This is a genomic window from Pseudomonas sp. GW822-FHT01E03, assembly GCF_058802985.1.
The window spans coordinates 1-54,289 of record NZ_JBXAOQ010000018.1; the positions used below are offsets into that span (position 1 = coordinate 1).

Here is a 54,289-nt window from a genome sequence, read left to right on the forward strand (position 1 = left end):
CCCCCCCCCCCCCCCCCCCCCCCCCCCCCCCCCCCCCCCCCCCCCCCCCCCCCCCCCCCCCCCCCCCCCCCCCCTCCTGGCGAATGATTCAGGTAGGCGCTACTTCCCATCACCGTTGGCGCCATTAGCGAGGGAGTCCATAGAAACTCTTGGTTTTTATTCTCGTCTTTAACGTTTTTCAGGCGCCAAATATTTGAACTTTTGAAGTTGTTCGAAAAGCGATTGGTCTTAGCGCGATTTATTCATACGCCCCATTACAATCTCAGCCATAAGTAAGAAAGCGTCAAACTGGAACAAGCGGCGAGGAGTACTGCAACCCAATAAAAGACAAAATATTGACAACAAAAAACAGTCACATTCTCCCTATTAAGTCGGTGATATATCATGATCAAGATCATGGCCTGCTTTTTAATAGGAGCTGTAACTGCAGGATGCAACGGCATCGTAAAACCCGACTTTTCGGGATCTGCGAATGATTCATATTTTTTAGTCTACTCGGGCTTTCCCGCACCGTATCTATACATGGCCTCGGCCGTGCAATGGAACGAGGACTACGCCGTAACCACTCGCCACACTCCGTTCATCCCCAACGTGAAGTACAGCTGCAGCACAGGTTGTGATCTCGTCTTCATCCTGCACAAGGCCAACGGCCGCTACCCGTCATGGCGCGCACCGCGTGTGGGCGAGAGCATAACTGCCGTTGGGGCGAGTCCTTACTTCATGACCACTACCGGGAAGGGCAAGGTGTATCAAACGCCTTTCGTCAATGCCGCTGAACACAGCGGTGATCTCTATGCCATTCACGATGCCCCACTGATCAAGGGCATGTCGGGCGGGCCGGTCCTCGCAAGTGACGGCCATATTGTCGGCATCAATATTGGTTTCTATTCGACCACCCTGAACGATGTGAGCAATCACTCCGGCGTAAAGGGGGCTGAGAGGCTCAGCATCTTTATTCCTTACTCGATCATTCAGCGCGAGTGGGGGATATTGCAGGCAAAACTTGACGACCCGCACGGCGCGAAGTATGTCGCGAAATAACTTTTAGCTTTCAACCAATTGGCCATCGCGCGTACCCGGAAAAGTCCGCTCTGGCGGGCGGCCTGGAAGGGCTCACCGAAAGGTGGGCCCTTTTTGTTGTCCCGGATTTCTTCAGGTGTTCACAACGTATCGGGCTCGTTCACGTTGTGCAATGTGAACGTTGATGCAGGCGCGACGATTGCTGAGCGGATACCGGGCCACCAGTGATTGCCAGGTAATCGTTCAGATCGTCGCCAGCCTCAATAGGCGTCAGAGGGCAAAGCTCGCTGCAAGGCCGTGGTGGCCTTCCTGTGTTCCCGCGATCAGGTGCATTGGGATGTTCTGTTGTACTTCAATGGACGGTACTTCGAAGCTCCCTACGATCTGGAGGTGGCGCTCGCTCAGTTCGGTCGACTTTCCTGCTTTTTCCTTGGCCATTCTCGCGTGGTTCATTGCGATTTCGTTGAGCGTTGACACGTTACATCTCCCGGTGACTGACCAAGCGTATCGCTGGCGTCCTTAAGCATTGATTGAATGGCTGCGGCGTCAGAATCCTGTCATTCCGGCGCTGCTACGGGCGATCTTAGCAAGCCTCAAGCCACGGATACGGGCGAATTCCTCGTTGTGTTCCGGCAGGCGACGAATGGCGGGTGCCTGTGAATGATGGTCCGGATTTTTTGTTATTCAGGCGTAAACTAGCAATGCGACCTTATCAAAAGGAGCCGCCTATGAACGCCGATCAAATGAGCAAGCAGGCACCTGTGGACACGACTGTCTGGGATCGATATTTCTGCGCTGCATTGATTGCCGAAAGCAATCTGACTGCCCCGATTGTGGGCGAGGCTACTCACGAAGACAGGCAGAACCTGTTGATCGAGAGGGCCAGAGTCCTCGCGGATAAAATGATGCAAAACCGAAGATAACCAGAGCCCAGCCGTCGCGCTGGGCTCTTTGCATGCGGGGTCATGCACCGATGCTGGGGGCGTGCGCATTGCGGGTCAAACGATCAACTCCACCTTGCCGCTCGCCAGGCGATAGATACCGCCCACGATCTTGAGCGTGCCTTTGCTCTGTGCATCAGTCAGCAATGGCGAGGCCTGTTTCAGGCTGTTGACCGAATTCTTGACGTTTTGCGCGGTGGCGTTTTCCATCAGGTTCCCGGGCTGCTTGAGTACTGCCTCGACTGCCGACTTGAGTGCTTCAGTCAGTTTCGGGATATGACCGGGGAAAATTGTCTGATCCTTGACCGCCTTGATACCGGCCTCGATGGCACCGCAACTCTCATGCCCGAGTACGAGAATCAGCGGGGCGCCCAGTACGGCAACCCCGTATTCAAGACTGGCCAAGCCTTCCGGCGTAACGAAGTTGCCCGCGACGCGGATGGAGAAAAGATCGCCGCGCGCGGTGTCGAACGCATATTCCGGGGCGATCCTCGAGTCAGAGCAACTCAGCACGGCCACGAACGGATTTTGGCCGGACACCAAGGCCTCTCGCTCTGCCTTGAAATCGTGCGTCGTGGAAGTGCCGCCTACATATCGTGCATTGCCCTCCATCAGTCTTTTCAACGCCATGTCGGGACTGATTACGTTTTGAGGTTTGGGTGGGGCTGACGCTTTTTCGGCTGCCTGGATGATCTTGCCGGGCAGTGTGCCGGTCAGCAGCAGGGCGCCTGCGCTCAATCCGGCAAATTGAAGAAAACGACGACGGCCTGTTGTATTTGAAGCAGAGCTTGAATCACATGATTTACACATGATTTTGTTTACTCAGTTCAATGGGGTGAGAGTGAGTTGCTGTTGGGGCGGGTACTGCCACGGACGCTCAATACCGGCGCAGTGGAGTCTAGTAGGTCTGTCATATTGTGTTCCGGGCATTGTCTGCGGATGGCGTGCACGCAGCCATTTCATGGGCTACTACTGACAGGCTCATACAACTTCGACCTGGCAGGAGTTTCTCGATGCTGACTCAATGGTTTCTGGCGGCGGTTCATCTTCTGGCATTTGCCTTGGGATTCTGGGCGGTATTGGTTCGAGGCACGGCTTTTCGGCGTTTGGCCGATGGCGCCACAGAGGTGCGCAGTGTTTTGATGGCGGACAATATCTGGGGTATTTCAGCTGTCGTTTTATTGATCAGTGGCGGGATGCGAGCCTTTGGCGGGTACGAGAAGGGCGCGGACTATTACCTGCATCAGCCGCTGTTTCATCTGAAGATGACGCTGTTCGTCCTGATCTTGTTGCTGGAGATTGCGCCGATGGTGACGCTGATCAAATGGCGGATAGCGCTTGCCCGTAAAGTGGCGATCGATACCGGCCGTGCGAAGCTGTTTGCACGGATCAGTCATATCGAGGCGCTGCTGGTGTTGCTGATGGTGGTGGCAGCGACTGGCATGGCGCGAGGCGTGATGCTTGGTTGACTGCGCAGTGAACGCATCCTTCCCTGGGGTAAACCAGAAAAGTCTGACAGCAAAAGGATGGAGCTTGCCGCTAGTATCGACCCCAGGGGTTTGGGTGGGGGCGAAAGCGCAGGGCGATGGGGTGCTGAATCTTTAGCCAGCCGTAATTCCGGACTGAACGGGCTGGCTACTGACTGCAACAGGATTCAGGATTGCGGCTTTTCCGGGGCGGTCAGGCCGGCCTGAATGCGCTGGTAAATTTCTTCACGATGCACTGCAACGTCCTTCGGAGCGTTGATGCCGATCCTGACTTGCTGGCCGCTTACGCCCAGGATGGTGATCGTAATGTCATCACCAATGTTTATGCTTTCACCGACTTTGCGGGTGAGTATCAGCATGGTCTTCTCCTTGATTGCTTTGTGGGGCACCTGATTCGGACAGTGCAGAGGTCGGTGGTATGTATAGATTAGTGCGAAGTCTCGTGGTTTGGGTGCCTCTTTCTGACGCGCAGATGTGGCATTAATTCCCAAGGCGTAACTATACAGAGGCCGCAATCATCAATCTCGTTGTTTTGAGCCCATTTTACGGCACTCGTGAAGTATTCATGGGTGTTAAAATCGCCGCTTTATGCATTTGGAGGGAAGCGTCGTGCGCAAAATGGTTTTGATCATCGCGATATTGGCACTGGCGGGATGTGGCGAGGGCAGCCGTGTGGATGCGCCGAAGCCCAAGCCGGCCATGGCTGCCGTACCCGCGCCGGTGTCCGGTCCGCAATGGGATCTTGAAGTGCGAGGTGAAACCCCTCAGGCGGTCAGTGATCTGAGTGGCTGGCTGATCGAGCACAGTTTCATGTCCAGTGTCGTCAAGGAGAATGGCAATACCCGAATCCTGGTGGGGCCATTCAATTCGAAAGCCGAAGCCGAAGCCAAACAGGATGAAGTTCGCGCGGCGCTCACTCGCGCGAAGAAACAGAACATCGAATTGCTGGTGCTTGAGCGTCCAGCCGCTCAATAACGTAGCGCAGACGTTGAAGAAACAAAAAAGGCCCCGGGCGTTTAGCACCGGGGCCTTTTTTGTTTCAGTGTCCCGTCCTGGATTCAGCCGCAGGCCTTCATGTCTACCGGGCCGACGAACTCGTTGCCGCGCCCCATGACGCACCCCACGCTCTGATTGCGTTGGCGTTCCCAGGCCTGTACCGGATAGGTCTTGTCCCAGGCTTCGTACAGTTGTCGATCCTGTTTCGACAGGCGCAAGCCATACTGCTTGCTCATGTAGAAGTAGGTCCGGGCGATCATGCCGCGAATGGAAGGGCGGGGCATGACTTTCTTGGCCTTGAAGTCGACCTGGGTCAGGCAGGAACCATATTGCCCCGACTGCTCGGGCAGCCAGCCAAAGCTGAAGTTGCTGCGATCGCCGTTGACCTCGCCAATGCTGGGCACCAGGTTGTGCAAATCAGCCTCGGCCTTCTGGTAAACCGGGTCGTAGCGGGTGCAGTTCTTGCGACCGCCCTCTTGCCAGCACTGGCGTTGATGGCCGATTTGCCAGGCCGGAACAATATGCTCCCACTCGATGCGGGATGCGCGCTTGGCATTTTTACGTGGCACATAACCGCAGGCTGCAAGGTTCACCCGGTTGCCGGTGTACTTGCAGCCACAGTAAAACTCGGTGGACTGGGGCGCGTAGAGTTTCCAGGCGACCTTTTTCGCTTCGGTAAAAGTGCGCGGCGCGTCGGCTTGCGCCCCCATGACAAAAAACAGAAACAGCAAAGCAAACCAGCGAACACTCATCGACTCAATCTTCCTTCGGCACAACCCAGAAAATCTGCACACCGCCATCGTCGCGATAGGCGAGGGTGACGTTGTCGTTTTCGTCTATTTCTTCCAGTAAGCGTTCCCATTCATCCACCGGCTCGTCGGGAAGGCGGAAGATCAACGCTGCCCTGGCTTTTTGTGCGGTGGGGGAGTTGATGATTTTCTGAACGCGCAGGCCCATGCGTACATAGGTGTCGGGAGAGGCTGAGGTGGTGTCCACGGAATTATCCTTATTAAGCTGTACGTGCATACAGTATTTAACTGTAGGCCATTTCGCAACTGCTTAAAAACCAAGAAAATCCTCTGACAGCGATTTGTTCCGTTTGGCGTAAGGCGAAGGGATTTTTTTTGTAAGATCCGCGGCAGCCACTCGCCAAGGCTGGCGAATGGCGCACGGGGTGCCCGACCGGATCCGGTCGGGCGAGGGCGAATCAGTATTCCCAGAACATCCGTTGCAGTTCTTTGCTGTCGTTGGTCTTGGTCAGCGCGACCATCGCCAGGACCCGGGCTTTTTGCGGATTCAGGTCGTTGGCCACGACCCAGTCGTATTTATCGTCAGGCTGTTCGGCGTTGCGCAGTACAAAACCGCCGGCGTTGACATGGGAGGAACGAATGATCTGCACGCCATCCTTGCGCAGGGCTTGCAGGGCGGGCACCACTCGCGACGATACCGAGCCATTGCCGGTGCCGGCGTGGATGATGGCTTTGGCGCCGGACTGAGCCAGGGCCTTGTAGGCGGTGTCGCTGACGTTGCCATAGGAATAGGCGATCTCGACGTCAGGCAGGCTCTTGATGGTCTTGATGTCGAATTCGGAATCCATGGTGTGACGCTTGGCCGGCAGGCGGTACCAGTAGGATTTGCCTTCTACCACCATGCCCAGCGGACCCCAGGCACTTTTAAACGCTTCGGTCTTGATATTGATCATTTTGCTGACGTCGCGACCCGACTGGATTTCATCGTTCATGGTCACCAGTACACCTTTGCCTCGCGCGTCTTTGCTGCTGGCCACGGCCACCGCGTTATACAGGTTCAGCATGCCATCGGCGGACATCGCGGTGCCTGGGCGCATGGAGCCCACGACGATGATCGGCTTCTCGGTTTTTTCCACCAGGTTGAGGAAGTACGCCGTTTCTTCCAGGGTGTCGGTGCCGTGGGTGATCACGATGCCATCGACGTCTTTGCTGTCGGCCAGCTCGGCTACGCGGCGACCCAGTTGCAGCAGGTTTTCGTTGGTGATGCTTTCGGAGGCGATTTGCATGACCTGTTCGCCGCGAACGTTAGCCAATTGGCTCAGCTCAGGAACGCCGGCGATCAACTGTTCAATGCCGACTTTCGCCGCTTGATAGGTTGCGCTGTTGGCGGCGCTGGCGCCAGCGCCGGCAATGGTGCCGCCGGTGGCGAGGATCACCACGTTAGCCAGTTTTTGTTGGGCTTCGGCTTCTTTGGCCTGAAGGGCAGTGGGTAGAAGCAACAGCAGGGCCAAGGCGCCCGGAACGAAGGTCTTGAGTGCAGATGTCATTATTTTTCTCTTCTAGTTGTGAGACGGTGCGGATGCAGGTTCATCTAGATACGCCCCGGGCGAATCTGAACGCCGGGGGTGTGAGGGGAAGAGCAGGATCTGTACCAGTAATACGCTGAATCGAAAAACACACCTAAGTTAATGATTTGTAACGGTATTGCTGTTTGTGTCCAGAGCGGTTTCGAGGCTGGGCGTCCGGAATGCCGAACATGTTTAACTTTCGCGTTCGGCTCTCCGAAACGGATCGCGGTCTTGTTTAGGATTTAAACGGGTCAAATCATCCGTCATGACTAAAGAAACGCCCGAGCCGGTCGATGCTCCTTCAAGGGATCTTTTTCTTCAGGAGTTCACATGTCGTTATCTGTTGGCATTCCCAATGCCGCCGGCATCACCATCGCTGGCAAATCGGCCACCACCCTTCGTGCCTTGAGCGACGCAGCCGCTGATTCGGCTGCTCAAGCGCTGGGTGCAAAGGAAAGCGACGGCAACCAGGTCAAGACGGGCCCGGTAGGTCTGGGGGAGGGTGCCGGCGTACAGGCCGAATCGGAAGCCAGCGATAACACTAGCGTTGCGGTGAAGGTCTTGCTCAAGCGTCTGAAGGAATTGCAGCAGCAATTGCGCGAGCAACAGCAGCAACTGGCACAAGCCCAGGCAGCGTCCTATCCAACCCCGGAAGCCAAGACCACAGCAGTAGCAGCCATACAGGGGCAAGTTGCCGACACCAACGGCGCCATCTTGCAAGTGAGTGCGAGCCTGATCAAGGAAATGACCAAGGGTTCTGGCACGGGATCGGTGGTCAATACCACGGCATAGCTGAATGCCGTTTTTCGCCAAACATAGCTGAAAGCGCTTTTCAGGTCGTTGACAAATACCGGCAGGGTTCGCATAGTTTGGTTCACGCAAACGTTTGCGCGGCTCCAATGATGGCTTTTCATCGCGGCGGGCCGTGAAGCTTACGCCAGCGCAAGTGTTGCTCACAATAATCATAAGATCGGAGTGAACCCATGAAGCTGCCATTCGCTGGACGTCTTCTCGCTGTCGCTATGTTGGCTGCTGCATCCGCTGCATTGCCTGTCTCTTCGGCTTTTGCTGAAACCACTGAAAAACCGAAAGTCGCACTGGTCATGAAATCCCTGGCCAACGAGTTCTTCCTGACAATGGAAGACGGCGCCAAGGCCTACCAGAAAGATCACTCCGGCGAATTCGACCTCATCTCCAACGGCATCAAGGATGAAACCGACACCGCAGGCCAGACGCGTATCGTCGAGCAGATGATCCTGGCCAAGGTCAATGCACTGGTGATTGCGCCGGCAGACTCCAAGGCCATGGTCCCGGTGATCAAGAAAGCCATCGATGCCGGTATCACCGTGATCAACATCGACAACCAGCTGGACCCTGCCGTCGTCAAAAGCAAAAACATCAATGTTCCGTTCGTAGGCCCGGACAATCGCAAGGGCGCACGGCTGGTGGGGGATTACCTGGCCAAACAGCTGAAGGCCGGTGACGAAGTCGGCATCATCGAAGGTGTGTCCACCACCACCAATGCCCAGCAGCGAACCGCAGGTTTCAAGGATGCGATGGAGGCGGCGCAGATCAAGGTCGTGTCCCTGCAATCCGGAGACTGGGAGATCGACAAGGGCAACAAGGTAGCTGCGTCGATTCTCAGCGAGTACCCGCAAACCAAGGCCCTGTTGGCCGGCAACGACAGCATGGCGGTCGGTGCGGTGTCTGCGGTGCGCGCCGCGGGCAAGGCCGGCAAGGTGCAGGTGGTCGGCTACGACAACATCAATGCCATCCAGCCTATGCTCAAGGATGGTCGCGTGCTGGCCACTGCGGACCAGTTCGCGGCTAAACAGGCGGTGTTCGGCATCGAGACTGCATTGAAGATTCTCAAGGGCGAGAAGGTCGACGGCGGCGCCAACGGCGTGATCGAAACGCCGGTAGAACTGGTCACCAAGTAGCCTTCTGGCGACGTAACGGCGCTCGTCCAGCCGGACGGGCGCATGGAGAGTTTTTATGTCAGTTTGCGCTCCGAACGCTGTCCTTTCGGTCAGTGGTATCGGCAAGACTTACGCCCAACCGGTCCTGGCCGGCATCGACCTGACGCTCATGCGCGGGGAAGTGCTGGCGCTGACCGGTGAGAACGGTGCGGGCAAAAGCACGCTTTCGAAGATTATTGGCGGGTTGGTCACGCCGACCACCGGCCAGATGCAGTATCAGGGGCAGGACTACCGTCCGGGTAGTCGGGCTCAGGCTGAAGCGCTGGGTATCCGCATGGTCATGCAGGAACTCAATCTGCTGCCGACCCTGTCGGTGGCGGAAAACCTGTTTCTCGACAACTTGCCCAGCAAAGGCGGCTGGATCAGTCGCAAGCAGTTGCGCAAGGCCGCCATCGAGGCCATGGCTCATGTCGGGCTAGACGCCATCGACCCGGACACCCTGGTCGGCGAGCTGGGCATCGGCCACCAGCAAATGGTGGAGATCGCCCGCAACCTGATTGGCGATTGTCATGTGCTGATTCTCGACGAGCCGACCGCGATGCTCACTGCCCGCGAAGTCGAAATGCTGTTCGAGCAGATCACCCGCCTGCAGGCTCGCGGCGTATCGATCATCTACATCTCCCATCGTCTCGAAGAGTTGGCGCGGGTCGCGCAACGCATTGCCGTGCTGCGCGACGGCAACCTGGTCTGTGTCGAGCCGATGGCCAACTACAACAGCGAGCAATTGGTCACGCTGATGGTCGGCCGCGAGCTTGGCGAACATATCGATATGGGGGCGCGCAAGATCGGCGCCCCGGTGTTGACGGTCAACGGCCTGAGCCGGTCCGACAAGGTTCGCGACGTGTCGTTCGAAGTCCGTGCCGGAGAGATTTTCGGGATTTCCGGCTTGATCGGCGCGGGGCGCACTGAATTGCTGCGTCTGATCTTCGGTGCGGATATCGCCGACAGCGGCACGATTGCCCTGGGGGCGCCGGCGCAGGTCATCAATGTGCGTTCGCCAGTGGATGCGGTCGGGCATGGCATCGCGTTGATCACTGAAGATCGCAAGGGCGAAGGCCTTTTGTTGACGCAGTCGATCGGCGCCAATATCGCCTTGGGCAACATGCCCGGCATCTCCGGCGCGGGCTTTGTCGACAACGATAAGGAGCGCGCCTTGGCCCAGCGTCAGATTGACGCCATGCGCATCCGCAGTTCCGGTCCGGCACAACTGGTGTCCGAGTTGTCCGGCGGCAATCAGCAGAAAGTCGTTATCGGCCGTTGGCTGGAGCGCGATTGCTCGGTGTTGCTGTTCGACGAGCCGACCCGTGGCATCGACGTCGGCGCCAAGTTCGATATCTACAACCTGCTCGGTGAATTGACCCGCCAGGGCAAGGCGCTGGTGGTGGTCTCCAGCGACTTGCGCGAGCTGATGCTGATCTGCGACCGGATCGGCGTGCTGTCGGCAGGAAGCCTGATCGATACCTTCGATCGCGACAGCTGGACCCAGGATGAGTTGCTCGCCGCTGCTTTTGCCGGCTACCAAAAACGTGATGCGCAGCTCGTTGAAGCCGCGCCTAGGGATCTTCCATGAATACCGCTTCTTATGCCGGCAAACGCAGTGGCAACTTCTACGGCCTGGGCACCTATCTGGGGCTGGCGGGTGCCTTGTTGGCGATGATCGTGCTGTTCTCGGTGCTGAGCAGTCACTTCCTGTCGTACGATACTTTCAGCACCCTGGCCAACCAGATTCCGGACCTGATGGTGCTGGCGGTCGGCATGACCTTTGTGTTGATCATCGGTGGCATCGACCTGTCGGTAGGCTCGGTGCTGGCGCTGGCGGCCTCGACCGTGAGCGTGGCGATTCTTGGGTGGGGCTGGGGTGTGCTGCCGGCGGCCCTGCTGGGCATGGCCGTCGCGGCGCTTGCCGGTACCATCACCGGCTCGATCACTGTGGCGTGGCGGATACCATCATTCATCGTGTCCCTGGGCGTGCTGGAAATGGCTCGCGGTGTGGCGTACCAGATGACCGGTTCGCGTACGGCCTACATCGGCGATGCGTTCGCCTGGCTGTCCAATCCGATTGCCTTCGGCATTTCGCCGTCGTTCATCATTGCGTTGCTGATCATTTTCGTCGCCCAGGCCGTGTTGACTCGCACGGTGTTCGGTCGCTACCTGATCGGTATCGGCACCAACGAAGAGGCCGTGCGGCTGGCGGGGATCAATCCAAAGCCTTACAAAATCCTGGTCTTCAGCCTGATGGGGTTGCTGGCCGGCGTTGCCGCGTTGTTTCAGATTTCTCGCCTGGAAGCCGCCGACCCGAACGCTGGCTCCGGTCTTGAATTGCAGGTGATCGCGGCCGTCGTGATCGGCGGGACCAGCCTGATGGGCGGGCGCGGCTCGGTGATCAGCACGTTTTTTGGCGTCCTGATTATTTCCGTGCTGGCCGCGGGGCTGGCGCAGATCGGGGCAACCGAACCGACCAAGCGCATCATTACCGGTGCGGTGATCGTGGTGGCGGTGGTGCTGGATACTTATCGCAGTCAACGCGCAAGCCGGCGGACCTGAGTCATGGCGACTATCAAAGATGTGGCAGCCCTTGCCGGCATTTCCTACACCACGGTTTCCCATGTGGTGAACAAGACCCGCCCGGTCAGTGAAGAGGTGCGGATCAAGGTCGAAGCGGCAATTCAGACCCTCGACTATGTTCCCAGCGCCGTGGCCCGTTCACTCAAGGCCAAGACCACGGCCACCATCGGCCTGTTGGTCCCCAACAGCCTCAACCCGTATTTCGCCGAACTGGCCCGGGGTATCGAGGATTACTGCGAGCGAAACGGTTACTGCGTCATCCTGTGCAACTCCGACGACAATCCGGACAAGCAGCGCAGCTACTTGCGTGTGCTGCTGGAAAAACGCATCGACGGCCTGATCGTCGCCTCGGCCGGCGGCGACAGTGGCCTGGCACAAGGCCTGAAAGGCGTCCGCACGCCAATGGTGATCGTCGACCGCGGACTGGACGGTGTCGATGCGGACCTGGTGCGCATCGACCATGAATACGGCGCGTATCTGGCGACCCGGCACCTGTTGGAGTTGGGGCACCGGGATATCGCCACGATCAGCGGGCCGCAAAGCACCAGTGTGGCGCAGATGCGTCTGGCAGGTTATCGCAGGGCCTTGAAGGAGGCGGGTGTCGAAGTCTCTCCCGGGCGCATGCTGGAAAGTGATTTCACCAGCACCGGCGGTTACAGCGCTGCCACGATTCTGCTGGAAAGCAATCCGCCTACCGCCGTTTTTGCGGCCAACGACATGATCGGCATCGGTGTGCTGAGGGCCGCCGCCGAGCGCAATATTCGCGTACCGAGCGAGTTGTCGGTGATCGGCTTCGACGATATCCAGATGAGTCGGTATGTCTACCCGTCGCTGACCACGGTCGGGCAATCGATCCTGCAGCTCGGCGAAATGGCTGCCGAAGTGCTTTTGCGCCGAATCGCCACGCCGGGTCTGGCGACCGATCAGCGGATCGTGACGCCGAGTATCGTCATGCGTGAATCGACGGCGCCGCTGGCCGGCGTGTTTGCCCAATTCCGTTGAAACAAAAAGCCGTTGAAAACAGAAAGCCGCTGAATCAAAAGCGCCGCGGAAACAGAATCGATGAGTAGCAATGTATGTCAGCAAAAGTAGTGGTAATTGGCAGTTTGAACATGGACCTGGTGACCCGGGCCCCGCGCTTGCCCAAGGGCGGTGAAACGCTGATTGGTCAATCGTTTACCACCGTCTCCGGTGGCAAGGGCGCCAATCAGGCCGTGGCTGCGGCGCGGCTGGGAGCCCAGGTGTCGATGATCGGCTGCGTGGGCAATGACGCTTATGGTGAGGCACTGCGCGGGGCGCTGTTGGCCGAGCAGATCGATTGCCGGGCGGTGAGCACCGTTGACGGTTCCAGCGGCGTGGCGTTGATTGTGGTCGACGACAGCAGTCAGAACTCCATCGTGATCGTCCCCGGTGCCAACGGTGCATTGACCGCAGAAACCATTGACCGTTTTGATTCGGTGATACGTGCGGCAGACGTGCTCATCTGTCAGCTGGAAGTGCCCGATGCGTCTGTTGGCCATGCGCTCAAGCGCGGCCGCGAGCTGGGCAAGACAGTCATCCTCAACCCGGCTCCGGCCAGTCGTCCACTGCCATCGGACTGGTACGCGTCCATCGATTACCTGATTCCCAACGAAAGCGAAGCGTCGGCCCTGAGCGGACTGTCAGTGGACTCCCTGGACACCGCACAAGCCGCGGCAACCCGCCTGATTGCCCTGGGCGCCGGCAAGGTGATCATCACTCTCGGTGCGCAAGGTTCGCTGTTTGCCGATGGCCAACGCTTCGAACATTTCCCCGCGCCCGTGGTAAAGGCTGTGGATACCACGGCGGCCGGCGATACGTTCGTCGGCGGTTTCGCTGCGGCACTGGCGGCGGGTAACGATGAGGCGCAGGCGATCCGCTTCGGACAGGTGGCCGCGGCGCTGTCGGTCACCCGTGCCGGCGCGCAGCCTTCAATTCCCGCCTTGAGCGATGTACAGGCGTTTAAAACCCCATGAAAAAGACACCTCTGCTCAACATTGCGCTGTCGCGACTGATCGCTTCATTGGGACATGGCGACAGGGTCGTCATCGGGGATGCGGGGCTGCCGGTTCCTCCGGGCGTTGAATTGATCGACCTGGCCCTGACCCATGGCATTCCGGACTTTGTCAGCACCTTGAAGGTCGTGCTCAGTGAAATGCAGGTCGAAAGCCATGTGCTGGCTCAGGAAATCTTCGATAAAAAGCCGTCGGCCCTGGTCACGCTGGAAGCGCTGGATGGCGAAGGCGCGTTGGGTCGGCGTGAGTTGCTCACCCATGAACAATTCAAGGTCCTGAGCCGACAAGCCAGGGCGATTGTTCGTACAGGCGAATGCCAGCCGTACTGCAACATTGTGCTGGTCGCCGGGGTTACGTTTTGACTGGCTGTCCGCGTTTTGATGTCCTTGGCACAAGGCGTGCGCCCCGCATCGCTATGCTCAGTAACTGCACTCACTGCTCCGGAGCCTGCTGCTTTTGACCCTGACGACCGCAACCAACGCCCAGGCGGCACCAAAGATCGACCTGATCATCGACACCGATCCGGGGGCTGACGACGTCGTTGCCCTGTTGTTCGCCCTGGCGTCGCCGGACGAACTGAATGTCCGGGCATTGACCACCGTTGCCGGCAACGTTCGCCTGGACAAGACCTCACGCAATGCGCGGCTGGCCCGGGAGTGGGCGGGGCGCGAAGAGGTGCCGGTCTATGCGGGGGCGCCCAGACCCCTGATGCGCACACCCATCTACGCCGAGGACATTCATGGCAAGGAAGGGTTGTCGGGCATTGACGTGCATGAGCCCATGAAGGGGCTGGCCAAGGGCAGCGCCATCACCTATCTGATCGATACCTTGAAATCTGCCGAGCCCCACAGCATTACCATCGCCATGCTTGGCCCGCAGACCAACCTGGCCCTGGCGTTGATCCTGGAGCCGGGTATCGTTCAGGGCATCAAGGAAGTGGTGGTCATGGGCGGCGCGCACTTCAATGGCGGCAATATCACGCCGGTGGCCGAGTTCAACCTGTTCGCCGATCCGCAAGCGGCCGAGGTGGTGCTCAACAGTGGCGTGAAGCTGACCTACCTGCCGCTGGATGTGACCCACAAGATCCTTACCAGCGAGGCGCGACTGAACCAGATTGCCGCGCTGAACAACAACGCCAGTCGTCTGGTGGGCAGTATTCTCAATGAGTACATCAAGGGCGACATGGAACACTACGGCCTTCCGGGCGGCCCGGTGCATGACGCCACGGTTGTCGCTTATCTGCTCAAGCCGCAATTGTTCAGCGGTCGTTCGGTCAACGTGGTGGTCGACAGCCGCGAAGGACCGACCTTTGGACAAACCATCGTCGACTGGTATGACGGCTTGAAGGCGCCAAAGAACGCCTTCTGGGTAGAAAGCGGCGACGCCCAGGGCTTCTTCGATTTGCTGACCGAGCGCCTGGCCCGCCTGAAGTAAGCATCATCTCCCGCAGGTGCTTGCCTGCGGGTTTTACTCCCTCGTACTAACCGCTTCGGTCTTTTGGTCCGATAGATGTTTCTCGAAAATTTGCTCGATGAACGATTGGGCGGCTTCGGTTCCAAGGTCCCTGACCAGAAGGTCGATACCGATAATGGCGAGCTCTTCCGTGCTGCTTGGGCTGTAGGAGCTGTGGCCGTCTTGCCACTTGGCCTTGATGGCAGCGTCGATGCTTACGGTGGTCATGATGGCACTCGGGAGGTCGGGGAAGTCTGAGTACCGAGTTAACCATTTTGCGGGGCTTTTGACACGTCGACTTAGGCATGAAAGGAGGGCTGTGCGACACTTGGTCTCTGACGAATATTCAAGGAACGCGCTGTGCAGATCGATTTGAACTCCCCGGATGGCCTGACCCTCGAGGCGGTGCGTCAGTTGCTGGCTGGCGCCAGTGACGATGAGCACACCCAGTTGCGGGTCACCAAGGGGGGCATTGCCTACATCTCCTCGGGTGTCGTGGGCGGTACCGATATCGACGGGTTGTTGTTCCGGCTCGAAACCTGGGCCAAGGGCTCCGGTTATGTCGGGCGGGTCGCGGCCAGCGATGAAGTCTGGGTCATGCAAATCTTCAATGCCTTGAAAGAGAACTGGCCCAATCCTCCTTACGACTACATCGACGTCTATTGAGCGTCGTTCATATTCAGTCACGATTCAGTGATTAAGGGCAGGGCGACGCTCAGGCAGAATCGCGGCTCGTCCGGATCATGGGCAGGGTGCCAGCGCTCCCTGTGAAACCAAACGCCAGTCTGGTTGTCGCACGATCTCAGCTTAATCATTGAATAAGGAGGCTTCATGCCTTGGAAGCTCGCGTCATTGGGTACTTTGTTGGCCGTTGCCACGCTGGCCGGTTGCAGCACTCCCTCTACGGAGTCGGCAACAACGGATGTTGCGACGACTGACACGGGGCACAGTCGCTGTGAGGCAAAGGCTGCCGAGTTCACCATCGGCAAACAGGCATCGCCGCAGCTGCTCGAGCAGGCGCGTACCCGTGCCGGGGCGCAAAGTGCACGGTTCCTGCTGCCAACCGATATGGTGACGCTGGAGTACCGTTCCGATCGCCTGAACCTGAACACCGATGCCAGCCGGGTAGTGACCCGCGTCAACTGCGGCTGATCGTTCGACTTTTGTTTCACCCATAAAAAACCCCGTCACATGGACGGGGTTTTTTTAGTGCGCCTGGAAATTACTCTGGGCGAACTTGAGCAGCTTGCATACCCTTTTGGCCTTTCTCAGCCACGAAGGAAACAGTCTGGCCTTCTTTCAGGCTTTTGAAACCGTCGCTTTCGATAGCTTTGAAGTGTACGAACAGGTCGTCACCGCCACCTTGAGGAGTGATGAAGCCGAAGCCTTTTTCATCGTTGAACCATTTAACGGTGCCGGTTTGGCGATTAGACATGGTGTATCTCCAAGAAACATATATTTTCAGTAGTACTGTGCTGCTCAGGCCAACTGGGCACACCCGAGTATCATAGTCGAAATGTTCGGTTTGGGAGCCCCCCGGACGCACTGTTTGCCAATCAGACGTTTTTTCTTTGTATCCTTTAGCGGCTGAAAGCCCCGTTCTATAAGGCTTTCGGCCGAAAGTTAAGGCGATAAAAAAAGCTGAAAAACCTGAATAAATTGTACGAAAGGTCCTGTTTCAGCGGCTTTTTAACAGTGTTTCAGGGGCTGAAAGCATGGGGGCGGGCTTATTTTTGCTCTGTTTTGGTGGCCTTGCAGGCTGCAATTTTGCTCAGTGCCTGCTGCTTCAATGTGTCACTGGCCGTGTTGTTCATCAGGGCCTGAATGTCGGCGGCAGGGTACGATTTGATGGCATCGGCACCGCAGGCGCAGTGGGATTTTGCTGCCGGCGTACCAATCTTCTTGGCAGCGGCAGGAACGCACTGAGCCATGTATTTCTCTCGTTCGCCTTTTGGCCATTCTGCATGGGCGGCCAGTGGCAGCAGGAGAATGACGGGGGCGACTACGGCGAATAAACGATTCAGACGCATGCTGAGATACTCCTTGTGGGTCAGATATCTTGTTATCTGAGGGCGATAGTGCGCTTCAAGTTCAGCACTCTGGCATAAAAACAGCCAATTTACCCTGCTGCAAAACCTGCGCACCGTGGCAACCGTTCATCTGTGCTAGCATGCGTGGCTCGGGCGTTTGCAAGCTCCGATGGACCTTCAGTCCCGATGGCGGCAGATGCACGATTAACCCTGATTTGAATCCCAGTCACTCTGGTTCGGTTTCCCGGTTGGCCGCAAGGCTCCTGCCGCTGTAAGGCAGGCGTTCGTCATTGAATGGCCTGGACCGGATCTTGTACTGGCTCATCCCAACCCACGTGACCTTTGGTAGGGGTCACCACTAGGAGAGGAGGCGCCATGCCAACTATTACTCTTCCCGACGGCAGTCAACGTTCATTCGATCATCCGGTTTCCGTAGCCGAGGTCGCCGCATCCATCGGTGCAGGCCTGGCCAAGGCCACCGTTGCCGGCAAGGTCGATGGCAAGCTGGTCGACGCCAGCGACATCATCGACAGCGACGCGTCGCTGCAAATCATCACGCCAAAGGATGAAGAGGGGCTGGAGATCATTCGCCACTCTTGCGCCCACCTGGTTGGCCACGCGGTCAAGCAGTTGTACCCGACCGCCAAAATGGTCATCGGTCCGGTCATCGATGAAGGTTTCTATTACGACATCGCCTTCGAGCGTCCTTTCACTCCGGACGACCTGGCGGCCATCGAACAGCGCATGCAGCAGCTGATCGAGAAAGATTACGACGTGATCAAGAAAGTCACTCCGCGCGCCGAAGTGATCGAAGTGTTCAAGGCCCGTGGCGAAGACTACAAGTTGCGCCTGGTCGAAGACATGCCGAACGAGCAGGCCATGGGCCTGTACTATCACGAAGAATACGTCGACATGTGCCGCGGTCCGCACGTGCCGAACACCCGCTTCCTGAAATCCTTCAAGCTGACCAAGCTGTCCGGTGCCTACTGGCGCGGCGATGCCAAGAACGAGCAATTGCAGCGCGTCTACGGCACCGCATGGGCGGACAAGAAGCAACTGGCGGCTTACATCCAGCGCATCGAAGAAGCCGAAAAGCGCGACCACCGCAAGATCGGCAAGCGCCTGGGCCTGTTCCACACCCAGGAAGAGTCGCCGGGCATGGTGTTCTGGCATCCGAACGGCTGGACTCTGTACCAGGTGCTCGAGCAGTACATGCGCAAGGTTCAGCGCGACAATGGCTACCTGGAAATCAAGACGCCGCAAGTCGTTGACCGCAGCCTGTGGGAGAAATCCGGGCACTGGGCCAACTACGCCGACAACATGTTCACCACCCAGTCGGAAAACCGCGATTACGCGATCAAGCCAATGAACTGCCCTTGCCACGTGCAGGTGTTCAACCAGGGCCTGAAAAGCTACCGCGAACTGCCAATGCGCCTGGCCGAGTTTGGTGCGTGCCACCGTAACGAGCCATCGGGCGCCTTGCACGGCATCATGCGCGTGCGCGCGTTCACTCAGGACGACGCCCACATCTTCTGCACCGAAGAGCAGATGCAGGCCGAGTCCGCTGCGTTCATCAAGCTGACCATGGACGTTTACGCCGATTTCGGCTTTAAAGATGTCGAGATGAAGCTGTCCACTCGTCCGGAAAAACGCGTCGGGTCCGACGAGCTTTGGGATCGCGCCGAAGCTGCGCTGGCCGCAGCCCTTGACAGCGCGGGCCTGCCGTACGATCTGCAGCCGGGTGAGGGTGCGTTCTACGGTCCGAAGATCGAATTCTCGTTGAAAGATTGTCTCGGTCGCGTCTGGCAGTGTGGTACCCTGCAGCTCGATTTTAACCTGCCGGTCCGTCTGGGAGCCGAATTCGTCTCCGAAGACAACAGTCGCAAGCACCCGGTGATGTTGCACCGGGCGATCCTGGGGTCCTTCGAGCGTTTCGTCGGAATCCTGATCGAGCACTACGAGGGTGCATTCCCGGCGTGGCTTGCTCCGACCCAGGCAGTGGTGATGAATATCACTGACAAACAGGCTGATTTCGCCGCCGAGGTTGAAAAAACCCTCAACGAAAGCGGATTTCGTGCCAAGTCTGACTTGAGAAATGAAAAAATCGGCTTTAAAATCCGCGAGCATACTTTGCTCAAGGTTCCTTATCTCTTGGTTATCGGAGATCGGGAAGTCGAGATGCAGACTGTCGCTGTGCGTACTCGTGAAGGTGCTGACCTGGGCTCGATGCCCGTCGCCCAGTTCGCTGAGTTCCTCGCGCAAGCGGTTTCCCGGCGTGGTCGCCAAGATTCGGAGTAATTATTATTAAGCGTGAAATGAGACAAGATAAACGAACTGCACCGAAAGCCCCGATCAACGAGAATATCTCGGCACGCGAGGTTCGGTTAATTGGGGCTGAAGGTGAACAGCTCGGGATTGTGTCAATTGAAGACGCGCTTCTTAAGGCTGAAGAGGCCAAGCTGGATCTGGTGGAGATTTCCGCCGATGCAGTACCACCTGTTTGCAAACTGATGGACTACGGCAAATCGATCTTCGAAAAGAAGAAGCAGATTGCTGCGGCCAAGAAAAACCAGAAGCAGATTCAGGTTAAAGAAATCAAGTTTCGTCCAGGGACGGAGGAAGGGGATTACCAGGTAAAACTGCGCAACCTGGTACGTTTCCTGAGTGACGGGGACAGGGCCAAGGTATCCTTGCGATTCCGCGGCCGTGAGATGGCCCACCAGGAGCTGGGGATGGAACTCCTCAAGCGAGTTGAAGGTGACTTGCTCGAGTACGGTTCGGTCGAACAGCATCCTAAGATGGAAGGACGCCAGCTGATCATGGTCATCGCCCCGAAAAAGAAGAAGTAATCAACAGGGCACGGCAGGCCTTCTGATTATGTTTATCAACTGAATGCGGAGTATCCGAACATGCCAAAAATGAAGACCAAAAGTGGTGCTGCTAAGCGGTTTCTGAAAACTGCTAACGGTATCAAGCACAAGCACGCTTTCAAGAGCCACATCCTGACCAAAATGTCGACCAAGCGTAAGCGTCAACTGCGCGGTAGCAGCTTGCTGCATCCGTCTGACGTGGCAAAAGTCGAGCGCATGCTGCGCCTTCGTTAATTTTAGTCAAGAATAGAGGAAGTAACTCATGGCTCGTGTAAAGCGTGGCGTCATTGCCCGTAAGCGTCACAAAAAAATTCTGAAACTTGCTAAAGGCTACTACGGCGCACGCTCCCGCGTATTCCGTGTTGCCAAGCAAGCGGTAATCAAGGCAGGCCAATACGCCTACCGTGACCGTCGTCAGAAAAAACGTCAGTTCCGCGCTCTGTGGATCGCTCGTATCAACGCTGGTGCTCGTATCAACGGTCTGTCCTACAGCCGTTTCATCGCCGGCCTGAAAAAAGCGTCCATCGAGATCGACCGTAAGGTTCTGGCTGATCTGGCAGTGAACGAAAAAGCGGCGTTTGCTGCGATTGTCGAGAAAGCTAAAGCCACCTTGGCTTAAGTACCCCCGACAGTCACCCGGCCTCGCATCTGTGGGGTCAGGTGTTAAACGTCATAAATAGGGGAAGAGCCTTCAAGCTCTTCCCCTATTTTGTATCTGGAGTCTGTACATGGAAAACCTGGATGCGCTCGTCTCTCAAGCTCTAGAGGCTGTGCAAAGCGCTGAAGATATCAATGCCCTGGAGCAAATCCGGGTTCACTACCTTGGCAAGAAGGGTGAATTGACTCAGGTGATGAAGACCCTGGGGAATTTGCCGGCAGAAGAGCGTCCGCAGGTCGGTGCGCTGATCAACGTTGCCAAGGAGCGTGTCACAGAGGTCCTTAATGCGCGCAAGGCATTGTTTGAAGAAGCCGATCTGGCTGCCAAACTCTCCGCCGAGTCCATTGACGTGACCCTGCCTGGCCGTGGTCAGACCTCCGGTGGTCTGCATCCGGTTACCCGTACTCTGGAACGCGTCGAACAGTTCTTCACCCGTATTGGCTACGGCATCGCCGAAGGCCCTGAGGTCGAAGACGACTATCACAACTTCGAAGCGCTCAACATCCCCGGCCACCACCCGGCCCGGTCGATGCATGACACCTTCTATTTCAATGCGAACATGTTGTTGCGCACCCATACCTCGCCGGTACAGGTCCGCACCATGGAGTCGAAACAGCCGCCGATCCGCATCGTCTGCCCAGGCCGTGTATACCGCAGCGACTCCGATATCACCCACTCGCCGATGTTCCACCAGGTCGAAGGCCTGCTGATCGATCGCGACATCAATTTCGCCGACCTCAAAGGCACCATCGAAGAGTTCCTGCGGGTTTTCTTCGAAAAGGAACTGGCGGTGCGTTTCCGTCCTTCGTACTTCCCGTTCACCGAGCCATCCGCTGAAGTCGACATGGAATGCGTGATGTGCAGCGGTAAAGGCTGCCGCGTCTGCAAGCAGACCGGCTGGCTGGAAGTGATGGGTTGCGGCATGGTTCACCCGAACGTGCTGCGCATGTCCGGGATCGACCCGGAAGAGTTCTCGGGCTTTGCCTTCGGCATGGGCGTAGAGCGTCTGGCCATGCTGCGTTACGGCGTGAACGACTTGCGTCTGTTCTTCGACAACGACTTGCGGTTCCTCGCGCAATTTCGCTAGTCGTAACGAATTCTTAGGAGAGCAGGATGAAATTCAGTGAACAATGGCTGCGTGGCTGGGTTAGCCCGCAGGTAAGTCGCGACGAGCTGGTTGCTCGTCTGTCGATGGCCGGTCTTGAGGTCGATAGCGTTACGCCGGCCGCCGGTGTTTTCAGTGGCGTGGTCGTTGGCGAGGTGCTGAGCACCGAGCAGCACCCGGACGCCGACAAACTGCGCGTGTGCCAGGTCAGCAACGGTTCGGAAACCTTCCAGGTTGTTTGCGGTGCGCCAAACGTGCGCCCGGGCCTGAAGATTCCTTTCGCCATGATCGGCGCCGAGCTGCCAGGCGACTTCAAGATCAAGAAAGCCAAGCTGCGTGGCGTCGAGTCCAACGGCATGCTGTGCTCGCAAACCGAGCTGCAGGTCGGTGAAGGTAATGACGGCCTGATGGAGCTGCCGGCCGATGCGCCGGTAGGCGAGGATTTCCGCGTTTACCTGGACCTGGAAGACGCCAGCATCGAGGTCGATCTGACCCCGAACCGTGGTGACTGCCTGTCCCTGGCCGGTCTGGCCCGTGAAGTGGGTGCCCTGTACGCCGCTACGGTGGTCCGTCCGGTGGTGGCTTCGGTTCCTGCCGCCCACGACGAAGTGCGCTCGGTAGAAGTGCTGGCGCCCGCCGCGTGCCCGCGTTACCTGGGGCGTGTGATCCGTAACGTCGACCTGTCCAAAGCGACGCCGCTGTGGATGGTCGAGCGTCTGCGTCGTGCCGACGTGCGCAGCATCGACGCTGCCGTCGACATCACCAACTATGTGATGCTGGAACTGGGTCAGCCGCTGCACGCCTTCGATCTCGCCGAAATCAACGGTGGCATCCGTGTGCGCATGGCTGAAGAGGGCGAGAAGCTGGTGCTGCTCGACGGCCAGGAAGTCAGCCTGCGTAGCGATACGCTGGTGATTGCCGACCACTCCCGCGCGCTGGCAATTGCCGGTGTCATGGGTGGCGAGCACAGCGGTGTTTCCGCGACCACACGTGATGTGTTCCTGGAAAGCGCCTTCTTCGATCAGATCGCCGTAGCAGGCAAGGCCCGTTCCTATGGCCTGCACACCGATGCATCCCATCGCTATGAGCGTGGCGTGGACTGGCAGCTGGCCCGCGAAGCCATGGAGCGCGCGACTGGTTTGCTGCTGGAAATCACCGGTGGTGAAGCGGGTCCGATCATCGAGACCGTCAGCGAACAGCACCTGCCGAAAATTGCTCCGATCACCCTGCGTGCCCAGCGTATTACCCAGATGCTGGGTATGGAAATGGATTCGGCCGAGGTGGAGCGTCTGCTCAACGCCTTGGGCCTGACCATTACTGCCGATGGGGCAGGGCAGTGGCGTGTAGAAGTTCCAAGCCATCGCTTCGATATCAGCCTGGAAGTGGACCTGATCGAAGAACTGGCACGCCTGTATGGCTACAACCGTTTGCCGGTTCGTTATCCGCAAGCGCGCCTGGCGCCGCAAGCCAAGGCAGAAGCCCGTAGCGACCTGCCTGAACTGCGCCGCCTGCTGGTTGCTCGTGGATATCAGGAAGCAATTACCTATAGCTTCATCGATCCGAAACAGTTCGAACTGTTTAATCCGGGTGTGGAGCCGTTGCTGCTGGCCAATCCGATCTCCAATGACATGGCTGCCATGCGCTCGTCGCTGTGGCCGGGTCTGGTCAAGGCGCTTCAACACAACCTGAACCGTCAGCAGGATCGCGTGCGTCTGTTCGAAAGCGGCCTGCGTTTCGTTGGCCAGCTTGAAGGTCTGAAGCAAGAGCCGATGTTGGCGGGTGTTGTATGCGGTAGTCGCCTGCCGGAAGGCTGGGCGCAGGGTCGCGATACCGTCGACTTCTTCGACGTCAAGGCAGACGTGGAAGCGGTGCTGGGTTTTGCCGGTGCCCTGGATGCGTTCACTTTCGTGCCGGGCAAACACCCAGCGCTGCACCCGGGTCAAACCGCGCGCATCGAGCGTGACGGTCGTCTGGTCGGCTTCATTGGCGCGATCCACCCTGAATTGTCGAAAACCCTCGGTCTCGACCGTCCGGTCTTCGTCTTCGAGTTGGTTCTGGCGGAAGTGGCGTCGGGCAAAATGCCAAAATTCCACGAGTTATCGCGCTTTCCTGAAGTGCGTCGTGACCTTGCACTGATTGCGCACAAAGACGTTGCAGCCACGGCTGTACTGGACGTAATCCGTGAAAATGCAGGCGAATGGCTGACAGACCTCAGGCTATTTGACGTGTATCAGGGTAAAGGCATTGATCCTGATAGAAAAAGCCTCGCAGTCGGCTTGACCTGGCAGCATCCATCGCGCACTCTTAATGACGATGAGGTGAATACCGCAACGCAAAACATCCTCACCTCGCTCGAACAAAGGTTGAACGCCACGTTAAGGAAGTGACGTATGGGGGCTCTGACGAAAGCTGAGATGGCGGAACGTCTGTATGAAGAGCTGGGCCTGAACAAACGGGAGGCCAAGGAATTGGTCGAACTGTTTTTTGAAGAAATCAGGCACGCTCTCGAAGACAACGAACAAGTCAAATTGTCCGGTTTCGGCAATTTCGACCTTCGGGACAAACGCCAGCGGCCTGGCCGCAATCCGAAAACGGGGGAAGAAATCCCGATCACGGCTCGCCGTGTGGTCACCTTTCGTCCAGGGCAGAAGTTGAAGGCCCGAGTTGAGGCTTATGCTGGAACCAAGTCATAACGACGAGCTCCCCGTCATCCCGGGCAAACGCTACTTCACCATTGGTGAAGTCAGCGAGCTGTGTGCGGTAAAACCACACGTGCTGCGCTACTGGGAGCAGGAGTTTCCTCAACTCAACCCTGTCAAACGCCGCGGAAACCGCCGGTATTATCAGCGCCAGGATGTGCTGATGATCCGGCAGATCCGCGCGCTCCTTTACGATCAGGGGTTCACCATCGGCGGAGCGCGCCTGCGTTTGTCCGGTGATGAAGCCAAAGACGACACCACCCAATACAAGCAAATGATCCGCCAGATGATCGCCGAGCTCGAAGATGTTCTGGTGGTACTCAAGAAATAAATTCTCGCTTTTAAATACTTCCAGTTTTCAAAAGCTTGCGATATATTCTTGAGCGTTCCTCGAGATGAGGGATGGGTTTCACGCCTAGTCGGGGCGTAGCGCAGTCCGGTAGCGCACTAGCATGGGGTGCTAGGGGTCGAGTGTTCGAATCACTCCGTCCCGACCATAAATCTCCTGAAAATCCAATCACTTAGCGGTGATTGGATTTTTTATGCTTGGCGTATTTCATTGCCAATGTGAATTTGACTGTTCTGGTTGCCAATTGGTTGCCAATTGAGATTGGCTTGCCAGTCGTGTGGGATTAGGATGAGGCTTGAGGTGGAGTAGTTATCGTTCTAATCCAATTGTGCGGACATTTGCAGGGACCAGCATCATGACGCCAGAGTTAAAAGCCCGTCAGCAAGTCGACACTAAGCTTGAAAAGGCCGGTTGGGTTATCCAGGACATGAAAGAGCTCAATCTGTCAGCAGGTGTTGGCGTAGCCGTGCGTGAATGCCCGACTGATACGGGGCCGGCTGATTATATGTTGTTCGTTAACCGCATTGCAGTGGGGGTCATTGAAGCCAAAAAAGATAGCGCTGGCGAAAACCTCACCGTCACTGAAAGGCAGACCGAGCGTTACGCAACCTCCAGCCTCAAATGGCGCAAAGACAATACACCTCTGCGCTTTTTGTTTGAGGCTACTGGCCAGATTATCCGTTTTACCGACAACGCCGATCCGGCGCCGCGCTCGCGAGAAGTATTCAATTTCTTTAAGCCTGAAACGCTTGCGACTTGGTTGGCTCAACCCGAAACCCTGCGCCGCCGGCTGGCCGAGCAAATGCCTGCACTGCCTGAGCTCAACCTGCGCGACTGCCAGATCAGCGCGGTTACCGGGCTGGAACAGTCGCTGGCACTGAACAAGCCTCGCGCCTTGGTACACATGGCAACCGGATCGGGTAAAACCTTCACTGCTATCACCGCTGTATACCGCTTACTCAAGTTCGGCGGTGCCAAACGCATTCTGTTTCTTGTAGATACTCGCAACCTCGGCAAGCAGGCCCATCAGGAGTTTATGGCTTACACACCACCGGATGATGGCCGCAAATTCACCGAACTTTACAACGTGCAGCGTTTGGCCTCGCCAAACATCGACCCGCACTCGCAGGTGTGCATAAGCACCATTCAGCGCATGTACTCCATCCTGAGCGGCGAACCGATCGATGACTCGGCCGAAGATGTTTCGCTCAACGAAGTACAACAGACGTCTAAACAAGTAAAACTCGTCCGCTACAATCCCGCCGTGCCGGTGGAAACGTTCGATTTCATCATCATTGATGAATGCCACCGCAGCATCTATAACCTCTGGAAGCAGGTGCTCGACTATTACGATGCTAGCCTGATCGGTCTAACAGCCACGCCCGACAAGCGTACTTTCGGCTTCTTTAACGAAAACATCGTCGCCGAATACACCTATGAGCAATCAGTGGCCGATGGCGTCAACGTCGGTTACGACGTATACGAGATTGAAACCGAAGTTACCCAAAAAGGTGCAGAACTCAAAGCCAAGGAATATGTCGACCACCGTGACCGGCAAACCCGTAAAAAACGTTGGGATCAGACCGAAGAAGACACAACTTATACCGGCAAGGAACTCGATCGCTCTGTAGTGAATGTGAGCCAGATCCGCCAGGTGATTCAGGCCATGAAAACCGCTGTGGAAAAACAGATTTTTCCGGCGCGCAAAGAAACACCCAAAACGCTGATCTTTGCCAAGACGGATAGCCACGCCGACGACATCATCAACATCCTGCGCGACGTTTACGGGCAGGGCAATGCCTTCTGCAAAAAGGTTACTTACAAAGCTGAAGAGGACGCCGACAGCATCCTTAGTAGCTTTCGCAACGACTACAACCCGCGCATCGCCGTGACGGTGGACATGATCGCCACCGGCACCGACGTTAAGCCGTTGGAAGTGCTGCTCTTCATGCGCGACGTGCGAAGCAAGGGCTACTACGAACAAATGAAGGGGCGGGGTGTGCGTAGCCTCGATGGTGACAGCCTCAAACGCGTCAGTAACAGTGCGGACGGCGCAAAAACTCGCTTTGTGCTGATCGACGCCGTAGGCGTGGAAAAAACGCTTAAAACAGAAAGCCGACCGCTTGAGAAAAAGCCCGGTATAGCGCTGAAAGACCTGCTGCAAGGCGTGGCGATGGGCAGTCGCGACGATGACACTGTATTTTCACTCGCCAACCGCTTGATTCGCCTGGCTAAACAACTGGACGACAGGGCCCAAGCCCGAATCGAGAAAGCCAGCGGCGGCATTCCGGTGGCTCAGTTGGGCAAGGGGCTGATCGCCGCTCTGGACCCTGATGCAATCGTGCAAGCCGCGTTGGTCACCGCCAAGGCGAAGGGCATTACCCGCTCTGAGGACACTTTGCTGCCCGTAGAGATTGAAGCCGCACGCGCCGAACGCGTGGCTGATGCCTGCGCCCCGTTCGACCAGCCGACTCTACGTCACGAGATCGAAAACGCCCGCCGCGAACGCGAGCAGATAATTGATCATATCAATCTGGATCAGGTGACCTTTTCAGGCTTCAGTGAGCAGGCGGAAGCGCAGGCCAAAGCGTTGATTCAAACCTTTGCTGACTACCTAAAGCAGCACAAAGACGAAATTGCTGCGCTGGACTTTTTCTACCAGCAACCCTACCAGCGCCGCGCGCTCACTTTCGACATGATCGAGGACCTCCACGAACGCTTGAGTAAGCCGCCGTTGATGCTCACCACAGAGCGCCTATGGAGTGCCTACGCCCGCGTGCAGGCCAGTGCAGTGAAGGGCGCAGACCGCAAACGCCAGCTCACCGATTTGGTCTCACTGCTGCGTTTTGCTCTTGGGCTGGACGCTGAGTTGAAACCCTTTGCCGATGAGGTGGATAAACGTTTTCAAACATGGATCTTCCGTCACAACGCCCAGCGCGGAACCGCCTTCACTGCTGAACAAACTGATTGGCTGCGTCTGATGAAAGAGCACATCGCTAGCAGTTGCAGCATCAGCCGGGACGATTTTGATTATGCCGAGCTGGCCGGCAAGGGTGGGTTACAAAAGGCCTGGGCGCTGTTTGGCAAGGAACTGGATGGAGTGATGACCGAAATGAATGAGGAGTTGGTTGCGTGAGTGAATTGCCAAAAGGTTGGGCTCCAGCAACGCTGCAGGACGTTGCGTCATGGTCTTCTGGTGGTACGCCGTCAAGATCCAATCCCGCGTATTACTTAGGTACGATCCCGTGGTTTAAGACTGGTGAGCTTGGCCCGCGTGTGCTGCATAATTCTGAGGAACACATCTCCGGTGAGGCCGTCGCAGCATCAAGCGCTAAGGTATTTTCCAAAGGTTCTGTCGCTATTGCGATGTACGGTGCAACCATTGGCAAGACTTCCATATTAGGAATCGATGCTGCGACCAATCAAGCCTGTGCGGTTGCACTTCCCGAGGCAACTAGTGCGGAGTTTCTCTATCACTTTCTGCTATCACAAGAAAAAGGTTTCGTCGATGCAGGCAAGGGTGGTGCTCAGCCCAATATTTCTCAGGGAATAATCAAGGCATGGCCTTTATCTTTGCCGCCAGTCGGCGAACAATCTCGCATCGTCGCGAAACTTGAAGAACTACTATCCGATCTCGATGCTGGCGTGGAGGAACTCAAGACTGCGCAGAAGAAGCTCAAACAATACCGCCAATCGCTGCTGAAAGCCTCCGTGGAAGGCGCGCTCACCGTCGATTGGCGTGCCCAGCACACGCACATTGAGACCGGCCCGCAGCTGTTGCAACGCATCCTCACCGAGCGCCGCGCCCGCTGGGAAGCCAAGCAGCGCGCCAAGTTCAAGGAACAGGGGAAAAGCCTGCCCAAAGACTGGCAAAAGAAGTACTCAGAGCCGGTGCTGCCGGATACAGTTGGCCTGCCGGAATTGCCGGAAGGATGGGTGTGGGCGAGCTTGGACATGCTCGGTGAAATTGCGTCCGGCGTAGCGAAAGGTACCAAAAGAAATGCTGATATCGAGGTTCGCGAAGTGCCGTATCTGCGAGTGGCGAATGTGCAGCGCGGCTTTCTCGATCTCTCCGAGGTGAAGACAATTTTGGCTACCGAACGGGACATCGCCGAATTGACGCTTCAGGCGGGCGATATCTTATTTAACGAAGGTGGTGATCGCGACAAGCTCGGCCGCGGCTGGGTTTGGCGCGATGAGGTCGCCAACTGCATACATCAAAACCATGTTTTTCGGATGCGACCGTACCTACGAGAAGTCCTGCCTGAGCTGATCTCGCATCATGGCAACACGTTTGGAAAGACGTGGTTTCAAAATGCGGGTAAGCAAACGACTAACCTCGCGTCGATCAACATGACCATGTTGCGCATGTTCCCTGTCCCACTGGGGCCGGCAGATGAACAGCGCGAGTTGCTGACACTACTTGAATTGCAGATCGAACAAATTGATCGACAAGAGCAAGCCGTAGAGCTGGGCCTCAAACAATCCACCGCCCAACGCCAAAATATCCTGCGCGCCGCCTTCGCCGGCCAGCTTGTCCCGCAAGATCCGAACGACGAACCGGCCAGCATACTGCTGGAACGAATCCGCGCGGAGCGGGCAGACCGGGAGAAACAGCCCAAGGTACGCAAAACCAAACAACAGAAGGGGATGGCCGCCGTGGTGAGCAAACTGATCAATGTGCTCGCCGAGGCGGGTGACTGGGTTCCCGCGCAAGAAGCTTTCCGCCGCTGCGGTGTGGCCGATGGTGCGCTGACAGATCAGATTGAAGATATCTATGCAGAGTTGCGTGCTTTGGACAAAGCGGGACAGCTGGCCGTGGAAGCGGTCACCGATGCACAGGGTCGCAAACTGTACGACCGCCTGAAGCTGCGGACGGCTTGACTATGCGTCTCGACAAACTCACCATCGGTAGCGCCAAAGACAGTCCAACCCACCAGTTCAAAAACTTGAAGAACGTCACCATCGATTTCGATCAGGAACATTGGGTGACGGTGGTGATTGGCTGGAACGGCACAGGCAAGTCCAACGTGCTGGAAGCGTTGGCCATCATCTTCCGCGACTTGATCGGCAAGAAACGTACGCCAGCCTTCACTTTTCAACTGGCCTACCGCATGGGTGCGGGTGAGAGCGTTCGGCACATTCACATCGATGCTGATCCCGATCGCGAGAAAGAGCCATTCACCATTCACGTCGCGACGGATACACAGGCTCGTGGTGAGGGTACCTTGATCCCATTCATCGAGGGCGAGGAAACAGTATCTGCTCTACGTGGCAAAGCTATCAAACTCACGGCCTTCTTGAACGCGGACGCCGAATACTTGCCGCGCTATGTATTCAGCTACTACTCGGGCGAGAGCCCGCGCATGCACGAGGTGTTTCGCCCCTACCTGGAAAGCTACGACAGCAAGCTGCGCAACGGTGAAGACCCAGGCCTGAAGCGCTTGTTTTATGCCATGCCAGTGCACAGCCAGTTCGTATTGCTGGCTTTCCTAATTCATCAGCCTGAAGTGGTGCGGAAATTCCTTGATGACCACCTGGGCCTTGACCCGAAAGAAGGTATTGAATCGGTGCTGTTCGTGCTCAAACAGCCTGGATGGAGTAAGAAACGAGGCAAAAAAACAATCAGCGGCGACGGTGACGACCGCTTCTGGGGGGCGAAGGGTGTTGTGCAGAAGTTCTTGGATCGTTTGCAAAACATTGCGCTTGCGCCAATTCGAATAACTCGAGACAAGCAACTTACCCTCTGGAACAAGGAAAGCACTGAGTTCCAGTACCTCTTCATCAAGGATATTGATGCGCTCCGACGACTCGTGGGCAACCAATCGCCCAGTGCATTTTTCCGCGACTTAGAAAGCACTCATGTCTCCGAGTTGATCGAGGAGGTGCGCATCCGTGTGCGCCTCAAGAAAAACGATGGTAGCGTGACCTTCCGTGAGCTCAGCGAAGGTGAGCAGCAGTTGCTGACGGTGTTGGGCCTGTTACGCTTTACCGCCGAAAACGAAAGTCTATTCCTGTTAGATGAGCCGGACACTCATCTGAATCCGAGGTGGAGCGTGGATTACATCTCCTACCTGAAACAATTCATCGCCAGTGGCACAAAACAGGAAGAAACGAGCCACATCCTACTCACCACTCACAACCCCCTGGCCGTCGCCGAATTGGATCGCGAGCAGGTGCAGATTCTGCGGATGACGAAGCAGGATGGGCATCGTCAGATCGTGGCTTGCTATCCGGAAATGGCGCCGCGCGGTATGGGTTACGCCGCCATCGTGACCAGCGATATGTTTGGCATAGCCTCTTCGCTAGATGGCTCCACGCAGCTTCTGCTGGAAAAGCAACGGGCATTCGGGGCAAAGCCTAATTTGTCCGAATCCGAGCAGAAGGCGTTGGACGCAGTGAATGGTGATCTTAATCGGCTTGGTTTCAGGTTCTTTCATCCTGACGACGAGTTTTCTAGGTATCTACGCTTGCGAAATGATGCGCTCAAGGAGCGCTTTCAAGTGACTGACCCACTGGTGTTAGCGGCAAAGACTGTAGCCATGAGCCGTGAAGAGCGCGAAGAGCTGGCTACTACTCTGATTGGAAGGCTCATAGCAGACGAGAACGAAGAGTCGGGCGGGGCCAGCCGATGAGGTATATCGACCAAGATGAGTTAGCTTTGCCCGACGGGTGGCTAGCAAAGGCTGCCATCGCAGCAACAGCCATTGATGGAGGCGCCAAGCCCGACGATCACAAAGCTGTCTGGGGCGATCTTAAGAATGCTTTGGCTGCCCTATTCCCTGAAAAAAAGTGCTGGTATTGCGAGTCACCAGTGGATCGCGATGACAATGCAGTGGACCACTTTCGGCCCAAGGGAAGGGTGGCTGACGCGGCAATGCCGCACGCTGGCTATCGTTGGCTGGCATTTGTTCCCCGCAATTTCCGATATGCCTGCACTTTCTGCAACAGCCGTCGCAAGGACTTAGTGAATGGAACTGCCGGAGGGAAGGCGGATCGATTCCCCCTCCTTGTGGAGGCAGATCGTCTGTACGCACCTGGCCTATTAAGCCAGGAAAAGCCAACACTGCTCGATCCCTGCGAACTCGACGACTGGGAATTGATTGGATGTCAGCGTGAGAATGGAAAACCCTGTCCGACAAGTCAGAACCCTTTGGAGAGGCATCGCGCTGAAGAGTCAATTTCCGTATATCACCTTGACTATGAACCTACTTGCAAGCAGCGGCATGCCGCTGCTGTTCGGCTGATGGCTGATGTCGAACAGGCCAAACTATTTTTCGGGCAACCGGGGATGAATGAGTACTTCACTGCCGTAGCGAAGAAAATTCGCCGGGCTATAGATCGCAAGGCCCCATATAGCGGGGACATGATTTTCATTCTAAGGGGAGAGCGGCACGCCGATCATCCTTGGATTCAAAAGCTCTTGGAAGCCTGATATGAATACAAGCACACTGGTCCAGAAAGTCTGGAACTTCTGCCACACCCTGCGCGACGACGGTGTGGGTTATGGCGATTACCTGGAACAGCTCACCTACTTGCTGTTCCTGAAGCTGGCGCACGAATACGCGCAAGAGCCCTACAACCGCGAAACTCACATCCCTAAAGGCTATGACTGGGCCAGCCTGACTTCCAAAGTAGGTGAACCGCTGGAAGCGCATTACCTAGCCACCCTACACAAGCTGGGACAAGGGGCCGGCATGCTGGGCGCTATCTTCTTTAAGGCGCAGAACAAGATTCAAGACCCCGCCAAGCTTTCGCGCCTGGTACAGCTGATTGATGCCGAAAGCTGGATCAGCCTGGGGGCAGACACCAAGGGCGACCTGTATGAAGGCTTGCTGCAGAAGAACGCCGAAGACACCAAGAGCGGCGCGGGCCAGTATTTCACACCACGCGCGCTGATCGAGGCGATGGTGGCCTGCGTGCGGCCCGAGCCGATGAAGACGATTGCCGACCCAGCCTGCGGCACAGGTGGCTTTTTTCTGGGGGCTTACAGCTGGCTCACTCGTCCAGAGGCCAAGCTGAACAAAGCACAAAAAGAATTCCTGCGCAGTAAGACCTTCCACGGCAACGAGATCGTGCCAAACACTCGACGCATGTGCTTGATGAACCTGTTTTTGCACAATGTTGGTGAGCTGGATGGCGAGCCCTTGGTGGCGCGTTCGGATGCGTTGATCACTGAGCCCAAACTGAAAGTAGATTACGTTCTGGCCAACCCGCCCTTCGGCAAGAAGAGCAGCATGACCATCACCAATGAAGAGGGCGAGGAAGACAAGGAGGCGCTGACCTACGAGCGGCAGGATTTCTGGGAAACCACGTCGAACAAGCAGCTCAACTTCCTGCAGCACATCGTCAGTATGCTAAAGGTGGACGGAAAAGCGGCGGTGGTGTTGCCCGATAACGTGCTGTTTGAGGGTGGTGCGGGAGAAAAGATCCGCAAGAAGCTTTTGGAGAACTGCGACGTGCACACGGTACTACGTCTGCCTACGGGCATTTTTTATGCTCAAGGCGTGAAGGCGAACGTTGTGTTCTTCGACAGCGCTCCCAAAGATGGGCGTGTGCACACCAAGGGCGTGTGGTTCTACGATCTGCGTACCAACAAACACTTCACGCTGAAGACACGCACGCTGAAGTTGGACCACCTGCATGACTTCATCACCTGCTACAACCCGGAAAACCGTTTTGAGCGACAGGAAACCGAACATTTCAGGTACTTTAGCTACGAAGACTTGATGATCCGCGACAAGGCCAGTCTGGACATTTTCTGGCTCAAAGACGATAGCTTAGACAACTTGGATAACCTGCCGCCACCGGATGTGTTGCAGCAGGAGATCATTGATCATCTCGAAGCGGCTCTGCTCGCGTTTCGTGAGGTTTCTTTGAGTTTGCCCCGATCTGAAGTGGTTGATTGATTCTGATGATGGTGCGGTACTAAGGGGGGATAAGATGGCTCGGATGTGGATGGTGCGTGGTGAAGCTGGAAGCCTATACGACTCTTTTCGGGAGCGCGAAGTGGCCGCAATCGGGTGGAGCCGGTTGGCTGCCCATGCGAAGCCCGGCGTTGGGCGCAAACAGTTAATTGCTCTCTACCAATCCGCTGAGCCTCAGATGAAACAGGGCACGGTGATTTCGGGTGCCTCGCAAGTGTGGCGCTTCGTAAACGAGATTCAAGACGGTGATTGGGTTGTTACTTATTCACCTGCCAATCGTCTCTATCTGGTCGGCAACGTCAAGGGACCGGCCGAGCACCGTTCTGAATGGGCTGAGCAAGGCATGTCGCTGGTGCGCAAGGTGCAGTGGCAGCAGCAAGAGTTACCGCGTGACAATTTGGGTACGAGCACCAAGAACAGCTTGGGCTCGACTTTAACTTTGTTCGAGGTGCCTTCCAGTGCCGCAGCCGAAGTGATCGCAGCGTTGAAGGGTAAGCCAGTACCGCAGGTGGAAGACGAGACTGAAGAAAGTATTGCTGATCCATTGGCCGACATTGAGTCTCAGGCGTTGGAGCGAATCAAGGATCGAGTAAATGAACTTGACTGGGATGAGATGCAGCAACTGGTCGCCGGTATCCTTCGTGCGATGGGCTACAAGACTCAGGTTTCGCCACCTGGTTCCGACCGCGGCAAAGACATCGTCGCCTCACCCGATGGCTTTGGCTTTGAGCACCCGCGCATTGTAGTGGAGGTCAAGCATCGCAAGGGGCAGATGGGTAGTCAGGACATCCGCAGCTTTCTTGGTGGACGGCACAAGGATGATCGGGGTCTTTACGTCAGCACAGGTGGGTTCAGCAAAGACGCCCAGTATGAGGCTGACCGTGCATCCATCCCATTAGCGATGTGGACGTTGGATCACGTAGTGCGGGCGTTGATTGAGCACTATGACGCCACCGACGCGGAGACCAAACGCATCGTCCCACTGAAGCGACTACATTGGCCAGCTTGAGCTCGGTGTTGACGGTATTTTCCTGCATTGGCATACGGGTCACGGTTTAGGTAAAAAATTAAAAGTGATATCACTAACGACTAAGTGCCTGCTTACTACTGCTGATCGAAAACTGACCCAGCAAAGGCTGTTCTGCCTGCTAAAACCTTTGGGCGGGTGCTGAACCTTTCGTTAGTCTCGATATCAGCTGCCGATGCGGCATGCTCGGCTGGCTGCGTAGTCATTCCAGGGCAAAAAATAAAAAGATTCCGGTCTTGAAGGTTGGCCCTGGGGATGTCAGGACAACCTACTTTGCGGAATCGGTTACAGGCAGCCGTGGACTGGAAATTGAGAGAGCATCGCTGACTTGTCAGTTCAATGAGTCCGCCGATACACAAGCGCGTTTTGGATTTGCTCTCTGCAGCCTCGGTATTCCGTGCGACTGCTCGGCACGCTATCTGCTCCTCCACAGTGCTGCGCATCAGGGATCAGAGCCCACCAGACTCTTCGTGGCCATGACCGGCAGACAACAATCCTTTGCTGCTTTCAGCACGGTGTTCCCGACGGCCGCTCTACAGCAAGAGCGACCTCAGAGGTCGGGTGTCCTCACCGTTTGACTTCTGTCATGACACCCGCGGTGTAGCCGATAGCCAGCGGCACGGGTTGGCCTCCTGCACCGGCGCATATGACCTGAGCAGTCCCATGGTTTTTTCCTGTCCTTCTGCACTATCATTACGCCACTACTAGAGGCCTAATGCGTAAATTGAGTACCACGACCCACAACAAAATAGGAGTTTGATCTATGCGCTTACTGCTTGCCCTGATACTGCCATGGCTGACGTTCTTCACCATTGGAAGGCCGATTGCCGGTGTAGTCTGCCTATTACTCCAGATCACGCTTATGGGCTGGATTCCGGCAACCATTTGGGCCGTGTATGCCCTGAGCCAGTACAATACTGACAAGAAAATCGAACAGTTTCTCGGGCGGAGAACGTAAGCAAGACGGAGCGCGACAAGCTGAACTTTGCGGCGCTCAAGTCGCTGAGAGTCAACCTGAGGTCGTATAAGGGGAACCTAGTAGGATACGAAAAAATCGTACGGAGGGCACCACTGACAGGAGGCAACCCCTTACGTCATCTGGGTTGTGTCCAATTGAAGTACACCCCCCCGCCAGACGTCAGGACGATTACTCTCGCCACGTCAGAGTAGGGGCTATTTCTGCATTTTCTGACGCCTACGGCGTTCACCTCTACAACTTGAGCCTGATACAACACCTTGAAAATGGTGGAGCGGTGAAGGGAGCAGAAATATTCATAAAATACGGAGTTTTTGTGGCGTTTTTAAAAGCTGCTGTACAGGTGGGTGTACAAAAAATATTTAAGGTTGTCGGATCAATTTCTCATTATCTCGCCATCGGATTGCTCGGGCAGTAGCTGTGGGCTAGATTCGTGGATGCAAATAGCTACAAGCGAGCGACATTCCTACCCATTGGTTCAATTCCCAGTGAGACGTCGCAAATTGGAGAATTTAGAGGTTCACGATGGGCTCACTGCCGAATGGAACAATGCCTGGCCCTGCACAAGTACTTAACAGCATCCTCGATGAAGAGCTTGACACTGCTGTTACGGCTGAACGCCGTGGCCAGAAGGTGTATCACAGTCTCCAGCGGATGAGCCAGCTTATCGGTGGAGAGTACGGCGATCGAGTCATCTATGAGCTCCTACAGAATGCGCACGATGCTCAGAGGGGAGCACCTGGTCGGGTTGCAATTCACTTAGTAGTTGACGGAGCTGATCATGGGCAGTTGTTTGTAGCCAATGGCGGTGATGGCTTTGCTCTGGAAAACCTCCAAGCAATCCGGAATATTGCTAATAGTACAAAAGACATCGGTGAGGGTATTGGTAACAAGGGCGTAGGGTTTAGGAGCATTGAGGCGCTTACCGACGATCCTCATGTTTTTTCCTGTAGCGGCAAGGCAGAATCACGAGAGCATTTTGACGGCTACTGTTTTCGACTCGCTTCGGAACAGGAAGTTGAGCAGCGCCTCGTCCAACTTGGCTATCTGGATGTTGCTACTGCCGTAGCGGCCTCTATGCCACGATATTTGGCAACCATGCCTGTGGAAGACCAGCCCGATGAGGTACGAACCTTTGCCCGTGAAGGTTATGCAACAGTTGTTGCCCTGCCTCTCAGGTCTCCAGAAGCCGTTGCGCTGGCCATACGCCAGGTTGAAGAGCTGGTGGAGGCTGATGCACCCGTACTCTTATTCCTTGATCGCATCGCAAGTCTTGAGGTGTGCGTCAGAGGCGTTGTCCACCTTAAACCAAGGATGCTCTTGACTCGCCAGGTTGTCGTTTTACAAGAAGACAATCGGGATGCCTTACCCACGCGATTTGAGACCGTCATGCTTGGGCCCAACCGTCAACGATGGTTGGTGGTGCGCCGTACTGTGTCGAAAGAGAATGTAATCGATGCTGTAAAGCGAAGTATTGTTCTTGAGCCAGGATTGAAGCGTTGGATCGACTGGCGAGGTGATGCAATAGTTAGCGTTGCGGTACCAACTGAGGGGTATGGCCTGCATAAGGGACGACTTTACAACTTCCTTCCGATGGGTGTCGATTCGCAATCCCCCTTCTTTGGTCACCTCGACGCTCCGTTTTTCACAGCTATAAACCGGGAACGTGCCCGACTAGATCTTCCTCTTAATGCCTATTTCCTAGCCGCTGCGGCCGAGATCTGTGCAACAGCTGCCCTTGCGTTATCCAAGTCGTTGAGGGATATGCCTCCCCGCTGTGTTGTCGACTTGGCGACATGGCGAAGTAACGATGCGCAGAAGCTCGTTGCCGGTTTTCATGCATCGGGTGTAAATATTACAAAAGCTGAAATATGGCCAACGACCGCTGGTGGATGGCAGAGCCTCCAATTGGTTCGATCATGGCCAAGTGGTGACTTCAAAGTGTTTACATGGAGTCGGGCCACAAAGGCAGGAGTACAAAATGTACTCAGTACCAAGCTCGGAATCGACCGACTGACGGCAATTGAAAGTTTAGCGAGATCTCTGCAACTGACGTGTACACCTTCAAAACAGTCCATGGCAGAGTGGGCTGAAGTAATTGCACGGTCATTACCTCGCTCCAGTAAAGAGGATAGGTGGGGCAACTACTATGCGGAGCTATCGCAAGTTTTGCGCCACGATGGACTTTTACAACTTCGCGGCAGGCACATTCTTTTAAACAGAGATTTAGATCTTGTCGCCGCGAGCGAGGATGTTTTTGTGCGCCAGGATGGGGGACGTCGACGGCGTAACGAAATGGCTCCACTTCCTCCGACCACCCTTTCCCGTAAGCTAACCATCCTCTCTGACACAATTAAAGTTAGGCCAGAGACTGTCTCCCTTTTTGAGCGAGCAGGTCTCTGGCGTCGTTACGATGCCACGGAAATTTTAGAGCGGCTTCCTACTCTCTTCGGAAACAAGCCAGCTGTCGCGCGTCGAGAAGCTGCTCTGCTCTGGGCTTTTGATGTTTGGCGGTATGACGGTCCTGCGGCTCGCCGTGCATTGGAGAAGGCTGATCTACATGTCCTTACGCGATCAGGATGGATTCCTGCGAAAAAGGCATCATTCTCTCAGACGTGGACTGAAGTTGGCCGCGATCTTGACTTCTATTTGGCTGAGGCGCGAGGGAGTTGTGAGAATTGCAAAGAATCGGCCGAATCTCTTCTTGTTGATGTTACTGCTTGGCCAACAGGCGTTGAGCATCGACAAGACTGGCTTCGGTTTCTGAACGACGCAGGCGTAGTCGATGGCTTGATCGTTGTACCAGTAAACATCCCTGAGAAGCCGATTTGGGGCGGTTACATCCAGTTCACTCTATGCAATACAAAAGATCTGGCTATGGACGCTGTGTGGTGGAGTAATTGTGGATTTAGCGCTGTAGCTCATCCACAAACTCACTATTGGCTTGGTGGATACGTCTTCAAATTGCCGGGTCAAACGATTGTCCACACTCTATCTGATGAGTCTCGACGTCGCTTTGCTGCCTTAGTGGTGAGGCATCTACAAATGTTCGAACACAAACATCTGACCTTCGAGTTGCTGCGAAAAGACCGTGATTTGAGGCACCAGGATAAGCACACCTTGCGTACGCCAATTTCCACGTTCCTATCTACAGCGTCCTGGTTTCCGATGGAGTCTGCTCGTGGTTACGAGTTTGTACCCCCGTCAGAGGGGTGGTCGATCGCGGAGCGCCGGACTCAGCTGAAATTCATCCCAAGGGCGCCGGAAGAAATTCAGGTCCTTCTACGTGATGGCGCGGCAGTTTCTACGTTGCTTGCTGCTGAGCCATTCGGACTGCGATTCTGGCACGACAAATCTACTGCGGCCGACCGTCTTGAGGTACTCGCTAGCGTTTGCAACGATGTAAGCCAGCATGAACGTCCTCAACTTAGGAAATATTATGATGAAGCATGGCAAGATTTACTTGAGGTTGGTCAGCGACCTAGTGCAGCGAGCCTAATTGTGGAAAGCTCCACAGGTTTTGAACGGCTAGCCGCTGCAGATCCGTCTGTTTCAGTTTATGTCAAAACTGAGCGAACAATGGATTTGGCTAAGCTACTTATCGACACTGGAGAGGCGGTGCTTGTGACTGGTATCGAGTGCCCGGTCGAGCCTCTTGTTCGAGCGATCAATTCAATCGGCGGTTTTGATGCCCGTACAGTAGATGAGGCAGACATACGTCTATTAGCGGATGGTGAACTTTTTCGAGTGAATATTGCCGATCCTCTTCTGGTCGATATTGTCCCTTGGCTCGCAGAAGCACTCGTGCTTGGGCATGAACTTGGAGCACGGAGCATAGAGAAAAGCGCGAATGTTAGCGCTGTTTTGGAGCGACTACGTCGCTTACGCCTGCGACAGTTGTCCTCCATTGAGCTTGCTTCTGGTACAGGAGCAGCCAAGAAATTGAATCGCTACATTTATCGCGATGAGTATTGTCCGACCCTTCTCGTTGCAGGGCTGTTTGATGCGGAAGGATTAGGCGACGCGGCTAGTCTTTTAGCGCCCTATGTACACCCTAATCTAAGAACATTTGAGTTATTGCTTGTGCGGCTTGCTTTTCGGCTTCGCGGCGGCATTGCGCTAGCTTCCAGCAAACCATCGGAAGCCGATTATGCCTACGCAGTACAGGCAGACCTTGACGCAGTGCGTGAGCACTTGGCCGCATACCGACACGACGACGGCCGCAAGGTCGAGTTGCTGATCCCCCTCGTTGCCTATCATGCCGATATTGAAATTGCGCGAGAACTGACCCACCAACTGTCCAATGTTGGCTTTACGCAATGGACTTTGATACTCGAAAAATATCTTCCCCATGAGGTTGCCCAAAATCTGATTGCTGCTATTCAGGAGACAGAAGATCTGGCGGTGCTCCGCCGGGAGCTGAGCCTTGATTACAGGCGCTTCAATCGTATCTTGATAGAGCTTGGGCGAGGCTCACTCGCGAGTGAGTCTGAACTCAGGCGCCTGTTCGATCTTTGGATGAACGAGTTAAGGTCAGAATTACGCGACCGACTTCGTCGACATTTCGCTCTTCGCTTCGAGGAGCCTGCGGCATTGTCGCTTTACGCCGAGCGGCGCAATCTAGAGTTTGTCACTTTTGATGCAAATTGGATTGAGACTCACGAGACGCTAGGGCGCGAAGATGTTCGGCTGTATGCGGAGCGAATTTTCGATGATTCTTTTGGAGAAGACATAGGGGTAGAGTTGCCGGCCCTGGAAGCGTTACGGACCTCAAACCGAAAAACGGTTACATCGATTGCTCTGCGGGCTAAACCGATCCTGCAGGCAGCTGTACCTGGCGGGCTTGCACGTGAATGGAGTGAGGGGCCAACCGAAATAGCGGCGGTGCTAGATCGTTCGGGTGGGCTCGATTTTTTCCTAGTAGACGAGGCCGAAACTATCGTGCTTCTGAATCGTGTCGGGCTTTGGCCAGCAGGGTTAGCCCAGACTTTGGATTTGAATGCACATGGTTTGACTATTGAGGATCTCGATCGAGAGAGGCTCCATGCTGCCGCGCAGCAAATGAAAGAGAAAGCGCAACGGAACCGTGTTGAATTTGGGGGCAACGAGTTCGATGCAAGTGACGATGACTTCGCAAACCAATTTGCAAATATGGCTCATGCAGCCTTTGCAAATAATAGTTGGCAGGAGCGAACCAGTCTTCGCTTGGTTAGTCTTGCAACTCAACCTGAGTACGATAGTGGTGGTTACCGAGGTACTGGTGGGCGGGGAATTTCTAGATTACCGCCAAGACCGCCGGAGGCGGTCCGTGCCGCGATCGGATTAGCCGGCGAGTTGCTTGCTTATCGATATCTTGAACGCAAACATCGGGACCGTTTTTCAGACCAGTGCTGGGTGTCTGAAAATCGAGTGAGCCTCTTTCCTGAAGAAGGTGACCTTACGCTCGGGTATGATTTCAGAGTTAATACAAAGGAGCGAGAGTGGCTCTACGAGGTTAAGGCAACCCCAGGTGAGGCCTGCGAATTTGAGCTCAGTGATAACGAGTATCGCGTTGCGATATCTGCGGCAGCCGATCGAAAACGGCGGTACCGTATCCTTTTCATCCAGCACGCATTTGATCCAGAGCGGTGTCGAGTTCTAGAGTTGCCGAATCCGGCCGCCGAGACCGGAAAACCACACTTTAGGATCGTAGGGCGAAGCTCTGTGCGTATGAGGTTTGATTTAGGCTAAGTCCTACTAGGTGGCAGACTTTATCTTGTCTAGTGAAAGCACTATATAAGGAACACGCCTTCGTTCAACAGGAGTAGGCGGGACCTCCACCGTCGGAGCGATCGACATTCAAAAGCCGCGCATTCCGCGGCTTTCTCGTTTAGTGGGCTTACACGGGTGAGCCTTGTACCAAAGGATTATGAGTCGCCAAATGATGCACCGAGGCCAACAAAGTCTAGAAGAGGTCCAGAAGGGGTACAATAGCTTTAACCAGTTGATAATAAGTAGGTTTGGCTAGTTTTCGCTAGGTAGACAAAGCTGGGCACTGTACCGCTGCTGTACCTTCGATTGAGCACCACAGGGCTCGACTACTGGACTCGGTCATCCGGTAGCGTTGTCGACTACTGACGGATATAACCAGCAGAGATCGTCAAAATCAGCGAGTCGTATTCATCTAGAAAATCAGGGGCGTAGCACTACGCACATTTTTAACCGATAACACGCTCGCGATAAATTTTGTCCAGGCACCATTCAATGCTCGCACCTTCGAATCTATCAATGTAAATCCTGACTGTTTTTTCAACAAATTTTTGGCTTTGATTGTGTAGCTTGCAAAACTCCGCGCACTGCTCTTTAATTTTTTTATCAAGCAAAGCCAGTTCCGCATCAGAAAAATAGGTTGCTACAGCTTCACTAATATCACCATCTGTTTTTAGAAAATAATCTTCCAATTTGTGAATATTTATTTTGTAAGATCGGGAGGCGAACAACAATGCATCTCGAAGCTTGTCGAATTTTACGCCAAGTACTTCATAGCTGGTGCACTGTTTATCTGTACTATATTGTCTCTGTCCTTCGTACTCATAAGAGTAACCATCAAATCTGAGGCGATTGGACGCTTCTTCGCCAAGAGAAATTCCTGCCGAAATACTTTTTTTCAAAGAGGTTGAAAGTTCATCTAAGTCATTGGAGTCCCATGAGCTGTAAATTCTCAATGCTTTTTTGTATTTTGAAGATATACATTTTTTTACTATTTTAAGGCGATCTTCAAGACTCGATGCGTTTGCGGTCGTAAGAAAGCCTCGGCACTCCACACAACAGGGGACTTCCATTCGATAGTCGGTGCCGTAGTGTTTTTCATAAAACTGGATAAATTTTAATGGTGGTACATAATCCTGTTCTGTGGCTTCGCAGCCACAGTAGTAGCACCGCCCGAAGTTGGCTTGATCCAGTGCGTAAATTGGAGAGTATGTATTTTTTGAATTCATTTTTTAATGAAGTGGTTATGTTCTGTTATTGACGTTGATGACGTCTTTTTTAATGCCAAGTTTATTCGTTCGTCAGTCAGTGCCTGACTAAGCTCGCCTCTTTTTACCAAAAATATCAAAGTGTTATCGTGAGGTATTTTAAACCAGTCTGCGAGTTCGTTAAGTTGCTCCTGACTCATGCGTTTTTCAACGGCGCCAGCACGCCGAGATTCATTAAACACACTGAACACAAAAGCCGACACAGTCTTGTTGGCGCTTTCAACACCACCACCAACAACTACCGTATCATTGAATATGTAGTCTTTCTCGCTGTCAAGCGCGCTTGTGATATCCAAAACTCGGTCATGGTAAGTTCCTCGTGCGGAAGCTTTTTCTGGGTTGTCGTATGTGTCTCCATTTACCCAGTTGGCCGTCACCCACTTAGCTCCTCGCAGTTGACGCGAACCCTTTATTTCTGGTGATCCATTTTTACCAAGTAGAGTGCTCCGGATAGCCTGAATTGATTTAAGTAACTCATCATCTTCTGTGTATGCTGAAAAGTCAGTGGTGGGACTAGTTAGTTGCGCCGGAACAAACAAATAACTATCGGCTAGATATATGTTCTCTATCTTGGCCTTGGGAGCCCTTGGTGATGCAGAGACCGTGGCGCCTACATCAAGTCCTCTTATATCATATGCTTTGCAAATTTTTTCATATCGCTCTCGCAGGCCCGCAATATCGTCAGTTGCGGAGGTGGTGCAGTGAGATTCAAGATAGTCCAAGACTTCACCATAAGCCAGTACTGCATGACGATTAGTATAGTGCATAGCTTCCTTATTGGCGTGATATCCGCAAGCTCGGCCTATGTTCGCCTGCACGACCGCAGCGACATTGGATATCGTACTATCCCATGTGGCAATCAGACTTTTCTTCATGTCAGGTCCAAAGTTGATGCCTGCTCGGACCCCGGCTACGGTGATAGCTACAACTCGCTCATCGAACTGGATAGCTTCCTCGTACTTTAGCTTGAACTCTTCTATGTCGACTAGTTCCTCTGGAGGAACGCCAACTAACGATTGGCCAATTATATGGATATTATGTCGTTTCAGGCCATGCCGAACCAATACCTCTTTTGCATTCATGGCGGCACCGTTGGGTACCCTAACTAGTGCCCACCCTGGTTGTTCATGACTGACCAACGTTGCTATAAAGTCCCTGCGTTCACTCGATGAATTTAGAAAGTTTCGAGCTTTGCCATTAAGTGAGTGAACTTGCTCATTTGCAAGCATTTTCCGAATGCCATAATAGTCATCGCTGGTGCGATGAAATACAAGTTTTGTTTTTATACCGCGACTTATTATAGACTCCCCTTGCGTTGCTAACAGCGCGCTTAGCGGGGTGGCTGAAATAAAAACTATTTTACAATCGGTATTGATTTTTTCGATGTATTCAAAAAGTTTTTCATATCGTATAGCTTTGTCGCTGGATCCATAATGGCATTCGTCGACAATGATTAATTTTGGCTCTTGATGGGAGAAGCTTCTTTCTATGTCTCTTTCGAAATGTGTTAGGTTTGAAACTACGAGGTTTGCAGCATGCTTGAGATCCGCTTTGGCTTGCGCTAATAGCGAAACATCAGCCATCGTCATTATATAAATAGAGTCTTTTAAAAGTGACTGCTTAACGATCTCTGCATCCGATAGGCTTAGGCGTTGTAATGATGCAATTGCCAAGGAAACTCCCGATTTCCCGGATTGCATTTCAGCGGCCAGAATCACTGCACGGGTATTTCCCGTTAGACCTAGGAAAGCATTCCGAGCGGCCTGCACTTGATGATCAAATACCTTCTCTAGAGTCTCAGTGACTCGAGCGCGCTGTTTTTCGGCAAGATTGGGTTTATCAGAACCGACTGCATTAGCCATTTTTGCGCCTCTTTTTAAAATGCTTGTAGCATTGCCCAATTTTTTAGTATACGCAATCACTGGAAGCGAGTTGAGATACGACGCTTCAGCTGGTCATGGCATGTCCATTTGTCGAAGTTTCTCTCATTCTCTGCCAGAGTGCTGTTCTCTAAATGATTTTCTAGTTTTTCACCGATATTTCCGGTGTCATTCCTGACCCGGAATGGTCCAGGTGAGCGCTCTGGATATGCCTCCTAGCCAATCGTCTCTACTCTCACCATTCCTCTAAGGGCATGCCCGAGCTGATACGCGCAAATTGGCGTTTATTTGCGCTTTCCGCTTGATAAGTAACACTCATAGTGCAACAGTATTAGTAGAACACCTTAACTGATACGGACAGCACATCATGTTCATTCGCGCATACCTCCGAGCATCGACCGAGGAGCAGGACGCCGGCCGCGCCCGGGCATCGCTCGAGCAATTCGCCACCGACCACAACAAGGTGATCGCGAGCGTGTACCTGGAGAACGCCAGCGGCGCCTCGGCAGATCGGCCTGAGCTGCTGCGCCTGCTGAAGGATGCGCGCAAGGGTGACGTCCTGCTGGTGGAGTCTATAGACCGCCTCTCGCGCCTTCCTGTTGAGGACTGGCAGAAGCTCAAGAGTGCGATCGACTCCAAGGGCTTGCGTATCGTCGCCCTCGATCTACCGACTAGCCACCAAGGAATGCAGGACACCAAGGGCGACGAGTTCACCGGCCGAATGCTGGGCGCAATCAACTCAATGCTGGTAGAGATGATGGCCGCGATCGCGCGTAAGGATTATGAGCAGCGCCGCGAGCGCCAGGCTCAGGGAATCGAGAAAGCCAAAGCCGCTGGCAAGTACCAAGGGCGACCGATAGATGAAAGCCTTCACAAGCGGGTCAAAGAACTACTCACCGCCGGCCTTGGTATCCGAGCAACCGCTCGGCATGCGCAGTGCTCAACTACAACGGTTCTTCGCATCAAGGACCAATTCACCTCAATCTAGAACGTGTCTCGGGCTAGCAATTGCGCCCGTTTGGCCCATCTTGGCGCCCTATAGAAAGTAGGCATACTCTTAGGCGCAGCGCTTGGTTGTGCATCGATGGCCGGGCTTCACCCCCCACCCTCAACTCCGCAGGAAAAAAGAATGGAAGCTAACTGGATTTTTGGCATAGGCACCATCGTAGCCACAGTGCTAGGGCCGATTCTAGCTGTGCAAGCCCAAAAGTATCTTGAGCGAGCAACTGCATCAAAGAATCAGAAAAGCTGGATTTTCAGCACACTGATGGCAACTCGAGCAGCTAGGTTGTCTCCGGATCATGTACGCGCACTCAATATGATCGATTTGGCGTTCAACGGAGGTAGCTCAAACCGCCGAAAACCAACCGAAACAGACGTACTGGATACGTGGCGGGACTACCTTGAACATCTTTCGCTAAATGTGAGTGAGGAAAACTCACAGCGCTGGGCAGAAAAACAGCAGGAGCTGATGGTTTTGATGTTGAGCGCAATGGCTGCCGATTTGAACCTTCGGTATGACCGGGTACTTTTGCGGAATGGGGCATACATTCCGAAGGGGCATACCGACCTTGAGCTTGAACAACAAAATCTAAGGCACTTCGCGATAGACGTCCTTTCTGGTAAGCAGCCGATCAGCATGAATGTCACTGGATTTCCTTTCAGCGAAGACATGACGAACTCCCAGCTGAAGCTGCAGGCCGGGCTTTCCGAAATTTTATCCGGCCAGGGTCACTTAAATATTCGCGTCCAGCCCACAGCCCCTGCAGAAGCAGCCCAAGCACCTGCTGCACAAATGCACCGCGATGCCCCCACACATCAAGTGCCCCCTTCTAATACTCAGCAGCCTTGAAACCTACTTAATTACCGATTTTTTAGTAAAAAGGCCCCGCCTAACAACTGCTAGGCGGGGCCTTTTTTGGCATCTCAGAATGGCTCTTTGCACCCACCCTGCACCCATGAGGATTTAGAGGAAGCTTTAAAAAATGCTGGAGGCCTTGAATTATATGGTGTCCCAGGGCAGGTTCGAACTGCCAACCTTCCCCTTAGGAGGGTCGGTTGGTCCATTCAAGAGTTGACCAATCAAGCAATAAACGGCTTTAGGCTTTTTAGCCCGTCACAATGTCATCTGTTTCCAAAAGACTGTTGATATACCCATGTTTGCGGTAGTTTTCGACCTTGCAGGGTGCAGTCGAGGCAGGTCAATTTTTTCGGATCGGTCCCATCGAATGCTAATGTCTGACCGTACTTTCTAACATTGTTTTCGGTATAAACCTCGGTCCAGATTAATGAGGAACCTTTGCGACGCCCTTCGAAAATGACGAACTTCCCACGATCGGCGTTCGACCAAATAATGGAGCCATTCCCTTCTTTCCCAATTTTCAATTCGAACCGATCAAGGTTGTATCCAGTCGCTTCGTATACTCCTTCCTTCGGACCATTCTCTCCGCAGCAATCCTCTGCTTGGCCGACAACAATCCCCTTAGTCCACAGTCCATTGCCGACTACGTTTGGCACTTTCCCCCATCCTGAGCCTACCAGGGCGTGATACAAGGGTTTTGCTTCGGCAAAACTTGCGAAGTGCTGCCCCTGCGCATCATTCAAATAGAGATATTTTGCTCCCTCAGGATACTCGACCTCAAAATCAGTCTCTCGAGTGCCCGTTGGGGAGCTTTCAATGAGATGAGCGCCGTTACCCTTGATTAGCAAAGTCATGTCCATGAGAGGGGCATAGGATCGATATTTATAGGCGCCATCTGCATCGAAAGTTGCCTCGCCCGCATTCGCAATAGATGTAGCAACGAAAGTAATTATAGCGAAATTCACTAATTTCAACGTAAGTCTCCTTTTAACGCATCTTTCAATTGGATGTCAGTTGGGGCGCTATTTTGGCGAGGTGAAGTACTGCCAACTGTTGGGAAAGCCGGTGCCCAATCCACAGTTAAGACAGTCCAGATTTTTTTCATCCAAGGTACGAGCAAAGACGAATGTCTTGCCTTTGGTGTTAGTTATAAAAAGCTTTCCATCTTTGTCTTTGGCGCTGAACGTGTCTTCACTCAGGATGAGTTTGCGAAAGGGGTCGATTCTAGTGGCCTTAGCTTCACTACCATTTATCGAAAGTACGATTATTGGACCGATAATTCCGTCCATTGCTCGATACATACCGTTGTAGTTGTTTCCACAACCGCTAAGCATGACCGTGGATGAAACTAAACCTACCCACATCATTTTCTTTAGAGGCATTTTTCCTTCTCCATTGATTTGCTGAGTAGTGAATGCTCAGCCCAGCTCATCCGTGCCAGAAGCTCTATGCAACTTTTTTTCAGATCATTTCCCGAGGTTGACTCTGGACTTTTTTAATTCACAAAAGGCGAGGGGAGGCAGTCCGTAGATCCGCCTCCCCCTCATCCAGCAGCCTGGGCACCCTTTCATTTCTTGAGTGGAACGCTCCTTCCAGTGCTCTACTGACGCTGCATGGAGCCACTGTATTGGAATTTTGGATCATGTCAATAAGCCATCAGTGGCGTGTGTGAAGCTCTTCACATCACCTCCGATAGGTCAAATTCACGGGCGAATCTAGCTCGTTGAACGGACACATCTGATGACAGGCATCCACCCCAACAGCTATCTAGTAGTTGTTGTCTAGCGACCTCTTGTGTTTCTGCCAAGATGTGCAGCAGACAGTCACGAACGGGCCCATGATTCGTCATTAATGCTATGGCACGGATTGCATGGTTTTCAACGGCGTCAGCTTCAACCAACGGGCTACTGACAGTCAGCGCAGATTCCAATTCAAGAAAACCCGATTCAAGTGCGACGCTCCAGGCGGATTTTGAAACGGCTTGTCGAGCCTCATCTATCGTCTCGCCTAGGGCCAGCAATAAGGCTTCGCCAGCTGTCTTGTCAGGGGAGAGTAACGCTACTGCTCGAAGCGGATTACTGGCCAGTCTCATGTAGATAAATCCTAAATGTGATTAAAGAACTGCGAAGCAATCAGACCAATTCCTAGCCCTATCAGGACACTAAACATCTCTCTCGCTAATCGCGTTTCCTGCCTATTCCGCAGGACGAAAATGGCAGTTGCAGTGGCGAGGAGTGCCAGCGATCCCCAGGCCAGCTGGCCTGTCAGAAAACCCGGCCATGTCGGCACGGCGGCAATCAGAGGTATGCTCAGGAGCAAGGTGGCCAGCCATACGAATCTAATTTGAGTCGAGTTCATTTCAGGCCTTCCCCGCGTACGGGACGTTCGCTGCGGGGAGCTTTTCCACTAGGCTTTGGTACCAACACAGGTGCACCTCTTCAAGGCGGGCATCCAGTCGATTGCGTTTGTTCAGTTCAGCCAACACCAGATCAAAGGTGAATACATCAATGTTCGGTGTTCCCAACAGCCGGATCTCAATGGGCGTTTCCTGTTCCCAATCGAATGCAGGGAGTCCACTGAGCTGGGGACGCAAATGTTGAGAGTCTCCTCGCAGCACCCAACACAACCCTGGCCAGGGAGCGAGAGCATCAAATAGGTATCGAAGATCTACAGGATTGTCCCAAGTCTCGGTCCAGTCCATAGTGAGGAAATCGTCAAATGTCAGGCTCATAACAGGTTTCCAATAATTAGCTGGAAGCCCATATGGTTGCTCACCACTTTGCGTGGCAGAAGCTTTTTCGTATTCCCCATCTTGGGATTTGAAATAGACAGAAGGCCAGGAGCACGAGGCATCAACTCTGGTCATCTTGATCTCTCGATAACTTGGGTTTCTGGCTGCGCGGAGTTCGCCCTTGGGCGAACTTTTCGCTATTACTAGCCTGACGGGAGCTGTCAATGTTAGATCGCCTAGGGTTTAGGCTTGGTCCGCTGTAGTTACCACGACTTGGACCTTTAGGGCTTTGCTGAGTGGCTTGCTCGAAACCACTTGATGCGGCCGCTCGACCGATAGTGCTATTCCCGCCACCGCCACCGCCACCGCCACCGCCACCGCCGTTGTTTTTCCCGGACGCAGTTGACTGAGTAGCAAACTTGAGTGCAGTTTTTTTGAATCCAGCAACCGACGCCGCTAGGTCCGTCGTCGCCTTGATCGCCTCTGGCGCGGTGACAGCTTGAGCGCGAGCGGTGCCAAGCATGGATGTGACACTTACGCCTGTTAGCTTTGTTGAAAGCCACGCTGAAGCTCCCAATAGCACGCCAAAAACCATCTGAATCATGCCGTACACCATATCAATGTCTGCTCCGCCCCCCTGCCATCCTGCCGCGGATGCAGCTTGGGCCAGCGCAGCACTGCTCATGACAACCGATGAGCTGACTGCAATAAGATGCGCGAACAGAATGCATAGCACGGGGAACAGTAGCATCGAGATCCAACTCGTCAGACTTTGAACACCACGCAAAGGGGAGAGTAAAAACGCGATCGGGCCAGCGATGAAGACGAGCCAAAATATCCCAGCCATGGCACCCACAAATAGTGGAAGTAGCGTTTGCAGTTCGAGCCATGCGAAAGCATTTTTACCCATCTGCCAAGTCGACATCGTTCCGGAGGCGATCGAGTTCAGACCACCTGGGGCTGCTTTTTCCCCGCCGGAGAACGTGGCTTGCTGAACACGCATCCATGCTTTTTGAGCAGCCAACACGCCCGTATCACTATCGGTACTTTGCCCGCCCGATGCTTTCACGCTCCCCGTTTCGACTAACCCGTTATAGGCTTGCTCTGCGGCAAACTGTGCGACTTGATAAGCCTCCACGCAGCTTTTTGGGGCGTAGCCCAATGCGGCTTCTTTGCCTCCGTCCTCTGGTCGCCAAGCTCCGACGTTTTCAGTCATCTTCGCCGCTAACTGGCCGGGTGCATCGCTTATCTTCAGATAACTTGGTTTTGATTCTGCGTTACCAGAAACCACTGCCGTCCAATACTCTTTAGTGGGCAGCGAATAGGCTCTGGAGGTCACGAAAGGTTTTGCATCTTTTTCTAATGCAATCAGTCCCTCGGCTCGCCTATCTCGAACCGCGCCAGCGTCCAGGATGTTGCTAGCCATATTTTGCATCGTTTGCATCTGCGACCAAGGCATACTGCCGATGATGTCCTTTGCACCTTTGCCAACAATTTTCATCTGCGCAATGCGGCTTACTTTCTCATCCGGTATCCCTAGACCGGCACCACCCAATAGGCCAACCGCATGGTAGGCCTCTATTGAGGTGCCGTCGGCCGACTCCCTAAATGCGTGGGTGGATGGCGAGCATTGCTGGTTATAGTCTCGAATTAGTCGTGCCAAATCGCTATTGGCGTATTGATTGGCCGAGCGCTCAACGCTGTATTGAATCAGCGCAGAGGTCGGTATGAAGCTGCCGTCGACGTGCAGCTCACTCATGGTCTTGCTGAGTGCCGCATTCAGGGTTTTATTGAGCGACATCACCAGTGAATACGCTATCCGCTGGCCATGAGTTGACTCAATCGTAGAGCCACCCGTCAGCGTTAAGGTGGTTGGGGTTAAACCGTAGGTAATGACTAGAAAAATCGCCGCCGTGCTGAAAATTGCCTTGAAAGGCCCGTCGGTTGATATACGGATTAGGGCAATGATCAGAGCGATGAAGCCAACTGCTGGTAGCCATGCATTGATGGCTTTACCGATAGCGGAAAAAAATGGCGCTGTCGCGACAATCAAGAAATCAAGCGCGCCGTCAAACAATGCGAACAGCCATTCAAGGCCAGCCAGTGAGTCGGCGCCCATTTTCAATGACTCCCGTTTTCAGCAACTGTTGCCTCGGGAGCAAGCCAAACGAGCAAAAAAGTGCCTAAGAGCAGCCCAGGCACATGCCCAATATAGGGCACTTGATCAATGCCATAGCGCGCCAGCCAGCCGCAAACACCAACTACCATGCCCATGCCCACAATTCGAAGAACTCTGATTTTTCTCCCTCTCGCTTGATTACCCCAGGTATTCATTTTCCAGCTATCGCCTTCGCCATCTTTGCGATGTTTGAACAGTCGGAAGATCTTTTGCATTGGTGTGTCCCCGCCTTTTTTCTTTAACAGAGGAGGGCGTGTAATTTTGCGATTTTGCATATCAAGGTGTCCTTTTGGGATGTTCTGATAGGCAGTAAATCCCATCCAAAAAGCGGGTGCCAGCCAAAATGGGCCCTAGAAATTCACGCATGCTGTGACCAATTTATTTGCTTGATCCGAGGTACACGTTGGTGATCGAAATCCGTTCGTGACCGAGTTCCAGCGAGATGAGTTGCCGTGCTTCGCGATCGCTTAAGCCCGCGTGAGTTGAAGTTGTGAGTGAAGGTATTGCTCCGACCTGACCAAGCCAGCCAGGCTCGGCTCCGCCGATCAATTGGCCTTGTTCGACACGTTTAAGCGACGCCATTACCGCAGGGGCTTGTTTGCCGGTGAGATCCAAGTAACGCTGTTGTGCGTAGTGATGGCGCAGCCCATGCATACGAGTCAGATCAGCAGCACGCAGCTGATCTTCATAGCGCTTCAGTTGCTCCCGATAGTTAAGGTGTGCAGGGATCAGGCTGGCATTGCCCGCAAACGCTCTGACCTCATCCAACACCGTCCGTTGCAGAAGTGTTCGGATCGGGATGGATCTGGGCTTTCCGCCTTTTGTCCAGGACGCTTTCAGTTCGATTCGATCCCCCTTGTCGGCGACAGCAGCAATGAACTTGATCGCTTCTTCTCGACGCAGACCGAATGCAGCCTGCAGGCGCAGACTTTGGCGGACATGTTGGTCCGTGATTTTCTTGAGATTAGCCGCTGGCAAGTCGCGCCCTTTGCTTTCCTTGGCGACATAGGTACGCCGAGCGATGCCCAGCTCATCATTAGTGATTCGCGCAACACCGCTTCGGCCGGCTTTTTCCAGTGCCCAGCGCAGATGGCTCATCCGGTTTTTTAGGACACCAGGACTGATGCCGTTTTCCCGCCAATGGGCTACGAGCGCCTTTAGATGTCGCTGTCCGAACGTTTCGGAGCGTAGGTTCCGATATCCCAAGTCGCGCAGGTGCTTGGCGCTCAATCTCAGCGTTGCTGCCCGCGCGGCTTGGGTTGAGTAAGATCCATCGCGGTTATGCCGTTGCTGTTGGGAGAAATCCCACTGCAATTTATCCATTAGTCCATCCCATCCGTTGCCGGGAATCCATAAGTTGTCGTCGAGTTCGAAACGCCATAATTTCGGTAAGTGTTGGTTCCTGTCCCCAGCCGAAAAATCGGGGGGAGCTGAGCTTTCGCTCAGGAGCGGAACGGCGTTTCCACAGGCGGCCCAGTTGGGCATCGACTACGGCATATCCCGGGGGAATTGCGGTAACGATAGGCAGGCGCTTGATCCCGAAGGAGTAGCTGCAACTGCCATCAGCTGTGCGCGGTTTTAGGCCGCAACCTCGTCGAGCATGGATCGACAGCCCAACCAGTTCTGGTTGGTGAACGGGAACCCGAGCGCCATGCTGCGCCGGGAGGACTTGCTCCGAAGAGTCTGCTCATTTCTGATTAAATCCCTAGTTTAATCAGGCCTGTTTTCGCGATGGGCACGACTCAGTTTTTAGTCCGGAGCTGGACGTTTGCTCTGCATCCCAAATCAGTAGGCGAGTGATCTACTGGCTGGTCCGGCTTAACGACTTGGCTGTCGGGTGATGAAACACATCGGGTCGGGTACCAATCCGATCGATGCTGCCTTGCCGTACACCTGCAATAGCGGGTGAGCGACATGGCGACGGCGCGTAATCAGAAAGGCAGATCACGCGCCATCTCTCACCAGCGGGGCCTCAAGAAATAACGAGAGGCCATAGGGGCTGATGATGAGAATTCGTAAGCCATCACTAGGCTGTCACTGAGCAAATTAACTCAGAAGTGCGCGCCGTAAAAGTCAAAATGAGGGCTAGAAATTCTGCAGGCGTACCGGTTATTTGAGGGCGCAATGTTTGCCGTGGAAATCTGCACTTACGGTGGCCAGCCTGGTCTCCCTGAGAGGATTGGTGCACTGAATAACTTCCACTTCCAGCCCAAATCACAGCGTTTTCTCTTAATTGAAAAAGGCTGCTGTCGGCTCGCATCGCGAGCCGTTTGGGGCCGCTTTGCGGCCCTACGCTTCGCGTCACTACCGAGCTGTAGTGACGCGAAGCTAAAAGCTGCGTGCACTTATCCCTGAGATACACCCTATTATCCCCAAAGCGCCCCGAGTCTCCCTGAAGCACACCTCATTGACTCCCCATTTTTACCCAGGAGTTCAGCGTGGAAAATCACTGTGTCTACCTGTTTTCCTTAGAAATCCCCCATTCTCCCCGTAATGGCCGAACGCTCCCCGAAGGTCCCCTTGTTTTCCCTGATCAAAACGAAACGTCCAGCGGCATGAGCATGGCAAAGAGTCGATCTGAGTTTGGTATCTGGTCTTCTGTGAAGGGTGTGGTGGTCAGATTCGTTTCGTGACCTTCCACCAGAGCTTCAGCTATGAAGATTTCGTTGAAGGACTGCGAGCTGTCAGCGACGACGAGGACAAGCAGCTTCAGTACAAGGTCGAACCAGGAGTGTTCAAGCGCCTGTGCGACGATGCTCGCACTCAAGGGGTTAGCAATCCGCGTATCTGGAAAATTTCCATCAATGGCTCGGGCAACTCCCAGACCAAGTCCTTTTGCCTGGACAATGATGAGGCGCGGATCGGTTGGGGCAAAACAGGTGACCTCCGGCAAGACCACGATTAAGAACCCTTATTACCAGAGCTTGGGTTCTGGTGATAAAGGCACGCTGAGTTACTTCGCCGGAGAAATGGTTGTTGGCGACATTTTGCTTTGCATCCACTCGGCTGGTTGGCTATTCCGAAAAAGGAGTGCAACCGTTGCACTCTTTATCCGGGATACAGGGTCAGTGCGCGCTGAAGCGTGTCACGCACATGAGATCGGGGGGGGGGGGGGGGGGGGGGGGGGCCCCCCCCCCCCCCCCCCCCCCCCCCCCCCTTCCCCCCCCCCCCCCCCCCCCCCCCCCCACACC

51 protein-coding genes and 1 tRNA gene are annotated in these 54,289 nt (G+C 54.7%); 34 read left to right on the plus strand and 18 right to left on the minus strand.

Annotated elements, in window-relative coordinates:
• The first annotated feature begins 384 nt into the window (after positions 1–384).
• Positions 385–1,041, plus strand: a complete 657-nt coding sequence (locus tag AC1RP7_RS26095; RefSeq protein WP_493183270.1) for a trypsin-like peptidase domain-containing protein — start codon at positions 385–387, stop codon at positions 1,039–1,041.
• Between the two features lie 249 nt (positions 1,042–1,290).
• Here AC1RP7_RS26095 and AC1RP7_RS26100 read toward each other — a convergent pair whose 3' ends face one another.
• Positions 1,291–1,497: a hypothetical protein gene (locus AC1RP7_RS26100; RefSeq protein ID WP_493183272.1), complete on the minus strand. Its 207-nt coding sequence runs from the start codon at positions 1,495–1,497 to the stop codon at positions 1,291–1,293.
• Positions 1,498–1,748: 251 nt separating this feature from the next.
• On the opposite strand from AC1RP7_RS26100, the gene AC1RP7_RS26105 reads away from it, so the two are divergent.
• Complete coding sequence (locus AC1RP7_RS26105; protein WP_057715554.1) at positions 1,749–1,943, plus strand: hypothetical protein; 195 nt, start codon at positions 1,749–1,751, stop codon at positions 1,941–1,943.
• A gap of 75 nt (positions 1,944–2,018) precedes the next feature.
• On the opposite strand, the gene AC1RP7_RS26110 is transcribed toward AC1RP7_RS26105, so the two are convergent.
• Positions 2,019–2,771, minus strand: coding sequence for a carbonic anhydrase (locus tag AC1RP7_RS26110; protein WP_429521205.1), 753 nt, complete (start codon positions 2,769–2,771; stop codon positions 2,019–2,021).
• 203 nt (positions 2,772–2,974) lie between these two features.
• Between AC1RP7_RS26110 and AC1RP7_RS26115 the strand changes: the two genes are divergently transcribed.
• Complete coding sequence (locus AC1RP7_RS26115) at positions 2,975–3,430, plus strand: DUF2214 family protein (protein WP_057715552.1); 456 nt, start codon at positions 2,975–2,977, stop codon at positions 3,428–3,430.
• 185 nt (positions 3,431–3,615) lie between these two features.
• On the opposite strand, the gene csrA is transcribed toward AC1RP7_RS26115, so the two are convergent.
• Positions 3,616–3,807: a carbon storage regulator CsrA gene (gene csrA, locus AC1RP7_RS26120; RefSeq protein WP_007975691.1), complete on the minus strand. Its 192-nt coding sequence runs from the start codon at positions 3,805–3,807 to the stop codon at positions 3,616–3,618.
• 250 nt (positions 3,808–4,057) lie between these two features.
• Here csrA and AC1RP7_RS26125 point away from each other — a divergent pair, with 250 nt between their 5' ends.
• Entirely contained in the window at positions 4,058–4,423 is a 366-nt protein-coding gene (locus AC1RP7_RS26125; RefSeq protein WP_057715551.1) for a hypothetical protein, read from the plus strand.
• Between the two features lie 83 nt (positions 4,424–4,506).
• Here the strand turns inward: AC1RP7_RS26125 and AC1RP7_RS26130 are convergent, their stop codons facing one another.
• The 3 genes from AC1RP7_RS26130 to AC1RP7_RS26140 all read right to left on the minus strand — a co-directional run bounded on the left by AC1RP7_RS26130 (position 4,507) and on the right by AC1RP7_RS26140 (position 6,740).
• On the minus strand, positions 4,507–5,196 hold the full coding sequence (locus AC1RP7_RS26130; RefSeq protein ID WP_150812523.1) for an endonuclease: 690 nt from the start codon (positions 5,194–5,196) through the stop codon (positions 4,507–4,509).
• A gap of 4 nt (positions 5,197–5,200) precedes the next feature.
• The gene (locus AC1RP7_RS26135) at positions 5,201–5,470 is read right to left on the minus strand and encodes a DUF1654 domain-containing protein (protein ID WP_046041595.1); all 270 of its coding nucleotides are present in this window, start codon (positions 5,468–5,470) and stop codon (positions 5,201–5,203) included.
• A gap of 181 nt (positions 5,471–5,651) precedes the next feature.
• Positions 5,652–6,740 (minus strand): asparaginase, encoded by a 1,089-nt coding sequence (locus tag AC1RP7_RS26140; protein WP_340317156.1) that lies wholly within the window; start codon positions 6,738–6,740, stop codon positions 5,652–5,654.
• Between the two features lie 351 nt (positions 6,741–7,091).
• On the opposite strand from AC1RP7_RS26140, the gene AC1RP7_RS26145 reads away from it, so the two are divergent.
• From AC1RP7_RS26145 to AC1RP7_RS26180, 8 genes are all read left to right on the plus strand, one after another.
• Positions 7,092–7,553, plus strand: coding sequence for a hypothetical protein (locus AC1RP7_RS26145; RefSeq protein WP_493183274.1), 462 nt, complete (start codon positions 7,092–7,094; stop codon positions 7,551–7,553).
• 191 nt (positions 7,554–7,744) lie between these two features.
• Complete coding sequence (locus AC1RP7_RS26150) at positions 7,745–8,701, plus strand: sugar ABC transporter substrate-binding protein (protein ID WP_057715547.1); 957 nt, start codon at positions 7,745–7,747, stop codon at positions 8,699–8,701.
• 55 nt (positions 8,702–8,756) lie between these two features.
• On the plus strand, positions 8,757–10,310 hold the full coding sequence (locus AC1RP7_RS26155) for a sugar ABC transporter ATP-binding protein (RefSeq protein ID WP_349736831.1): 1,554 nt from the start codon (positions 8,757–8,759) through the stop codon (positions 10,308–10,310).
• Complete coding sequence (locus AC1RP7_RS26160) at positions 10,307–11,284, plus strand: ABC transporter permease (RefSeq protein ID WP_489340151.1); 978 nt, start codon at positions 10,307–10,309, stop codon at positions 11,282–11,284. The genes AC1RP7_RS26155 and AC1RP7_RS26160 overlap by 4 nt, the downstream gene beginning before the upstream one ends.
• Positions 11,285–11,287: 3 nt before the next feature.
• Positions 11,288–12,307, plus strand: coding sequence for a LacI family DNA-binding transcriptional regulator (locus AC1RP7_RS26165; protein WP_429521200.1), 1,020 nt, complete (start codon positions 11,288–11,290; stop codon positions 12,305–12,307).
• 74 nt (positions 12,308–12,381) lie between these two features.
• Positions 12,382–13,299 carry a ribokinase gene (gene rbsK, locus AC1RP7_RS26170; RefSeq protein WP_057715543.1) on the plus strand — a complete coding sequence of 306 codons (918 nt, stop codon included), beginning with the start codon at positions 12,382–12,384 and terminating at the stop codon, positions 13,297–13,299.
• The gene (gene rbsD, locus AC1RP7_RS26175) at positions 13,296–13,700 is read left to right on the plus strand and encodes a D-ribose pyranase (protein ID WP_057715542.1); all 405 of its coding nucleotides are present in this window, start codon (positions 13,296–13,298) and stop codon (positions 13,698–13,700) included. The genes rbsK and rbsD overlap by 4 nt, the downstream gene beginning before the upstream one ends.
• Before the next feature lie 64 nt (positions 13,701–13,764).
• Positions 13,765–14,772, plus strand: coding sequence for a nucleoside hydrolase (locus AC1RP7_RS26180; protein WP_493183311.1), 1,008 nt, complete (start codon positions 13,765–13,767; stop codon positions 14,770–14,772).
• A 33-nt stretch (positions 14,773–14,805) separates the two neighbouring features.
• Here AC1RP7_RS26180 and AC1RP7_RS26185 read toward each other — a convergent pair whose 3' ends face one another.
• Positions 14,806–15,018 (minus strand): hypothetical protein, encoded by a 213-nt coding sequence (locus AC1RP7_RS26185; protein WP_057715541.1) that lies wholly within the window; start codon positions 15,016–15,018, stop codon positions 14,806–14,808.
• A 132-nt stretch (positions 15,019–15,150) separates the two neighbouring features.
• Between AC1RP7_RS26185 and AC1RP7_RS26190 the strand changes: the two genes are divergently transcribed.
• Together AC1RP7_RS26190 and AC1RP7_RS26195 are read left to right on the plus strand one after the other, a co-directional pair.
• Complete coding sequence (locus tag AC1RP7_RS26190; RefSeq protein WP_007975706.1) at positions 15,151–15,456, plus strand: hypothetical protein; 306 nt, start codon at positions 15,151–15,153, stop codon at positions 15,454–15,456.
• Between the two features lie 165 nt (positions 15,457–15,621).
• Positions 15,622–15,942 (plus strand): I78 family peptidase inhibitor, encoded by a 321-nt coding sequence (locus AC1RP7_RS26195; protein ID WP_008047240.1) that lies wholly within the window; start codon positions 15,622–15,624, stop codon positions 15,940–15,942.
• A 70-nt stretch (positions 15,943–16,012) separates the two neighbouring features.
• Here the strand turns inward: AC1RP7_RS26195 and AC1RP7_RS26200 are convergent, their stop codons facing one another.
• Positions 16,013–16,225, minus strand: a complete 213-nt coding sequence (locus tag AC1RP7_RS26200; protein ID WP_003179963.1) for a cold-shock protein — start codon at positions 16,223–16,225, stop codon at positions 16,013–16,015.
• Between the two features lie 292 nt (positions 16,226–16,517).
• Positions 16,518–16,820, minus strand: a complete 303-nt coding sequence (locus tag AC1RP7_RS26205) for a hypothetical protein (RefSeq protein WP_493183277.1) — start codon at positions 16,818–16,820, stop codon at positions 16,518–16,520.
• A 375-nt stretch (positions 16,821–17,195) separates the two neighbouring features.
• Here AC1RP7_RS26205 and thrS point away from each other — a divergent pair, with 375 nt between their 5' ends.
• The 17 genes from thrS to AC1RP7_RS26290 all read left to right on the plus strand — a co-directional run bounded on the left by thrS (position 17,196) and on the right by AC1RP7_RS26290 (position 41,161).
• Positions 17,196–19,118: a threonine--tRNA ligase gene (thrS, locus tag AC1RP7_RS26210; protein ID WP_090454263.1), complete on the plus strand. Its 1,923-nt coding sequence runs from the start codon at positions 17,196–17,198 to the stop codon at positions 19,116–19,118.
• Positions 19,118–19,669 carry a translation initiation factor IF-3 gene (gene infC / locus AC1RP7_RS26215; RefSeq protein ID WP_172435703.1) on the plus strand — a complete coding sequence of 184 codons (552 nt, stop codon included), beginning with the start codon at positions 19,118–19,120 and terminating at the stop codon, positions 19,667–19,669. Before thrS ends, infC begins: the two co-directional genes overlap by 1 nt.
• 60 nt (positions 19,670–19,729) lie before the next feature.
• Complete coding sequence (rpmI, locus tag AC1RP7_RS26220) at positions 19,730–19,924, plus strand: 50S ribosomal protein L35 (RefSeq protein WP_002553160.1); 195 nt, start codon at positions 19,730–19,732, stop codon at positions 19,922–19,924.
• A 28-nt stretch (positions 19,925–19,952) separates the two neighbouring features.
• Positions 19,953–20,309 (plus strand): 50S ribosomal protein L20, encoded by a 357-nt coding sequence (rplT, locus tag AC1RP7_RS26225; protein ID WP_007905879.1) that lies wholly within the window; start codon positions 19,953–19,955, stop codon positions 20,307–20,309.
• A 109-nt stretch (positions 20,310–20,418) separates the two neighbouring features.
• Positions 20,419–21,435 (plus strand): phenylalanine--tRNA ligase subunit alpha, encoded by a 1,017-nt coding sequence (gene pheS / locus AC1RP7_RS26230; protein WP_007975711.1) that lies wholly within the window; start codon positions 20,419–20,421, stop codon positions 21,433–21,435.
• A gap of 26 nt (positions 21,436–21,461) precedes the next feature.
• On the plus strand, positions 21,462–23,840 hold the full coding sequence (gene pheT, locus AC1RP7_RS26235; RefSeq protein ID WP_493183279.1) for a phenylalanine--tRNA ligase subunit beta: 2,379 nt from the start codon (positions 21,462–21,464) through the stop codon (positions 23,838–23,840).
• Positions 23,841–23,843: 3 nt separating this feature from the next.
• A complete protein-coding gene (ihfA, locus tag AC1RP7_RS26240) occupies positions 23,844–24,146 on the plus strand; it encodes an integration host factor subunit alpha (RefSeq protein ID WP_002553164.1) in 303 nt (100 codons plus the stop codon).
• Positions 24,127–24,483: a MerR family transcriptional regulator gene (locus AC1RP7_RS26245; protein WP_003179985.1), complete on the plus strand. Its 357-nt coding sequence runs from the start codon at positions 24,127–24,129 to the stop codon at positions 24,481–24,483. Before ihfA ends, AC1RP7_RS26245 begins: the two co-directional genes overlap by 20 nt.
• 89 nt (positions 24,484–24,572) lie before the next feature.
• A tRNA-Pro gene (locus AC1RP7_RS26250) sits at positions 24,573–24,649 on the plus strand.
• A gap of 207 nt (positions 24,650–24,856) precedes the next feature.
• Entirely contained in the window at positions 24,857–27,637 is a 2,781-nt protein-coding gene (locus AC1RP7_RS26255) for a type I restriction endonuclease subunit R (RefSeq protein ID WP_493183280.1), read from the plus strand.
• Positions 27,634–29,385, plus strand: coding sequence for a restriction endonuclease subunit S (locus AC1RP7_RS26260; protein ID WP_493183281.1), 1,752 nt, complete (start codon positions 27,634–27,636; stop codon positions 29,383–29,385). Before AC1RP7_RS26255 ends, AC1RP7_RS26260 begins: the two co-directional genes overlap by 4 nt.
• Positions 29,386–29,387: 2 nt before the next feature.
• Positions 29,388–31,136: an AAA family ATPase gene (locus AC1RP7_RS26265; RefSeq protein ID WP_493183283.1), complete on the plus strand. Its 1,749-nt coding sequence runs from the start codon at positions 29,388–29,390 to the stop codon at positions 31,134–31,136.
• Positions 31,133–31,936, plus strand: coding sequence for a hypothetical protein (locus AC1RP7_RS26270; protein ID WP_493183284.1), 804 nt, complete (start codon positions 31,133–31,135; stop codon positions 31,934–31,936). The genes AC1RP7_RS26265 and AC1RP7_RS26270 overlap by 4 nt, the downstream gene beginning before the upstream one ends.
• Position 31,937: 1 nt before the next feature.
• Positions 31,938–33,410: a class I SAM-dependent DNA methyltransferase gene (locus tag AC1RP7_RS26275; RefSeq protein WP_493183287.1), complete on the plus strand. Its 1,473-nt coding sequence runs from the start codon at positions 31,938–31,940 to the stop codon at positions 33,408–33,410.
• 34 nt (positions 33,411–33,444) lie between these two features.
• Entirely contained in the window at positions 33,445–34,437 is a 993-nt protein-coding gene (locus AC1RP7_RS26280) for a restriction endonuclease (protein WP_493183289.1), read from the plus strand.
• Positions 34,438–35,218: 781 nt separating this feature from the next.
• Entirely contained in the window at positions 35,219–35,413 is a 195-nt protein-coding gene (locus AC1RP7_RS26285) for a YqaE/Pmp3 family membrane protein (protein WP_493183291.1), read from the plus strand.
• Positions 35,414–35,956: 543 nt separating this feature from the next.
• Entirely contained in the window at positions 35,957–41,161 is a 5,205-nt protein-coding gene (locus tag AC1RP7_RS26290) for a sacsin N-terminal ATP-binding-like domain-containing protein (RefSeq protein WP_493183292.1), read from the plus strand.
• Positions 41,162–41,628: 467 nt separating this feature from the next.
• On the opposite strand, the gene AC1RP7_RS26295 is transcribed toward AC1RP7_RS26290, so the two are convergent.
• Together AC1RP7_RS26295 and AC1RP7_RS26300 are read right to left on the minus strand one after the other, a co-directional pair.
• Positions 41,629–42,408, minus strand: coding sequence for a hypothetical protein (locus AC1RP7_RS26295; RefSeq protein WP_493183293.1), 780 nt, complete (start codon positions 42,406–42,408; stop codon positions 41,629–41,631).
• Complete coding sequence (locus AC1RP7_RS26300) at positions 42,405–44,309, minus strand: DEAD/DEAH box helicase family protein (RefSeq protein ID WP_493183294.1); 1,905 nt, start codon at positions 44,307–44,309, stop codon at positions 42,405–42,407. The genes AC1RP7_RS26295 and AC1RP7_RS26300 overlap by 4 nt, the downstream gene beginning before the upstream one ends.
• A gap of 385 nt (positions 44,310–44,694) precedes the next feature.
• Between AC1RP7_RS26300 and AC1RP7_RS26305 the strand changes: the two genes are divergently transcribed.
• Both AC1RP7_RS26305 and AC1RP7_RS26310 read left to right on the plus strand, forming a co-directional pair.
• A complete protein-coding gene (locus AC1RP7_RS26305; protein ID WP_493183295.1) occupies positions 44,695–45,315 on the plus strand; it encodes a recombinase family protein in 621 nt (206 codons plus the stop codon).
• Between the two features lie 141 nt (positions 45,316–45,456).
• Positions 45,457–46,179, plus strand: a complete 723-nt coding sequence (locus AC1RP7_RS26310; RefSeq protein WP_493183297.1) for a DUF6680 family protein — start codon at positions 45,457–45,459, stop codon at positions 46,177–46,179.
• A gap of 272 nt (positions 46,180–46,451) precedes the next feature.
• On the opposite strand, the gene AC1RP7_RS26315 is transcribed toward AC1RP7_RS26310, so the two are convergent.
• The 7 genes from AC1RP7_RS26315 to AC1RP7_RS26345 all read right to left on the minus strand — a co-directional run bounded on the left by AC1RP7_RS26315 (position 46,452) and on the right by AC1RP7_RS26345 (position 52,421).
• Complete coding sequence (locus tag AC1RP7_RS26315; RefSeq protein ID WP_493183298.1) at positions 46,452–47,162, minus strand: hypothetical protein; 711 nt, start codon at positions 47,160–47,162, stop codon at positions 46,452–46,454.
• 48 nt (positions 47,163–47,210) lie between these two features.
• On the minus strand, positions 47,211–47,570 hold the full coding sequence (locus AC1RP7_RS26320; RefSeq protein WP_493183300.1) for a hypothetical protein: 360 nt from the start codon (positions 47,568–47,570) through the stop codon (positions 47,211–47,213).
• Positions 47,571–47,866: 296 nt separating this feature from the next.
• The gene (locus AC1RP7_RS26325; RefSeq protein ID WP_493183302.1) at positions 47,867–48,280 is read right to left on the minus strand and encodes a hypothetical protein; all 414 of its coding nucleotides are present in this window, start codon (positions 48,278–48,280) and stop codon (positions 47,867–47,869) included.
• 267 nt (positions 48,281–48,547) lie between these two features.
• Positions 48,548–49,054 (minus strand): hypothetical protein, encoded by a 507-nt coding sequence (locus tag AC1RP7_RS26330; protein ID WP_493183303.1) that lies wholly within the window; start codon positions 49,052–49,054, stop codon positions 48,548–48,550.
• Entirely contained in the window at positions 49,041–51,038 is a 1,998-nt protein-coding gene (locus tag AC1RP7_RS26335) for a hypothetical protein (protein ID WP_493183305.1), read from the minus strand. Before AC1RP7_RS26335 ends, AC1RP7_RS26330 begins: the two co-directional genes overlap by 14 nt.
• Before the next feature lie 2 nt (positions 51,039–51,040).
• Positions 51,041–51,373 (minus strand): hypothetical protein, encoded by a 333-nt coding sequence (locus tag AC1RP7_RS26340; RefSeq protein ID WP_493183307.1) that lies wholly within the window; start codon positions 51,371–51,373, stop codon positions 51,041–51,043.
• A 103-nt stretch (positions 51,374–51,476) separates the two neighbouring features.
• The gene (locus AC1RP7_RS26345; RefSeq protein WP_493183308.1) at positions 51,477–52,421 is read right to left on the minus strand and encodes a phage integrase N-terminal domain-containing protein; all 945 of its coding nucleotides are present in this window, start codon (positions 52,419–52,421) and stop codon (positions 51,477–51,479) included.
• Between the two features lie 1,408 nt (positions 52,422–53,829).
• Between AC1RP7_RS26345 and AC1RP7_RS26350 the strand changes: the two genes are divergently transcribed.
• A complete protein-coding gene (locus AC1RP7_RS26350) occupies positions 53,830–54,003 on the plus strand; it encodes a DUF8426 domain-containing protein (protein WP_493183313.1) in 174 nt (57 codons plus the stop codon).
• Positions 54,004–54,289 lie beyond the last annotated feature (286 nt).

Bases quoted from the DNA above. Each gene is read 5' to 3' on its own strand.
- AC1RP7_RS26095 (WP_493183270.1), top strand. From the start codon at position 385: ATGATCAAGATCATGGCCTGCTTTTTAATAGGAGCTGTAACTGCAGGA.
- AC1RP7_RS26105 (WP_057715554.1), top strand. From the start codon at position 1,749: ATGAACGCCGATCAAATGAGCAAGCAGGCACCTGTGGACACGACTGTC.
- AC1RP7_RS26110 (WP_429521205.1), bottom strand. From the start codon at position 2,771: ATGTGTAAATCATGTGATTCAAGCTCTGCTTCAAATACAACAGGCCGT.
- AC1RP7_RS26115 (WP_057715552.1), top strand. From the start codon at position 2,975: ATGCTGACTCAATGGTTTCTGGCGGCGGTTCATCTTCTGGCATTTGCC.
- csrA (WP_007975691.1), bottom strand. From the start codon at position 3,807: ATGCTGATACTCACCCGCAAAGTCGGTGAAAGCATAAACATTGGTGAT.
- AC1RP7_RS26130 (WP_150812523.1), bottom strand. From the start codon at position 5,196: ATGAGTGTTCGCTGGTTTGCTTTGCTGTTTCTGTTTTTTGTCATGGGG.
- AC1RP7_RS26135 (WP_046041595.1), bottom strand. From the start codon at position 5,470: ATGCACGTACAGCTTAATAAGGATAATTCCGTGGACACCACCTCAGCC.
- AC1RP7_RS26140 (WP_340317156.1), bottom strand. From the start codon at position 6,740: ATGACATCTGCACTCAAGACCTTCGTTCCGGGCGCCTTGGCCCTGCTG.
- AC1RP7_RS26145 (WP_493183274.1), top strand. From the start codon at position 7,092: ATGTCGTTATCTGTTGGCATTCCCAATGCCGCCGGCATCACCATCGCT.
- AC1RP7_RS26150 (WP_057715547.1), top strand. From the start codon at position 7,745: ATGAAGCTGCCATTCGCTGGACGTCTTCTCGCTGTCGCTATGTTGGCT.
- AC1RP7_RS26155 (WP_349736831.1), top strand. From the start codon at position 8,757: ATGTCAGTTTGCGCTCCGAACGCTGTCCTTTCGGTCAGTGGTATCGGC.
- AC1RP7_RS26160 (WP_489340151.1), top strand. From the start codon at position 10,307: ATGAATACCGCTTCTTATGCCGGCAAACGCAGTGGCAACTTCTACGGC.
- AC1RP7_RS26165 (WP_429521200.1), top strand. From the start codon at position 11,288: ATGGCGACTATCAAAGATGTGGCAGCCCTTGCCGGCATTTCCTACACC.
- rbsK (WP_057715543.1), top strand. From the start codon at position 12,382: ATGTCAGCAAAAGTAGTGGTAATTGGCAGTTTGAACATGGACCTGGTG.
- rbsD (WP_057715542.1), top strand. From the start codon at position 13,296: ATGAAAAAGACACCTCTGCTCAACATTGCGCTGTCGCGACTGATCGCT.
- AC1RP7_RS26185 (WP_057715541.1), bottom strand. From the start codon at position 15,018: ATGACCACCGTAAGCATCGACGCTGCCATCAAGGCCAAGTGGCAAGAC.
- AC1RP7_RS26195 (WP_008047240.1), top strand. From the start codon at position 15,622: ATGCCTTGGAAGCTCGCGTCATTGGGTACTTTGTTGGCCGTTGCCACG.
- AC1RP7_RS26200 (WP_003179963.1), bottom strand. From the start codon at position 16,225: ATGTCTAATCGCCAAACCGGCACCGTTAAATGGTTCAACGATGAAAAA.
- AC1RP7_RS26205 (WP_493183277.1), bottom strand. From the start codon at position 16,820: ATGCGTCTGAATCGTTTATTCGCCGTAGTCGCCCCCGTCATTCTCCTG.
- thrS (WP_090454263.1), top strand. From the start codon at position 17,196: ATGCCAACTATTACTCTTCCCGACGGCAGTCAACGTTCATTCGATCAT.
- rpmI (WP_002553160.1), top strand. From the start codon at position 19,730: ATGCCAAAAATGAAGACCAAAAGTGGTGCTGCTAAGCGGTTTCTGAAA.
- rplT (WP_007905879.1), top strand. From the start codon at position 19,953: ATGGCTCGTGTAAAGCGTGGCGTCATTGCCCGTAAGCGTCACAAAAAA.
- pheS (WP_007975711.1), top strand. From the start codon at position 20,419: ATGGAAAACCTGGATGCGCTCGTCTCTCAAGCTCTAGAGGCTGTGCAA.
- pheT (WP_493183279.1), top strand. From the start codon at position 21,462: ATGAAATTCAGTGAACAATGGCTGCGTGGCTGGGTTAGCCCGCAGGTA.
- ihfA (WP_002553164.1), top strand. From the start codon at position 23,844: ATGGGGGCTCTGACGAAAGCTGAGATGGCGGAACGTCTGTATGAAGAG.
- AC1RP7_RS26245 (WP_003179985.1), top strand. From the start codon at position 24,127: ATGCTGGAACCAAGTCATAACGACGAGCTCCCCGTCATCCCGGGCAAA.
- AC1RP7_RS26255 (WP_493183280.1), top strand. From the start codon at position 24,857: ATGACGCCAGAGTTAAAAGCCCGTCAGCAAGTCGACACTAAGCTTGAA.
- AC1RP7_RS26265 (WP_493183283.1), top strand. From the start codon at position 29,388: ATGCGTCTCGACAAACTCACCATCGGTAGCGCCAAAGACAGTCCAACC.
- AC1RP7_RS26270 (WP_493183284.1), top strand. From the start codon at position 31,133: ATGAGGTATATCGACCAAGATGAGTTAGCTTTGCCCGACGGGTGGCTA.
- AC1RP7_RS26275 (WP_493183287.1), top strand. From the start codon at position 31,938: ATGAATACAAGCACACTGGTCCAGAAAGTCTGGAACTTCTGCCACACC.
- AC1RP7_RS26280 (WP_493183289.1), top strand. From the start codon at position 33,445: ATGGCTCGGATGTGGATGGTGCGTGGTGAAGCTGGAAGCCTATACGAC.
- AC1RP7_RS26285 (WP_493183291.1), top strand. From the start codon at position 35,219: ATGCGCTTACTGCTTGCCCTGATACTGCCATGGCTGACGTTCTTCACC.
- AC1RP7_RS26290 (WP_493183292.1), top strand. From the start codon at position 35,957: ATGGGCTCACTGCCGAATGGAACAATGCCTGGCCCTGCACAAGTACTT.
- AC1RP7_RS26295 (WP_493183293.1), bottom strand. From the start codon at position 42,408: ATGAATTCAAAAAATACATACTCTCCAATTTACGCACTGGATCAAGCC.
- AC1RP7_RS26300 (WP_493183294.1), bottom strand. From the start codon at position 44,309: ATGGCTAATGCAGTCGGTTCTGATAAACCCAATCTTGCCGAAAAACAG.
- AC1RP7_RS26305 (WP_493183295.1), top strand. From the start codon at position 44,695: ATGTTCATTCGCGCATACCTCCGAGCATCGACCGAGGAGCAGGACGCC.
- AC1RP7_RS26310 (WP_493183297.1), top strand. From the start codon at position 45,457: ATGGAAGCTAACTGGATTTTTGGCATAGGCACCATCGTAGCCACAGTG.
- AC1RP7_RS26320 (WP_493183300.1), bottom strand. From the start codon at position 47,570: ATGCCTCTAAAGAAAATGATGTGGGTAGGTTTAGTTTCATCCACGGTC.
- AC1RP7_RS26325 (WP_493183302.1), bottom strand. From the start codon at position 48,280: ATGAGACTGGCCAGTAATCCGCTTCGAGCAGTAGCGTTACTCTCCCCT.
- AC1RP7_RS26330 (WP_493183303.1), bottom strand. From the start codon at position 49,054: ATGACCAGAGTTGATGCCTCGTGCTCCTGGCCTTCTGTCTATTTCAAA.
- AC1RP7_RS26335 (WP_493183305.1), bottom strand. From the start codon at position 51,038: ATGGGCGCCGACTCACTGGCTGGCCTTGAATGGCTGTTCGCATTGTTT.
- AC1RP7_RS26340 (WP_493183307.1), bottom strand. From the start codon at position 51,373: ATGCAAAATCGCAAAATTACACGCCCTCCTCTGTTAAAGAAAAAAGGC.
- AC1RP7_RS26345 (WP_493183308.1), bottom strand. From the start codon at position 52,421: ATGGATAAATTGCAGTGGGATTTCTCCCAACAGCAACGGCATAACCGC.